The organism is Duganella sp. CT11-25, from assembly GCF_047302815.1.
Taxonomy (GTDB): domain Bacteria; phylum Pseudomonadota; class Gammaproteobacteria; order Burkholderiales; family Burkholderiaceae_D; genus Rugamonas.
In genome coordinates this window covers 4,449,661-4,502,871 of sequence record NZ_JBKBFD010000001.1, presented here as the reverse complement: position 1 = coordinate 4,502,871, position 53,211 = coordinate 4,449,661, and the positions used below count along the sequence as shown (strand labels likewise).

Sequence of the window (53,211 nt, the reverse complement as noted above, 5' to 3'; positions counted from 1 at the left end):
TATTGTGAAAATTCTTTATCTTTAATGGGTATGGACCGGCTGCGTCCGTTCTCAATAATTGCCACATATTCGCTGGAGGCATCCACAACAAAACCGAGCGCGACTTTTTTGCCGGATTCCGTTATCAAGGTGCAGTAGTAACCTTCCTTCGGATCGATATCGCATCCCTTGGCGTAATGTACTGCATCCTCATGCGCCTGCTTTTGCCCCATCTTTTCTCCGATTGCGACCGGGATCACCATTATTATCGCCAGCAATAGCGGGACATAAAATATCATGGTGACAGACAGAATAGGGATGTACAGAAACGGTCCCAGAGCTTTTAATTTCGTATTTTTCCCCAAATGCTCTTGCCGGCGTTTAATCCAGGCAGTTTTTCCCAGCTTATCGCCCAGATAATTAAGCAACACCAGGAAAAACGCGAATAACGCAACGATGAAGATAATTTTAAAACCATTGCTCACGGCCGTCAGCCAGGCTGGAAACATCTGAAAAAATGCTATGAAAGAATAGAGGAAATACTCCGAAGAACTCTTGGGATATAGCTCGAAGTTGAATTTCAAGGCCTTCATATACTGCTGTTGGAAAACCACGCCAACCAGATAAGCGGTTGACGTCAATGCGGAGGCAACAACCGCATTACCGAGCAATACCAGCCACAGCCCATTTTCCTTGGTCTCAGCTTGTTGTTCTTTGTTCATTGGTCTTGGAGTTGCGTGGTTGGCAGCAATGGAGTTGAGCTGAAATTTAGCGGGAACAAGCCAAATTTTGGCATACGAGGCGCCAAAACAGCAACTATTCAGCGGGTATTACGGGTGTGAATCCTGAATTACGCTTCGTAGCGCCGGAGACCGTCGAGATCGAGGATGCGGATGCCGCCGTGACCGAGACTGAGCAAGCCTTGTTTTTCCAAAAGCTGCAAAGCCTGATTGGCGCGCTGGCGGGAGGCGCCGGATAAAAGACCCAATTCTTCCTGCGAGATTTGAATCAGTTTTTCCAGGCCCGGATATAAATGGGAGTTGAACATCGACGCCAGGCAGCGCGCCACCCGCGTATCGGGATTTAATAAACGGTCGTTCTCGACCATGCCGATAAACTGGCCCAGCCGTTCATTCAGCTGCATCATTAAAAACCGCGTGAACGGCAAGCTATTATCAAGCAGCCACATGAATGTGGCCGCCGGCATGCGCGCAATACGGCTATCGCGCAGCGCCATCGCATCGTATTTAAGGATTTCGTTCTTTAAAACCGAGCCTTCACCGAACCAGCCTCCCGGCGGTACGCCGGTAAAGGTCACGCTTTTACCGGCAGCGGAGAAGTTATTCATCTTGACCATGCCGTCGACAATACCCAGCCAATTCTCGACCATCTCGCCTTTACGGCAGACATAACCGCCCTTCGGGACGAAGGTCTCGAAAGTATCCGCCTCCACGCGCGCCATTTGTTCCGGCGTCAGGCCTTCGGCCCAGATCGCTGAACGCAGTGCTTCTTTCAAAGTTATTTGATGTCGATCAGACATTGTTGCGTCGCACCATAGAAAAGTCGGTCAATTGTCGCCGAAAAGACAACCTGGGTCTCTGCGGCGCGCTAATATCATCACACAAAAAGCTGCCGTATCAAGAACACTAACTAATAAGTACGAGCAACCCGCAACAGGAGACACTGGTGCAAACACAGAACGAGACCTTCCCTCGCCGGCTGCTGGCGCACGCGCAGGCCCGGCCGGGAAAACCCGCCTTTCGGGAAAAATACCTGGGCATCTGGCAAAGCTGGAACTGGGCCCAGGTCAACGAGGAAGTGCGCGCGCTCGCCTGCGGCCTGGCCGCGATCGGCTTCCAGCGCGGCATGAACCTGGCCATCATCGGCGACAACCGTCCGCGACTGTACTGGTCGATGCTGGCTGCCCAATGCCTGGGCGGCGTGCCGGTGCCGCTGTACCAGGACGCCCCGGCGGCCGACATGGCCTATGTGCTGGAAAACGCCGAAATCCGTTACGCCATCGTCGAGGACCAGGAACAGGTCGACAAATTGATGGAGTTGCAAGCTTTATATCCGCACATCGAACACATCGCCTACGACGACGAGCGCGGCATGCGCCACTACCGGCAGCAGGGGCTGCTGTCCTTCTCCAGCCTGCAGGAGCTGGGCCGCGCCTGGGACAAGGAGCATCCCGGCATGTTCGACGCCGCCATTCAGGCCGGCGGCGGCGGCGACAACGCCATCATCCTGTACACCTCCGGCACCACCGGCAAGCCCAAAGGCGTGTGCCAGACCCACGCCGCGCTGCTGGCGGCCGGCGAAGGCGGCGTCGGTTTCGAGCACCTGACCGACGAAGAAGACATCCTGTCCTACCTGCCGATGGCCTGGGTGGGCGACTGCCTGTTCTCCTTCGCCCAGGCGATGACGGCCGGTTTCACCGTCAACTGCCCCGAATCCGGCGATACCGTCATGACCGACATGCGGGAGATCGGCCCGACTTATTACTTCGCGCCGCCGCGCGTGTTCGAGAACATGCTGACCACCGTGATGATCCGGATGGAAGACGCGGGCGCCATCAAGCGCCGCATGTTCCACCACTTCATGGCGGTGGCGCGCCGCTGCGGTGCTCAAATTTTGGACAACAAGCCTGTGCCGCTGGCCGACCGCCTCCAGTATGCACTGGGTAAGGTGCTGGTCTACGGCCCGCTGAAAAACGTACTCGGGCTGTCGCGCGTGCGCGTCGCCTACACGGCCGGCGCGGCCATCGGTCCGGACCTGTTCCGTTTCTACCGCTCCATCGGCGTCAACCTCAAGCAGTTTTACGGCTCGACTGAAACCTGCGCCTACATCTGCCTGCAGCCGGACGGCCAGATCAAGTTCGATAGCGTCGGCCTGCCGGCGCCGGGCGTCGAGGTCAAGCTGGCCGACAACGGCGAGGTGCTGGTCAAGTCGCCAACGTTGATGGACTGTTATTACAAGCGGCCCGACGCCACCAGCGAGGCGATCGACGCCCAAGGCTACTTCCACACCGGCGACGCCGGCCTGTTCGACCACGAAGGCCATCTGAAGATCATCGACCGCGCGGCCGACGTCGGCAAGATGAACAGCGGCGCCATCTTCGCACCCAACTACATCGAGAACAAACTCAAGTTCTTCCCCTTCATCAAGGAGGCGGTGGTGTTCGGCCATGAGCGCGACGAGGTCTGCGCCTTCATCAACATCGACATCGAGGCGGTGGGCAACTGGGCCGAACGGCGCAGCATCGCTTATTCCGGCTACACCGACCTGGCGGCGCATCCGCAGGTCTACGGCCTGGTGCGCGACTGCATCGAGCAGGTCAACGCCGACCTGGCCGCCGAACCGATGATGAGCGACACGCAGATCCATCGCTACCTGGTGCTGCACAAGGAACTCGATCCCGACGACGACGAGCTGACGCGCACGCGCAAAGTGCGGCGCAAGTTCATCGCCGAGAAATACGCGGTGCTGATCGCGGCGCTCTACGGCGGCAAGCAGTCGCAATACATCGAAACGCAGGTCAAGTTCGAGGACGGCCGCACCGGCCTGGTGGCGGCGGACCTGAAGATCGAGCCGAGCAAAACCTTCCCGGCTGTTCAGGCAGCGGCATGACGGAGATCGCCAACATGCAGATGAACGAACCAGACGCCCACTTCGGCGCGGATGCCGATCCAACCCGGCGCAAAACCGGCCCGGTGATACTCGACCTGAAAAATATCTCGCTGTCCTTCGGCGGCGTGAAGGCGCTGACCGACATCTCCTTCGACGTAAAGCAGCACGAGATCCGCGCCATCATCGGTCCCAACGGCGCCGGCAAAAGCTCGATGCTCAACGTGATCAACGGCGTCTACCGCCCGCAACAGGGGGAGATCATCTACCGCGGCGAGCACCGCAAGAACATGGACTGCCACACGGCCGCCAAATCCGGCATCGCCCGCACCTTCCAGAATATCGCGCTGTTCAAGGGCATGACGGTGCTCGACAACATCATGACCGGCCGTAACCTGAAGATGAAATCGAACTTCCTGATGCAGGCGCTGTACTGGGGGCCGGCGCGGCGCGAGGAAATCGCCCACCGCGTCAAGGCCGAGGAAATCATCGACTTCCTGGAGATCCAGGCGATCCGCAAGACGCCGGTCGGCCGCCTGCCCTACGGCCTGCAAAAGCGCGTGGAGCTGGGCCGGGCGCTGGCCGCCGAGCCGGAGATCCTGCTGCTGGACGAACCGATGGCCGGCATGAACGTCGAAGAAAAACAGGACATGTGCCGCTTCATCCTCGACGTCAACGACCAATTCGGCACCACCATCGTGCTGATCGAGCATGACATGGGCGTGGTGATGGACATCTCGGACCGCGTGGTGGTGCTCGACTACGGCAAGAAGATCGGCGACGGCACGCCGGACCAGGTGCGCTGCAACCAGGACGTGATCAACGCCTACTTGGGAGTGGCCTGCGAATGAACATCAACTTCTTCTTCGAGGTGCTGATCGGTGGCCTGCTGTCCGGCGTGATGTACGCGCTGGTGGCGATCGGCTTTGTGCTGATTTATAAGGCATCCGGCGTCTTCAACTTCGCGCAGGGCGCGATGGTGTTCTTCGCCGCGCTGACCTGCGTCGGCATCATCGACAACTTCGGCGTCTCGCTGTGGGTGGCGATCCCCATCACCATCGTGGTCATGATCGCGCTGGGGCTGGCGATCGAGCGCGTGGTGCTGCGGCCGCTGGTCAACCAGCCGGAGATCACGCTGTTCATGGCCACCATCGGCCTGGCCTTCTTCATCGAAGGACTGGCGCAACTGGTGTGGGGCTCGCAGGTGCACAAGCTGGAACTGCCGATCGAGGACGTGCCGTCGGAATACCTGATGAACAAGTTCAATATCCTGGTCTCGCAATTCGACATCATGGCGGCCGCCGTCTGCGGCCTGCTGGTGACCACGCTGGCCCTGCTGTTCTCGCGCACCAAGGTCGGCCGCGCTCTGCGCGCGGTGGCGGACGATCACCAGGCCGCGCTGGCCGTCGGCATACCGCTGCAGCGTATCTGGGCCGTGTTGTGGGCCGTGGCCGGATTGGTCGCGCTGGTCGCCGGCCTGCTGTGGGGCGCGCGCAACGGCGTGCAGTTCGCGCTGACCTTCGTGGCATTGAAAGCGCTGCCGGTGCTGATCCTCGGCGGCTTCACCTCGATGCCGGGCGCGATCGTCGGCGGCCTGATTATCGGCGCCTCGGAAAAGCTGGCCGAGGTGTATATCGGCCCGCTGGTCGGCGGCGGCATCGAGGGCTGGTTCCCGTATGTGCTGGCCCTGTTGTTCCTGCTGGTGCGGCCGGAAGGCCTGTTCGGCGAAAAAATCATCCGCAGAATCTGAGAGGCCACAATGCTCTACCGCGAAGCAGGACAATTCAAAACCAGCTATCAGGCCGACAGCCAGATCTTCCCCATCCTGCAGGACCGGCTGGCGCTGTTCGCGCTGCTGGCGGTGGCCGTGGTGATCGTGCCGCTGTTCGCGTCGCCGTACACGCTGTCGGCGATCCTGATCCCCTTCCTGATTTTCTCGCTGGCCGCGCTGGGCCTCAACATCCTGACCGGGTATGCGGGGCAGCTGTCGCTGGGCACCGCAGCCTTCATGGCGGTGGGCGCGTTCGCGGCGTATAACTTCCTTGCCCGCCTGCCCGGCCTGCCCGTGCTGCTGGCCTTCGTGCTGGGCGGCTTGAGCGCGGCGGCGGTCGGCATCGCCTTCGGCCTGCCGTCGCTGCGCATACGCGGCTTCTACCTGGCAGCATCGACGCTGGCCACGCAGTTCTTCGTGGTCTGGTGCCTGACCAAGATCCCCTACCTGACCAACTACAGCACATCGGGCGTCATCACCGCACAAAAGATCGTCATCCTCGGCTATTCCTTCGATACGCCGGACCGCAAGTACCTGCTGGTGCTGGCCGTGGTGGCGGTGATGTCGCTGCTGGCCAAGAACATGATCCGCTCCAACGTCGGCCGTTCCTGGATGGCGGTGCGCGACATGGACGTGGCGGCCGAAGTGATCGGCTTCCGCCTGATGCGCACCAAGCTGCTGGCCTTCGCGGTCAGCTCCTTCTACTGCGGCGTGGCCGGTGCGCTGTATGCCTATGCCTACCTCGGCACCGTCGAGCCGGAAGCCTACAACCTCGACCTGTCGTTCCGCATCCTGTTCATGGTGATCATCGGCGGTGTCGGCTCGGTGCTCGGTTCCTTCCTCGGCGCGGCCTTCATCGTGCTGCTGCCGGTGTTCCTCAACATCCTGGCGCACAGCCTGTCGCTGCCGACCAGCGTCGCGTCCAACCTGGAGTTGATGGTGTTCGGCGCCCTGATTATATTTTTCCTGATCGTCGAGCCTCACGGCTTGGCGCGCTTGTGGCAAATCGGTAAAGAGAAATTGCGTCTGTGGCCTTTCCCGCACTGAACGCATAACAATAACCTGGAGGAGAAGACAATGAAGCGTATCGCATCTGTTGTAGTCGCACTCACACTCACGTTGACAAGCGCCGGCGCAGCCTGGGCGCAGCCGGCCGCCGAACAATACATCGCCCTGCCCTCCTACCGCGTCGGCCCTTATGCGGCGGGCGGTTCCGGCTTCTACGGCGGCATCATAGATTACTTCAACCTGGTCAACCTGTCGGGCGGCGTCAACGGCGTCAAGATCAGCTGGGAGGAATGCGAAACCGAATACAACCCGTCGCGCGGCGTCGAATGCTACGAGCGCCTGAAGACCAAGAACGGCGGCGCCACGCTGGTCGAGCCGCTGTCCACCGGCGTCGCCTACGGCGTGCTGGATCGCCTGGCCACCGACAAGATCCCGATGACGATGATCGGCTACGGCCGCTCGGACGCCGCCAACGGCAAGGTCTTCCCGTATGTGTTCCCGCTGATTACCAGCTACTGGAACCAGGCCGCCGCGATGATCAAATACCTCGGCGATAAAAACGGCGGCATGGACAAACTCAAGGGCAAGAAGATCGTCCACCTGTACCATGATTCGGCCTTCGGCAAGGAACCCTTGCCGGTGCTGGAGGCGCTGTCCAAGCAGTACGGCTTCGACCTGATCAAGATTCCCGTCACGCCGCCGGGCACCGAACAGCAATCGCAATGGCTGCAGATCCGCCAGGCCAATCCGGATCACGTGATCCTGTGGGGCTGGGGCGCGATGAACGCGGTCGCCATCAAGACGGCGCAGCGCAACGGCTTCCCGCGCGAGAAAATGCTGGGCGTCTGGTGGGCCGGCTCCGAGGAAGACACCGTGCCGGCCGGCGACGCCGCCAAGGGCTACAGCGCGATGACCTTCAACACGCCCGGCAACTACCCGGTGATGGACGAGATCCAGAAAAAACTCTACGACGCCGGCAAGGGCAACCTGGCCGACCGCAACCGCATCGGCTCCGTGTACCACATGCGCGGCGTCAGCGCCGGCATCCTGTGGGTGGAAGCGATCCGCACCGCGCAGGAGAAGTTCGGCAAGGGCAAACGCATCACCGGCGAGCAAATGCGCTGGGGCCTGGAGAACCTGAACGTCGACGAAGCACGCCAGAAAGCCATCGGCGCCTTCGGCATGCTGCCGACGGTGAAGACCAGCTGCGACGACCATGAAGGCTCGGGCGCCGTGAAGGTCCAGCAATGGGACGGCAAGAAGTGGAACGCCATCACGCCGGGCTGGATCGTCGGCGACAAGGCGCTGACCCGCAAGCTGCTGGAGGAAAGCTCCGCAGCCTATGCGGCCGAGAAAAAAATCACCCCGGCCTGCGCGAAATGACGGCACCCTATCTCTCCGTGAATAACGTGGAAGTGATCTACGACCACGTTATCCTCGTGCTCAAGGGCGTGTCGTTGCAGGTCCCGCAGGGGAAGATCGTGGCCCTGCTGGGCGCCAACGGCGCCGGCAAGTCCACCACCCTGAAGACCATCTCCACTTTGCTGCGTGGAGAGCGCGGCGACGTCACCAAGGGCGAAGTCCAGTTCAAGGGCGAGCGCATCGACCAGTTGACGCCGAATGAACTGGTCAGGCGCGGCCTGTCGCAGGTGATGGAGGGCCGCCACTGCTTCGGCCACCTGACCATCGAAGAAAACCTGCTGACCGGCGCCTACACCCGCAGCATTTCGCGGGCGGAGCTCAAGCAGTCGCTGGAAAAGGTCTACCACTACTTTCCGCGCCTGAGGGAGCGCCGTGGCAGCCAGGCCGGCTATACCTCCGGCGGCGAGCAGCAGATGTGCGCCATCGGCCGCGCGCTGATGGCCAAGCCGTCGATGATTTTGCTGGACGAGCCATCGATGGGCATCGCGCCGCAGATCGTCGACGAGATCTTCGGCATCGTCAAGGACTTGAACAGCAAGGAGAACGTCTCCTTCCTGCTGGCCGAGCAAAACACCAACGTCGCGCTGCGCTATGCGGACTTCGGCTACATCCTGGAAAACGGCCGCGTGGTGATGGAAGGCGCTGCGTCCGAACTGGCCAGCAACGAAGACGTCAAGGAGTTCTACCTCGGCGTTTCCGGCGCCGGCCGCAAAAGCTTCCGCGACATGAAATTTTACCGGCGCCGCAAGCGCTGGCTAGCATAGGACCGCAATGAATATTACGAAAGCCAAGGCCTTGTGCCGCTCCTTCCCCGGCGCCACCGAAGACACCAAGTGGGGCGCCGACCTGGTGTTCTCGGTCGGCGAGAAAATGTTCGCCGTCACGGAGCTCGACGACAAAGCCAAGGGCATCAGCTTCAAGGTCGACGATGACCGCTTCCTGGAACTGACCGACCGCCCCGGCATCATCCCCGCGCCCTACCTGGCGCGCGCCAAATGGGTGTACATCGAAGACCTGAAGTCCATCAGCGACGCCGAAGCGGGCGCGCTGCTGAAACGCTCTTATGAACTGGTGTTCGCCAAGCTGACCAAGAAGCTGCAACGCGAAATACAAGGATAGCCATATGGCCGATACCCTCGATAGCCTGGAAACGCGCCCACCGGAACAGCGCGAACGCGAACTGATGGCGCGCCTGCCACAACTGGTGGCGCGCGCCAAGGCAGCCGCCGGCTGGTCGCGCATCCTGCACAATGTGAACGCCGCCGATATCCACAGCCGCGCCGCGCTGGCCACGCTGCCGGTCACGCGCAAGTCCGAGCTGCATGCGCTGCAAAAGCAGCAAGCACCGTTCGGCGGCTTGAACACCACGCCGGTCGGCCAGCTGGCGCGGGTGTTCATGTCGCCCGGCCCGATCTTCGATCCCGAGGGTCGAGGCCAGGACTGGTGGCGTTTCGCGCGGCCGATGTACGCGGCCGGCGTGCGTTCCGGCGGCCTGTTGCAGAACTGCTTCTCCTATCACTTCACGCCGGCGGCCTTCATGGTCGAAGGCGGCGCCGCGCGCATCGGCTGCGCGGTGATCCCGGCCGGCAGCGGCCAGACCGAAATGCAGGTGCAGGCCATCAGCGCGCTGCGGCCGGACACCTATGTCGGCACGCCGTCCTTCCTGAAGATCATCATCGAGAAGGCGCAGGAAATGGGCGCCGACATCGGCAGCATCAAGCACGCCATGCTGGGCGCGGAGGCGCTGCCCGAATCACTGCGCGAGTGGTTCGCCGCGCACGGCGTGCCGCTGGCGCTGCAGATGTACGCCTCGGCCGATATCGGCAGCATCGCCTACGAAACCAGCAGCGGCGGCGTGCGCGTGCCCGGCATGGTGCTCGATGAAGACGTGATCCTGGAGATCGTCCGCCCCGGCAGCGGCGATCCCGTGCCCGAAGGCGAAATCGGCGAAGTCGTCGTCACCGTCTTCAACCCGGACTATCCGCTGATCCGCTTCGCCACCGGCGATCTGTCGGCAATCCTGACCGATGCGCCGGCCTCGCCGTGCGGCCGCACCAACACCCGCATCAAGGGCTGGATGGGCCGCGCCGACCAGACCACCAAGGTGCGCGCCATGTTCGTGCATCCGTCGCAGGTGCACGAGGTCACGCGCCGCCATCCGGAAATCGTCAAGGCGCGGCTGGTGGTCTCCGGCAGCATGGCGCAGGACGTGATGACGCTGCACTGCGAAGTGGCCGATCCGGCCGGCGCCGGCAACGGCGCCGCCATCGTCGAGTCGATACGCGAGCTGACCAAGCTGCGCGGCGAGGTCAGGTTTGCCGCCATCGGCAGCCTGCCCAGCGACGGCAAGGTGATCGACGACGTCCGCGACTATAAGTAGAACGACGGTAGATTGTGGCGTAAACCCAACGACGAGCGGCAGCATGGGATATGGCGGATAATAGCGGTCTTCCCACCTGTTTTTAGAAGACGCAGAAGATCATGCAAGACTTCCACCACAACCGCGCCCGCGCCCTGCTGGAGAACGCGGAACAGCTGTTCAGCAAAGAGACCGTCGACAGCGCCGTCACCGCGATGGCCGACACCCTCAACACCCGCTTCAACCGTCCCGACAGCGAGGAATTCCCGCTGGTGCTGGGCGTGATGGGCGGCGCCGTGGTCTTCACCGGCAACCTGCTGCCGCAGCTGACCTTCCCGCTTGAATTCGACTACATCCACGTCAGCCGCTATGGCGATGACGACCAGGGCGGACAAGTGGTGTGGAAAGTGGTGCCGCGCTCGAACGTGGCCGGCCGCACCGTCATCGTGCTGGACGACATCCTCGACGAAGGCGAAACGCTGGCCCACGTCAAGCAGCGCCTGCTGGACATGGGCGCATCCGAAGTGATCCTTGCCGTCTTCGCCGACAAGGCGATCGGCAAGGCCAAGCCGGTCAAGGCCGACATCGTCGGCATCACGATCCCCAACCGCTTCGTGGTCGGCTTCGGCATGGACGCCTACGGCTACTGGCGCAACCTGCCCGGCCTGTGGGCGATCCAGACCGAGAGCTAAGCGGCCACCGCCAGCACCACCTTGCCGAAGGGGCTGGCGGTGAGCCGGTCCAGCGCCTGGCTGGCCTGGTTTAATTCGAACACCGAATCCAGCACCGGATGCAGGCGGTGCTGTTCCATGAAGCGGTTCATGCGCTCGAACATCGCGCGCGAGCCGGTCTCGACGCCGCGCACGCGCAGGTTCTTGTTCATCACCGTATAGATATCGAGCGGATTGGTCTGCTCCTGCACCACACCGATGATGGCCACCGTGCCCTCGAACGCGGCGGCGCGCGCCGACTGCCGCAGCGAATCGTTCAAGCCCATGTCCAGCACCAGTTGCGCGCCGGCGCCGCCGGTCAGCGCCAGCACTTCGGCGTCCCACTCCGGCATGATGCTGGAATTGATCGCCGCCGCCGCGCCCAGCCGCAAGGCCTTGCGCAGCTTGTCCTCCGAGCGCGACACCACGATCACCTTTGCCCCCAGCGCCGCCGCAAACTGGATCGCGAACACCGCCACGCCGCCCGTCGTCTGCACCACCACCGTGTCGCCGGCCTTGACCGTGCCCAGCTCCGCCACCGCATGCCACGCGGTCAGCGCGGCGACCGGCAGTGTGGCGGCCTCGGTGTCGGACAGATGCGCCGGCGCGGCCACCAGCTCGTCCTGATCGGCGTGGATTTTCTCGGCCAGCACGCCGTCGCGGTCCGCGCTGCCGGGCGAGCCGGCCAGGCCGGCGGCGGTCAGCGGACCGTCTATCCAGTTGGGCAGCACGGTGCTCAGCACGCGGTCGCCAACCTTGAAGCGCGTGACCGCGCCGCCGGTTGCCTCGACCACGCCCACCGCATCGGTCAGCGGAATGCGATCGGCGATGGCGGCGCGGTGCCGGTTGCCGCGCACGAAGTACAGGTCGCGGAAATTCAACGCCGCCGCGCGCACGGCAATCCTCACTTCCGTCGGGTCCAGCGGCCGGATTGCTTGCCGGCGCGGCAGCAGGCCACCCAGCCCATCGGTGCGAAAAACAGTGTAATCCATATGTCCTCCCAAAAAACCCAGTATCGATCTGCGCTAAAAATTAAACAATTAGCCTAAAATGCAAAGGCTTGTTGATCTGAACGCAACGAAGGAGGACGGCGATGGAAATGCTGAAGGAAATGGCGATCTTCGCCCAGGTGGTCGACAGCGGCGGCTTTTCGGCGGCTGCGCGGCATCTCGGCATCACCACCTCCGCCGTCAGCCGCCACGTGTCGCGGCTGGAGGCGCACCTGGGCGGCCGCCTGCTGTTGCGCACCACCCGCGCCCTGTCGATGACGGAACTGGGAGAACAGGTGCACACGGCCTGCGTCCGCATGCTCAGCACCGCGCGCGAGGTGCATGCGATGGCCGGCAGCTACAGCGCGCGGCCGAACGGCGTGATCCGCGTCAGCGCGCCGGTGGTGTTCGGGCAAACCTGGCTGGCGCCGCGGCTGCCCGGTTTTCTCGATGCCTATCCAGAAGTCGATGTACGCCTGACGCTGGTCGACCGCACCGTCGACCTGGCAGAAGATGGCATCGACCTGGCGATCCGCATCGCCCGCGAGCTGGCGCCCGGGCTGGCGGCGCGGCCGCTGTGCGCGATGCGCTATGTCCTGATCGCGTCGCCGGACTATCTGGCCCGGCACGGCGCGCCTGCCGCGCCCGGCGATCTGCCGTCGCACCGCTGCTGCTATCTGGGCTATGGCCGCTTCGGCGGCGAATGGACGCTGACGCGCGGCGCCGAACGGCTCGGCGTCACGATCCCGGCGCGGCTGACCATCAACAACAGCGCCGCCATCGTGGGCATGGTGGAGGCAGGCGGCGGCATCGGCCTGGTGCCGGATTTCGCCGCGCGCGACGCGCTGGCGGCAGGCCGCGTGCGGCAGGTGCTGCCGGACTGGGAATTCGACGAGCCTTACACCGGCAGCGTGCACGCGGTGTACACGCCCGGCCGCCATGTCGCGCTCAAAGTTCGCGCGCTGATCGATTATCTGGTGCAGAATTAATCACATGCTCAATTCGATACTGTCCTGGTTATTTTTGCTCGCCATCGGCCAGGGCATCCTGCTGACGATATCGCTGCTCAGCGGCCGCCAGCCCGAGATGCGGGCCGCCAATCGGCTGCTGTCGGCGTTGCTGCTCATTTTTTCAGCAATCCTCGGCCATACCTGGCTTGGACTCAACCACCTGTATCCGCAGTATCCGCACAGCGCGCTGTCCATCGCCACGCTGGGATTCGCCGTCGGGCCATTGCTCTATCTTTACCTGCACGCGATGCTGTCCGACCAGCCGCTGGGCCGCCGCGCGTTGCTGCATTTTGTGCCGTTCGCCGTCGCCACGCTGGCGATGATGCCGTTCTACCTGCGCTCGGCCGACGAAAAACTGGCATGGATGCGCCAGTGGAACGGGTGGCCCTGGTATCTGACGCTGGCCGGCCTGGCCAAGCTGGCGATCCTGCTGTTCTACATTCGCGCCAGCTACCGGCTGATGCGCCGCGTGCCGGCGGATTCGGACCTGGTGCACGACTTGCGGCGGCTGATGCGGATCTGGATGGTCAGCGCCGCACTGAGCGTCGTCGCGCTGGCGATGTCGATCGCGGATGCGGAACGGCCGGTGTCCGGCGATGCGGTCGATGGCATCGCCCTGATGCTGTTCGTATTCGGCACCGCCTTCACCGCGATGCGGCTGCCGCTGGGCTACCGTCCTCGAACACTGCCGCCGCCATCGCCGCCCAGGCCACGCTACGCCGGCAACCAGTTATCCACAGCCGACCGCGATGCCTTCCTGGTCCGGCTGACCGCCTGCATGGAGCACGACCGGCCGTATCGCAACGGCGAATTGAAGCTGGAAGAACTGGCCGCGCAGGTGGCGATGACACCGCACGAACTGTCGCGGCTGATCAACGAACACTGCGGCGCCAATTTTGCCGATTACCTGAACCGCTACCGCGTCGAGACGCTCAAAAACGCCCTGCATGACCCCGGACAGGCCAGCGCCAGCATCCTCGACCTGGCGCTGGCGGCTGGATTTAACAGTAAAAGCGCGATGAACCGCGCATTTAAGAAGCAAACCGGCCTGACGCCGGGCGAGTTTCGCAGCCAGGCCGACACCGCCGCGTAGCGCGTGCCAAATCATCATTTGGGGCGCAATACAGTGCTCCCGGCGACAAACTGGACTCCTCACAACACGGAGCCCAGCATGAAATTAAACCGTCTTATCGCTAGCCTTTCCCTTTTGATCTGCGCCCAGGCCACGGCCGGCCAGCAGACCTGGATCACCAACGTCAAGCTGGTGTCGCCGGAAAAACTGGACCGCATCGAGGCCGGCAGCGTCCTGGTTGAAGACGGCCGCATCGTCCGCGTGGAGCGCGGCGCCCGCGCGGCAATGCCCACAGGCGCACGCCGCGTCGACGGCAAAGGCGGCTACCTGACGCCCGGCCTGATCGACTCGCACGTCCACCTGTTCGCCGTTCCCGGCATGAGCTTCGAGCAGGCCGACAAAATGCAGGTCATGGCCAACGCTTACTTCGCGCAGATGCCGCGATCCTTCCTCTACTACGGCTACACCACGGTCATCGATCTGGCCGCCGGCAGCCGCGAATTCATCGACAAGGTCAAACAGTCGCCGCTGCACCCGGACGTCTACGATTGCGGCGCGCCGCTGGTGTTCGCCAACGGCTATCCGTCCTCGTACGCGCCGCCGGAAACGCGCTTCGAGATGTTTTCCAACTTTATCTACGATCCGGCGCAGGCCGACAAGATCCCCGCCAGGTACAGGCCGGAGGACTACACCCCGGCCAAGGGCGTGGCGCGGGTCAAGGCGGATGGCGCCATCTGCGTCAAGACGCACTACGAGCACGGCTTCGGCAACCAGCGCAACCTGCCGGTGATGAGCCCCGCCGTGTATGCGGATGTGCGTAAGGCGGCGAGCGAAGAAGGCCTGGTGCTGGTCACGCACGGCAATTCCTTCGAGGCGCAGACCTTCGCCGTCAACGGCGGCGTCGACGTGCTGGCCCACGGTATGTGGCACTGGGGTGAGCTGAATAAGGAAAAGGAACTGCCGGCCGCAATCAAGCAGCTGCTCGACAAAATCGTCGAGCGCAACATCGGCTACCAGCCGACCATGCAGGTGCTTTACGGCCTGCGCGCCTATGTCGATCCCACGTATCTGAACCATCCGGCGCTGGCCAAGCTATTGCCGCCGTCCATGCTGGCCTGGCTCAAGACGCCGGAAGGCAACTGGTTCAAGCAGGAAGTCACCGAAGACGAAACCGACGAGGCGGTGCGGCAAGGCATGGAAGCGCCGCTGCGCCGCCAGCGCCAGGTGGTTGCCTATTTAGCGGGCAAGGACGCGAATTTCGTCTTCGGCACGGATACGCCGTCGTCGCCCACCTACGGCAACGTGCCTGGCCTGAACGGCTATCTGGAGATGCGGAACCTGCACAGCGCCGGCATGTCGCTGGCGCAGATCTTCAAGGCCGCGACCATCAACAACGCGCGCACCTTCAAGCTGGATGCGGATCTGGGAACGATAGAAGCGGGCAAGGTCGCCAATCTGGTGCTGATGAAGACCTCGCCGCTGGCCGACATCCGCGCCTACGACAGCGTGGAGACGGTATGGGTGCGCGGCAAACAGGCTGCACGCGGCAGCCTGGCGGCCGGCAAATAGATTACAGGCCCAGACGAGCGCGCGCGACGTCGTATTCGCCCTTCAGGCGGGCCACCATGTCGGCGGTGGTCGGGATGTCGTCCATCAGGCCGACGCCCTGGCCCGCGCCCCAGATGTCGCGCCAGGCCTTGGCGCTGCTGGAGCCGAAGTTCATCGCGGTCTTGTCGGCCTGCGGCAGCGCGTCCGGATCCAGGCCGGCGGCCACGATGGACTTCTTCAGGTAGTTGCCATGCACGCCGGTGAACAGGTTCGAGTACACGATGTCGGCGGCGGCCGATTCCACGATCGCCTCGCGGTAGTCGTCGCTGACGTTCGATTCCTGCGTCGCCAGCCAGCGCGAGCCGATGTAGGCGAAGTCCGCGCCCATGGCCTGCGCCGCCAGGATGGCGTCGCCGGTGGCGATCGAGCCGGACAGCGCGATCGGGCCCTTGAAGAACTTGCGCACCTCGCCCACCAGCGCGAACGGCGACAGGGTGCCGGCATGGCCGCCGGCGCCGCTGGCCACCAGGATCAGGCCATCGACGCCCGCTTCCAGCGCTTTTTGCGCGTGGCGGATCGAGATCACGTCGTGCATGACGATGCCGCCATAGCTGTGGATCGCGTCCAGCATTTCCTTCGGCGGCGCGCGCAGCGAGGAGATGATGATCGGGACCTGGTGCTTGACGCAGACGTCGACGTCATGCGCGAGGCGGTCGTTCGACTGGTGCACGATCTGGTTGACGGCGATCGGGCCGACGCGCTTGCCGGGATTGGCGGCCTGGAAATCGGCCAGTTCCTTTTGCAGGTCGGTCAGCCAGACATCCAGCAGTTCCGCCGGACGCGCGTTCAGCGCCGGGAAGGAGCCGACGATGCCGGCCTTGCACTGCGCCGCCACCAGGGCCGGGCCGCTGGCGATGAACATCGGGGATGCAATGACTGGGAGTGAAAGATTTTGCAACGCTGCAGGCAGGGCCATGGCGAACTCGCTGTCGGAAAATTAATCGGAAAACCGATTATAGATCGAAAAAAGTACGGTCGTGCAGAAACTAGGCGAGTTCCTCTATATTTGCCCGGCATTTACTCGTTGAGTAAGTACTCACCATCGATACGTGCGGCTGCAGCACGTACCAGTTGGCTGACAGCCCAGCTCCCCAGCTGTTCCGGCGTCTGGCGCAAGAAGTTGCGGTTGGCGGCGTCGAACACCGGCATCGCCAGCAGCAGTTGCGGCACGTCTGCCAGCGCGATGCGCTGCCGCTCCAGCAGCAGGAACTTGAGCAGCACCTTCAGCGCGTTCTGCGCGTTGCGCACCGGATCGGCCGCCAGGTAGTCCAGCCGCGACCGGGCTCGCGCCAGCGCGCCGGCCACATCGTCGAACGGCGCGCCATGGCCGGGGATCACCAGCCGCACGTCCAGGCCGGCGATCAGGTCCAGCGTGGCGCGCTCCTCGGCGAAGCCGGACAGGCCGTCCAGCTCCGGGAAGATCACGCCGAAGCCGTTTTCCCACAGCGCGTCGGCCGAGACCAGCACGCGCTCCTGCGGACAATAGAAAATCAGCGAATGCGGATCGTGGCCGGGCGCGCCGAGCGCCTGCCACTCCAGGTCGGCCAGCTTGAGCACGTCGCCGGGCGCGATGGTGGCGTCGAAGGTGAAGCGGTCGCAGCGCTGGCCGGTGGCCTTGAAGCTGAGCGCCTCCACGTCCCAATGGCGCACTTTTTCCGCCTCGGCCACGGGAATCGAGGTGCGGCTGCCGTAGTGCGCCTGCAAAATCGCATTGCCGCCGCAATGGTCGGAATGCAAATGGGTGTTGATGACCTGGTCCAGGTGGCGGCCATGCAACGCGTGGCGCACCAGCTCCAGCGTCTGCGGCGCGTGGCTCAGGTAGCCGGTGTCGATGATGGCCGTGTCGTGGCGGCCCAGCAACAGGATGTTGTTGGACGAGAGCCAGCCCCGTTCAAATACCTGTATCGAATCCGGCAGCGCGTTCATTCTTCCTCGTCGAAATGGACGGTTTGGCGGCGCAGCGACAGTTCCGCCCACACGGCGCGCTTGTAGTCGTCGTCGGCTTTGCCCCACGCAATGATTTCTGGAATCGTTCGCAGGCAGCCCATGCAGTATTGGCGGTCGGAGTCCATCTTGCACAGGCTGACGCAAGGAGATGGCACAGGGGTAATGTTAGTCAGTTCACTCATGGCGACATTATGACCTGAACATCCTTGACTTTGGGAGTTTCGAGCCCATACTACCATCCATACAGATGGTGAATGGATGGAGAAGATGGCCAAGCAAGAATTAAAACTGAAGACCGCCGAATCGGAAAAGATCACAATCAACCTCGGTCCCATCGACCTTGGACAGATAGACCTGCTGGTGCAGGAAGGGTTCTACTCGAACCGTACCGATTTGATCAGAACGGCGATCCGCAATCAGTTGAACCAGCACGCGGACGTGGTCAAGCAGACCGTCGCGCGCAAAAGCCTGGTACTTGGCATGCAGCATTACTCGCGCGCCGACCTGGAGGCGATCCAGGCCGCCGGCCAGCGCCTGCAGATCCAGGTACTGGGATTGGCCAGCATCGCCAGCGACGTCTCGGTCGAACTGGCGCTGGCGACCATTGAATCGATTTTTGTACTCGGCTCGCTGCACGCCAGCGCGATGCTCAAGACCGCACTGGCGCAGCGCATCCATTAAGGGACCAGCATGAAACTACCGTTTTTAGCCAATATGCGCGAAACCGCGCAGAAACTGCAACAAGCAATGCAAAGCATCCACCTGCAGCGCCCGTCCGCACCGCCGTCGCCGCCGCCCATGCGCGACATTAACCCGCCGCCGGGCCATGCGGCGCCACGCGGCGCCGTGCCCGAGGCCGCGCCCGCTTCCGCGCCGCACGCAGCGCCGGCCGCCACGCCGAATCCGGCCACGCATCCGACCGAGTACGCGCAGGACATGCTGAACCGGATGGGCATCCAGATCGACCTGCAGGCGAATATCGACCGCGCGATCGATGTCGGTTCGTTGCTGCATCCGGCGCCGGCGATTCCGCTGCCGGAGGGCGCGCAGTTCATCCGCGGCAGCTACGCGAATCACGCGGGCTCGCGCAACTACAAGCTGTACATCCCGTCCACGTATCGCGGCAAGGCCATGCCGCTGCTGGTGATGCTGCACGGCTGCACCCAGAACCCGGACGATTTCGCCGCCGGCACGCAGATGAACCAGTTGGCCGAAGAGATGGAATGGCTGGTGGCCTACCCCGAGCAGACCGCCAACGCCAACCAGTCCAAGTGCTGGAACTGGTTCAACGCCATCGACCAGCAGCATGGCCAGGGCGAACCGTCGATCATCGCCGGCATCGCGCAGCAGATCATCGACGAGTACCCGGTCAACCAGCGCCAGGTGTATGTGGCCGGGCTGTCGGCCGGCGGCGCGATGGCGGTCATCGTCGGCACGCTGTATCCGGAACTGTTTGCGGCGGTGGGCGTGCATTCGGGCCTGCCGTTCGCCTCGGCGCAGGACCTGCCCTCGGCGCTGAACGCGATGAAGCGCGGCGCGGCCAATGCGCACAAGGGCGGCAACAGCACCCAGCCCATCATCGTGTTCCACGGCGACAGCGACACCACCGTCAATCCGCGCAACGGCGAGCAGGTAATCGAGCAGCGGCTGAACAGCCATAAGGGCGCGCGGCCATCGGTGCAATCGGGCACGGTGCCGAACGGCTACCGCTACACGCAAACCAAGCATACCAAGGCGGACGGCACGCCGGTCGGCGAGCATTGGGTGGTGCACGGCGCCGGCCACGCCTGGTCGGGCGGCAGCGCCCACGGCACCTACACCGACGCCAAGGGCCCGGACGCCAGCCGCGAAATGCTGCGCTTCTTCAGCACCCTCCGCTGATCACATCGCGAGCAGGCGGATGGCGATGCCGACCAGGGCGGTGGTATTGGCAACCAGCAGCCCGATCATCCAGTGCATATCGCGGCTGCGTCGCTCGTCGAGTCGGTCTATCCTGTCGTTGACTTGCAGGAAACCGCGATCCATCCGGTCCATCATCGACTGGTTGTGATGATCCATCCGCACCAACGTGGATTGGTGCAGGAAATCCATTCGTGCCCACGTTAGCTGGTGTAGATGATCCGTCCGCGCCTGACTGGATTGATTAAGCTGATCCATCCGATCCTGCAATTTATTCAGCTGCTCCTGAGTGGATTGCTGATGCTGATCCATCCGATCCTGGAACTTACTCAGCTGCTCCTGACTGGATTGCTGGTGCTGATCCATCCGATCCTGAAACTTACTCAGCTGCTCCTGACTGGATTGCTGGTGCTGATCCATCCGATCCTGGAACTTACTCAGCTGCTCCTGAGTGGATTGCTGGTGCTGATCCATCCGATCCTGAAACTTACTCAGCTGCTCCTGACTGGATTGCTGGTGCTGATCCATCCGATCCTGGAACTTACTCAGCTGCTCCTGGGTGGATTGCTGGTGCTGATCCATCCGATCCTGGAACTTACTCAGCTGCTCCTGAGTGGATTGCTGATGCTGACCCATCCGATCCTGGACCTTACTCAGCTGCTCCTGGGTGGATTGTTGGCGCTGATCCGTTCGATCCTGGAACTGATTCAGCCGATCCAACGTCAATTGGTTGAGCTGTTCCATCCGATCCCGGGTCGACTGATTAATCTGATCGAGCCGATCCTGAGTGGATTGGTAATGCTCTTCCTCTTTTCTTTGCAAAGAGGAAAATATGCTGGTGACGTTGTCCATATTGGTCTCCAGCCGCACGATGCGGGGTATGGCCCCATCTTCAGCACCGCCACTTTGCTTGTCAAGCGAGGTCTGGTTCATCTTGTGCGCTCCCATCCGGTCTATCAGCCATTGTCTGGCGGCGGATACGGTCAGCTTTGATGCGGCGCAATCGTGCGCGTGGCGGCGAGGTGTTGCTTCAGGCAGTCGGGACACCAGCAGCTGGCGCCGGGGGCGGAGGGCACCGGCAGCGCGGCCGGCAGGTAGGTGCACCAGCAGGGCTGCGCCGGGGCCGATGGATCGGCGTCCACCATCGCGCACGAGAATTGCGCGCCGCAGCGCGAGCAGGTGCTCATGGTCTACACAGAGGGGCGTGGGCGGTCATATGCGGCGAGCGTAGCGGAGCTTCTCGGAAAATACAACCGGATAGCCCTATAATGCGTAACAGACTGCAGCGTCAGGCTGTAAAATTGCACAAATTTCTTTTCCGGACTCGCCATGACCCAACTTCTTAACTTAGGCATGAATGACGACTTGACCGCGGTGGCACCGCAGATCAAGGCTCAGATCCTGGCTGAGGCCCTGCCCTACATCCGCAATTTCCATGGCAAGACCATTGTCATCAAATACGGCGGCAACGCGATGACCGACGAGCGCCTGAAGCACGGCTTCGCGCGTGATGTCATTTTGCTCAAACTGGTGGGCATGAACCCGGTGGTGGTGCACGGCGGCGGTCCGCAGATCGACAACGCGCTGAAAAAAATCGGCAAGCAAGGCACTTTCGTGCAGGGCATGCGCATCACCGACGAAGAAACCATGGAAGTGGTGGAGTGGGTGCTGGGCGGCGAAGTCCAGCAGGACATCGTGATGTTGATTAATCACTACGGCGGCCAGGCCGTGGGCCTGACCGGCAAGGACGGCGGCCTGATCCGCGCCAAGAAGATGGCCATGCCGGACAAGGACAATCCGGGCCAGTTCCTCGACATCGGCTTCGTCGGCGAAATCGACGCGATCAACCCGGCCGTGGTCAAGGCGCTGCAGGACGACGCCTTCATCCCGATCATTTCGCCGATCGGCTTCGGCCAGGATGGCCAGGCGTACAACATCAACGCCGACGTCGTCGCCGGCAAGATCGCCGAGATCCTGAAAGCCGAAAAGCTGATCATGATGACCAACATCGCCGGCGTGCAGGACAAGCAGGGCAACCTGGTGACCGACCTGTCGGCGCGCGAGATCGACGAGATGTTCGCCGACGGCACGATTTCGGGCGGCATGCTGCCTAAAATTTCATCAGCCCTGGATGCGGCCAAGTCCGGCGTCAACACCGTGCACATCATCGATGGCCGGATTGAGCACTCTTTATTGCTCGAAGTGTTGACCGAACAAGCTTTTGGCACTATGATCCGGTCTCACTGAAAAAAAGGCGATGCACTGATCGCCTCGATTTCAAGTGCATCGCCATACCAGTACGCCCTTTTAGCTCAGTGGTAGAGCACTCCCTTGGTAAGGGAGAGGCCACGTGTTCAATCCACGTAAAGGGCACCATCCGCTTCACCTCCGCAGCACCCTCCCCCCGCTTAGTAAATCCGTTCCACGCTCAGCCCGCGCTTGCGCAGCAGTTCCGGCACGCTCCCTTTGCCGATCAGATGCAGGATGCCGACCGCCGCGATACTGTTGTTTTCACGCCCCATCAGCTTGACCATGCCGTCGGCCAGCGCCGGATTGCGGCCATCCAGCAACACCTTCTGCACGAAGCGGCCCGAGAACGTCTCGTCCTGCTCGGCCTTGAGCGCCAGCGCGTCCAGCGCCTTGACGTCGGCGCGCTTCCAGGCCTGGGCGATCTCCTGCGCCTGGTAGGCCTGCTCCTTGTCCTCGATGCCGGCGATGGCCTCTTGCAGGAACAGCAGCTGATCGGCGGGCGTCATCTGGTCGAACAGCGCCATCTGGCTGTCGGCCGATTCCAGCTCGACGATTTTCTGGCCGGCGGCATGCGCCTGTTTCGACAGATGGGCGTCCACCGCCAGCGAGGCGTCATAGCCCTGGGCGGCGAATTCGCTCACCGTCAGCAGGCTGGCCAGCAGCCAGGGCTTCATCATCGCCACCGTCTCCGGCTCGATGTCGTACTGCTTGAGCAGGCGGTCCAGCCGCTGCCGCCAGGCCGGCGGCAAGGCCGGCGCCGCGCCCTTGGCCGCCATGCCGTGGCGCTGCACGGCGCGCGCCAGTTGCTGCTGGTCGCCCAGCGGATCGATCTCCAGCGCCAGCACCGGCGCCTTTTTCAGCACGCCGGCCACGCGCGGCTCCAGCGGATAGAAATCCCTGGCGCCGACGTGGATGGTGCCGAACATATACAGCGTATGCGCGCCCTGCGTGACCTTGAACAGCGCGCCGCGGTTGGGCGCCGTCCCGTTGTCCGCCGCCCACAAAGGGCCGAGGGCGAAAAAGAACAAACTGCAGAACATCACTATAATCTTGCGCTGCATGGACTGTTTCCTTTGTTGATAGAGATGACGTGAATATTACCCGCTACCCGCCGGTCTGGCTGTTCGACCTCGATAACACGCTGCACAACGCCTCGCACGCCATCTTCCCCGCGATCATGGCCGCGATGAACGTCTACATGGCCCGCGTGCTGGGCGACGGCGTCACGCCCGCTTCCGAGGAAGTGGTCAACGCCGCGCGCACCATGTACTGGCGGCGCTACGGCGCCACCACGTTGGGGCTGGTCAAGCACCACGGCGTCAAGGCCGCGCACTTTCTCGACGAAACCCACCGCTTCGAGAACCTGAACGCGATGATCCGCGCCGAGCGCGGACTGCGCCAGCTGCTGCGCCGCCTGCCCGGCCGCAAAATCCTGCTGACCAACGCGCCGCACCGCTACTCGACGCAGGTGATGCGCCATCTCGGCCTGCAACGCCAGTTCAACCACCACATCTCGGTGGAGGCGATGAATGTGCACCGGCAGATGCGGCCCAAGCCGTCCAAGCTGCTGCTGCGCAAGCTGATGCGGCGTCACGGCCTGGCGCCGCAGCGCTGCATCCTGGTCGAGGATACGCTGGCCAACCTGCGCAGCGCCCACGAACTGGGCATGCGCACCGCCTGGGTCACCCAATACCTGACGATAGGCGACACGGCCGGCCTGGCGCATCCGCAAAAAAGGTTAATTCGCCCCGCTTATGTCGATGTCAAAGTAAAATCAGTGAGGAATTTGCCGGCACGCCTGCATCACCTGCGCTGACTTACCAAATAATTATTCCTTTCACTTACCCGCGAGATCACATGGCAAGCACACCGCCGGGCCAGCGCCGCATGCAAATCCTGCAGGCGCTGGCGGAGATGCTGGAACAACCCAAGGGCGACAAGATCACCACCGCTGCGCTGGCGCGCAAGCTGGAGTTTTCCGAGGCCGCGCTGTACCGGCATTTCGCCAGCAAGGCGCAGATGTTCGAGGGGCTGATCGAGTTCATCGAGACCAGCGTCTTCGGGCTGATCAACCAGATCGCCGAGCGCCAGAACGACGGCCTGGCGCAGTCGCGCGATATCGTCGGCATGCTGCTGAACTTCGCCAGCCAGAATCCGGGCATGACGCGGGTGCTGATCGGCGACGCGCTGCTCAACGAGGACGAGCGCCTGCAGGCGCGCATGAACCAGTTCTACGACCGCATCGAGCTGGCGCTCAAGCAGGCCTTGCGCCTCGCCGTGACCGAGGGCCAGGCGCACGAGGCGGACGTGCAGGCGCGCGCCGGCATGCTGGTCAGCTTCGTCATCGGCCGCTGGCACCGCTACGCCAAGAGCGGCTTCAAGAACAACCCGTCGCAGGACGCGGCGCTGCAGATCGCCCTGCTGCTATCGTAACCGTGTAAGTGGACCATGAACGCTGAAGTATTCGCACTGCTGGACGACGCCAGCCCGGAAGGCGCCCAGGCGGGCAACGCCAGCTCGCGCCTGTACACCGGCCACACCGGCACGCTGCGCTGCGACGACATCGGCACCTGGCCGCAGCTGCTGGAGCAGATGCGGGCGGCGCTGGCGCGCGGCGAATACGCGGTCACGGTGCTGCGCTATGAACTGGGCGGCGAGCTGCTGGGCATAGCGGCGGCTGCCCGCCCGCCCGCCATGCAGCCGCTGGCGCAGGTGCTGCTGTTCTCGCACTGCGCGCAGCTGTCGGCGTCCGAGGTGGGCGACTGGCTGGCCGCGCGCTCCTTCCCGATCGAGCGGCCGGCCGGCATCGCCGGCATCCACGCCAACGTCACGCAGGATGCGTTCAGCGCCGCGCTGGCGCGCATCCACGACTACATCGAGGCCGGACACACCTACCAGGTCAACTACACCTACCGGCTGCGCTTCGACGCCTTCGGCAGCATCCACGCGCTGTACGCGCGCCTGCGCGGCCGCCAGCCGGTGCCCTACGGCGCGCTGGTCGGGCTGGACGACGGCAGCGCCATCCTGTCGCTGTCGCCGGAGCTGTTCGTACGCCACGAGAACGGCGTGCTGACCGCGCGGCCGATGAAAGGCACGGCGCCCGCGGCGCCAGCCAGCCAGGCCGCCGAGAACATCCTGCGCGCCACCAACCTCGCCGCCGATCCCAAGAACCGCGCCGAGAACCTGATGATCGTCGACCTGCTGCGCAACGACGTCGCGCGCGTCGCCGAAACCGGCAGCGTCGACGTGCCGGCGCTGTTCGAGGTGCACCGCTACAGCAGCGTGCTGCAAATGACGTCGACCATCACCGCCAAGCTGCGCGGCGACGCCACGCTGGGCCAGATCTTCGACGCGCTCTATCCGTGCGGCTCGATCACCGGCGCGCCCAAGCGGCGCACCATGGAAATCATCGGCGAGCTGGAGCCCGATCCGCGCGGCGTCTACACCGGCGCCATCGGCTGGTTCGATCCGCGCCAGGACGGCAAGGTCGGCGACTTCTGCATGTCGGTGCCGATCCGCACCTTGACGCTGCAGGCGCCGGATGCCGGCGGCGTGCGGCGCGGCGAAATGGGCGTCGGCGCCGGCATCGTCTTCGACAGCGACGCGAAAGAGGAATTCGCCGAATGCCAGCTCAAGGCGCGCTTCCTCACCGGCCTGCAAAACGACTTCGAGATTTTTGAAACCATGCGCGCCACGCCGGGCGGCGGCGTGCGCCATCGCGAGCGCCACCTGAAGCGGCTGGCCGCATCGGCCGCCTACTTCGGCTTCGCCTGGGATGCGGCGGCGGCCAGCGCCTACCTGGACACCGCCTGCGCCATGCTGGCGCCGTCCAGCCCCGTCTACCGCCTGCGACTGGCGCTGTCGCCGTCGGGCGCGTTCTCGGTGCAGCACGCGCCGCTGACGCCACTGACGGAACCGGTGCGCGTGCTGCTGGCGGCCGACGCCACCAGCGCGGACGACCTATTCCTGCGCCACAAGACCAGCATCCGCACGCGCTACGACGCCGCCTGGCGCGACGCCGAGGCGCAAGGCGCCTTCGACACCTTGTTCTTCAACGAACGGGGGGAGTTGACCGAGGGCGGCCGCAGCAACGTCTTCGTGCGCATCGACGGCCGCTGGCTGACGCCGCCGCTCGACAGCGGCCTGTTGCCCGGCGTGATGCGCGGCGTGCTGCTGGACGATCCGGACTGGAACGCCAGCGAAGCGGTCATCACCCGCGCCATGCTCGACGGCGCGGACGATATCGTCGTCTGCAACGCGCTGCGCGGCGCGATGCGAGCGCTCCTGGATTAATCGAAGAGCGGCAACTCGCCTTCCAGCGCGATGCAGAAATTCAGTCCCAGGCAAGGCTGCAGCGTCGCCTTGTCCTCGCCGCCATGCTCGCCCAGCCGGCTTTCGCCCAAGCCGGGGGAAAGCCTCTGGTGGACCGGTACGCGGGCGCGAAAGTCCGGCAAGGCAAACGTGCTTTTGCCATCGCCGCCGTAGGTCGTGCCCAGTATCGCAAACAGCGGCCGATGCGAGGCAATGGCCAGCAACTGGCCATCGCACGGGGTATAGCCTTGCGGCACGCGGGCGGTTGAGAACGCCGCGATTTCACCAAGATAGGGCATGCTCAGTTTCCTCTCCGTGGATAGGCGCCGGTCATCGAGATGATGAAGGTGCAGACCAGATACGGCCCCATGTTCGAATGCGGCTGGCCCGCAGCCAGGCTTGCCTGCCCGGCACCGCCGGTCGCCCCCAGCGCGCGCGGGCTCAGGCCGACGCCGGTGCCGGCACCGATCGGCACCCGGCCGCCCAGGTCGGGCAAGCGGAAGGCGGTAGTGGCATTGCCACCGTAGATCGTGCCCAGCAGCGAATACAACGCCGTGTGCTGCTGCGCACTGACATGCTGTCCATTGCAGGTTTCCCAGCCTTGCGGAGCCCGCGCTCCGGCGAACATGCGGACCTCGCCCATGAACGGTTCGTCCGGGTCGGTGTTTTTATACAGGGCGATGATGAAATGGATCGCGATGAAGGGCTGCATATTGTCGTGCGGCTGGCCGGCCGACAACTGCGCAGTCTTCGGCGCGACGGCCTCCTCGCCCCGGCGTTCGCCCAGCGCGATTCTGCGCGCCGGCTCTTTGCTGACATGCATCGGCGCCCGGCCACGCAGGTCCGGCAAGCAAAAGGTGGACACGCCGTCGCCGCCGTAGGTCGCGCCGATCGATTCGAACAGCGCCCGATACTGGTTGATCCTCAGCACCCTGCCGTCGCACAAGGCATAGCCGCGGGGTGGAAAATCGAATGCGCACATCTTGATTTCGCCTACGTGCATGGGTTCGCCTATGTCTGGATGGAGGACGTTAAAAAGCCTGCATATTTTATAAAACATGCAGGCTCGATAAAAAATTTTTATGTAGCACAAACGTGCTACATCGCTCGCTGATTTACAGGTCGACGATCATGTTGAAGCCGCCGTAGATCATGCGCTTGCCGTCGAACGGCATGTTGGCCGGATCCATGTAGGCGGCGATGCGCGGGTCCTTCATCACCTTGTCGTTGATCTCGTCCCGCTTGGCGCGCGACTCGTAGACGATCCACGAGAACACCACCGCCTCGCCTTCCTTCAGGTCCACGCTGAGGGGGAAGGAGGTCACCTTGCCCGGCGGGACATCGTCGCCGACGCACTCGCGGAACTCCAGCGCGCCGAATTCCTTCCAGACCGCGCCGCACTCCTGCGACATTTTCTTGTATGCATCCAGGTTTTCCTTGGGTACCGGAATCACAAAACCGTCTACGTATGCCATGACCGTCTCCTTGTAGGTATGCGAAGTCTTTAGAGTAGCACTTGTCGCGGTTCACGCGGCGCGCACAAAACGGCGCCGGTACGCGCCGGGCGTGGTCGCGGCGAGCCGGCGGAAGTGGTGGCGCAGCGATTCCTCGGAGGCAAAGCCGGCGCGCTCGGCGATCTGCGCCAGCGGCACGTCCGGCACCTCCAGCAAATCCTTGACGATGGCCACCCGCTCGCGGATCAGCCATTCGACCGGACCGAGGCCGGTGGCCTGCTGGAACTGGCGCTGCAGGGTGCGCGGGCTCATGGCCGCCCGTTCGGCCATGCTGGCCACCGTGTGCTGCTGCGCGGGATGGCTGCGCAGCCAGTCCATCAGCCTGGACAGCTTGCCCTGCCGCTGGTTGTATGGCTGCGCCATCGGCCGCGGCAGGAACTGCGCCTGGCCGCCTTCGCGGTGCGGCGCCACCACCAGCCGCTGCGCCACCAGGTTGCCGACCCGCGCGCCATAGTCGCGCCGCACCACGTGCAGCAGCATGTCCAGCCCGGCGGCCGAACCGGCGGCGGTGATCAGCTGACCGTTGTCCACGTACAGGTGGTCGGGCTGCACCTCGATCTTCGGGTAGCGCTGCGCCAGCCGTTCGGCGTAGCGCCAGTGGGTGGTCGCGCGCTGGCCGTCCAGCACGCCGGCGGCGGCCAGCACGAACACGCCCGAGCAGATCGAGCACAGCCGCGCGCCGCGCTGGTGGGCGGCGCGTATCAGCGCCAGCAGCCCGGGCGGCGGCAATTCGTCGGCGTCGCGCCAGCCGGGGATGACGATGGTGTCGGCCAGCGCCAGCAGTTCCGGCGCGTACGGCGCCTGCACGGTGATGCCGCCGGCGGCGCGGATCGGCCCCGGTTCGATGGCGCAGACGGCAAACTCGTACCAGTCCACCTCCAGTTCCGGGCGCTCCAGCGCAAACAGTTCGACCGTGCAGCCGAACTCGAAGGTGCATAGCCGGTCGTAAGCCAGCGCGACGACGAGATGTTTTTTCATGGCGCGATCTTAACGCATAATGGCCTGTGCGCCACTGCTGGCGGTGGCGGCGCGGCCGCACAATGGCGTCACCATCCACTCACGCAGGAGATCAGCATGTCCCAAGTCAGCGCCATACCAGCCGCCGCCAGCGCCGCCGCCCTGGCCCGCTTCGAAGCCAGCTTCGCCTATGAAACCGACTGCTGGGACGTGCACGATGCGCTGTCCGGCGGACAGCAGGATTTCGTCTTGCTGGATGTGCGCGGCACGGAGAAATACGCGGCCGGCCATGTGCCGGGCGCGCTGGACCTGGCCCACCGCAAGATCATCGGCTCCAGGCTGGCCGAATTCCCGGCCGATACGCTGTTCGTGGTCTACTGCGCCGGGCCGCACTGCAACGGCGCGGCCCGCGCCGCCGTGCGGCTGGCGCAACTGGGCCGTCCGGTCAAATTGATGGCCGGCGGCGTCACCGGCTGGCTGGACGAGGGCTTCACCCTCGCCGCCGCTTGATTACATCGCCAGCGCTTTTTCCACCGCGCCGACCAGGGTCTTGTCGGTCGGCGTGACCTTGCTGCCGAAGTTGTCCACCACCTTGCCGTTGCGGTCGATCAGGTATTTATGGAAGTTCCAGGCCGGCGCCTTGCCGGTGGCCTTGATCAGGTTGGCGAACAGCGGATTCGGCTCCTTGCCGGAGACCACCGACTTGGAAAACATCGGGAACTTGACGCCGTAGGTGTTGTAGCAGAAATCGGCGATTTCCTTGCTGCTGCCCGGTTCCTGCTGGCCGAAGTCGTTCGACGGGAAGCCCAGCACCACCAGCCCCTTGCTGCCGTACTTGGCGTACAAGCCTTCCAGGCCTTCGTACTGGTTGGTAAAGCCGCAGTAACTTGCGGTATTCACCACCAGGATCACCTTGCCCGAATACTGGCACAGGTCCTGCGGCGTTTCATCCTGCAGGCGCTTGAAGGTTTGCTTGAGGATGGCGGGGCAACTGCCAGCCGCCGCCGCAGGCGCGGCAGCCGGGGCGGCGGCCGGCGCTTGTGCAAACGCGGATGCGCCGGCCAGCATGGTCAGCGAGGAAACGAGGCACAACTGGGCGAAGGTCTTGGACATGGTGTATGGGCCGAAAAGAGGAAAAAAATCATTCTATGCCAATCCCGGCAACCTTGCCTGACAGGCCCAAAAAACCGGTTCAGCGCACTATTGAGCGAGATTAAGCAAACCGCTTTTTCATGACGCACACTGGGTTGTAGATTCAAGCCGGGGAGGCTGCCATGCGTCGGATTTTTCTAGTGCTCATGCTGTTGGGCGGGTTGTTGAACCATACAGCACGGGCACAAACCGTCTCGCTGCCGGCCATGCGGGCGGGCCAGGTCAGCGTGTCCGGCCTGTCCTCCGGCGCCTATATGGCGGTGCAGTTCGGGGTGGCGTTCTCGCGCACGGTGACGGGCGCCGGCATCATCGCCGGCGGGCCGTATTTCTGCTCGCAGGGCAGCGTGTTCACCGCCACCACCAGCTGCAGCTGCACCAGCGAGCTGTTCGCCTGCCGCGTGCGGCCCGGCGGCACGCGGATACCGGACCTGATCGCCATCACCGACTGGTTCGCGGCCTCGCAGACCATCGACCCCACCAGCGCGATGGCCGGCCAGCGGATCTGGATGCTGTCCGGCAGCGCCGATTCGGTCGTGCCGCAGCCGGTGATGAACGACCTCAACACCTTCTACCGCCACTACATCGACGCCAACCGGATTTTCTACAAGCGCAACCTGAACGCCGAGCACGCGATGCCGACCGACAGCTACGGCAACAGCTGCCTGACCCTGGGCTCGCCCTACATCAACCACTGCGGCTACGACGCGGCCGGAGAACTGCTGAACTGGATCTACGGTCCGCTGTCCGCGCGCAGCAGTCCGGCCGGGCGCTTCATCGTCTTCGACCAGTCGGAATTCATCTCCCTGCCCGGCTGGCACGGCATGGCGGACAAAGGCTACCTGTATGTGCCGCCGTCCTGCGACGGCACCGTCAACGGCCAGGGCTGCCGGGTGCACGTGGTGTTCCACGGCTGCCTGCAGGACCTGGACGACATCGGCACCACCTTCGTGCAGCGCGCCGGCTACAACGCCTGGGCCGACAACAACCGCCTGCTGCTGCTTTATCCACAGGCGTCGGCGATCTATCCGTTCACCAATCCGAATGCGTGCTGGGACTGGTTCGCCTATGACGACACGCGCTACGCGCAAAAAAACGGCCGCCAGATGGCGGCCGTCAAGCGCATGGTGGACCGGCTGACCGGGGTGACGGCGGTGGCCGTCATGCCTGCGGTCAGATGCCGCCTAGGCAGATGTACTTGATGACGAGGAAGTCGTCCAAGCCGTAGTGCGAGCCCTCGCGGCCCAGGCCCGATTGCTTGACGCCGCCGAACGGCGCGATCTCGTTGGAGATCAGGCCGGTGTTGACGCCGACCATGCCGCTTTCCAGCCCTTCCGCCACGCGCCAGATGCGGCCGATGTCGCGCGAATAGAAATAACTGGCCAGGCCGAACTCGGTGTTGTTGGCCAATTCCACGGCCTCCTCGTCGGTCTTGAAGCGGAACAGCGGCGCCAGCGGGCCGAAGGTTTCCTCGGTGGCGACGATCATGTCGTTGCTGATGTCGGCGATCACGGTCGGCTCGAAGAAGCCGTGGCCCAGCGCGTGGCGCTTGCCGCCGGCCAGCAGGCGGCCGCCCTTGGCCAGCGCGTCGGCCACGTGCTGCTCGACCTTCTGCACCGCCTTCTCGTCGATCAGCGGGCCTTGCGTCACGCCCGGCTCGGCGCCGTTGCCGACCTTGAGCCCGGCGACGGCCGCCACCAGCTTGTCGGCGAACTGGTCGTAGACGCCGTCCTGCACGTAGATGCGGTTGGCGCAGACGCAGGTCTGGCCGGCGTTGCGGTACTTGGACGCCAGCGCGCCCTCCACCGCCGCATCGAGGTCGGCGTCGTCGAACACGATGAACGGCGCGTTGCCGCCCAGCTCCAGCGACAGCTTCTTGATGGTCGACGCGCTTTGCTGCATCAGCAGCTTGCCGACGGCGGTGGAACCGGTGAAGGTCAGCTTGCGCACGATGGGATTGGAGGTCATCTCGCCGCCGATCTCCTTCGGCGCGCCGGTGACGACGCTGAACACGCCGGCCGGCACGCCGGCGCGCTCGGCCAGGACCGCCAGCGCCAGCGCGCAGAACGGCGTCGACTCGGCCGGCTTGAGCACCATCGGGCAGCCGGCGGCCAGCGCCGGGCCGGCCTTGCGAGTGATCATCGCGATCGGGAAGTTCCACGGCGTGATGGCGGCGCAGACGCCGATCGGTTCCTTGGTCACCAGCAGGCGGCGGTCCGGCCACGGCGAGGCCAGCGTCTCGCCGGCCACGCGCTTGGCTTCCTCGCCGAACCATTCGATGAACGAGGCGCCGTAAGTCACCTCGCCGCGCGACTCGGCCAGCGGCTTGCCCTGCTCGGCCGTCATCAGCTGCGCCAGGTCTTCGGTGTTTTCCAGGATCAGGTCGTTCCACTTGCGCAGGATGGCGGCGCGCTCCTTGGCCGACTTCTTGCGCCAGGCCGGCCAGGCGGCGTTGGCGGCGGCGATCGCGCGCTTCGTTTCGGCCGCCCCCATCAGCGGGATCGTGCCGAGCTGCTCGCCGGTGGCGGGATTGGTCACGGCCAGGGTGGCGCCGTTGTCGGCGTCCAGCCATTCGCCGTTGATGTAGGCCTGCTGGCGCAGCAGTGCCGGGTCTTTCAGTTGCAGCATACGTTCTCCTTCGATGTCTATTCCACAGTGAACGACGACAGGTCGGGATGCGGCGGCGGATAGCTCAGCGCCATGCCCTCCAGCGTCTCCAGCAGCAGGCTGGCGATCACCAGGTTGCGGTGGGTCTTGGAATTGGCCGGCACGATGTACCACGGCGCATGCGGCGCATCGGTTTCGCGGATCGCCTTTTCGTAGACGCGCTGGTAATCATCCCACTTCTTGCGCTGCTCGACGTCGGTGGGGTTGAACTTCCACTGCTTGTCCGGATCGTCCAGCCGCTCCTGCAGACGCTCGCGCTGCTCTTCCTTCGAGATGTGCAGGAAGACCTTGACGATCACCGTGCCGGTTTCGGCAAGCATACGCTCAAAGTCGCGGATCTGCTGGTAGCGCCGCTTGCACTCGTCGTCGTCGATCCAGTCCTGCACCCGGGTGATCAGCACGTCCTCGTAGTGGCTGCGGTTGAAGATGGCGATCTCGCCCTTGACCGGCACCTGCTGGTGTACGCGCCACAGGTAGTCGTGCGCCAGCTCGTTGTCGGTGGGCGCCTTGAAGGCGGCGGCGCGGATGCCCATCGGGCTGATGCCGCTGAACATGGCGCGTATCGTGCCGTCCTTGCCGGAGGTATCCATCCCCTGCAGGATCAGCAGCACCTTTTGCTGGTGCTGGGCATACAGCTTGTCCTGCAGGGCCGAGATGCGGTCGATCAGCGCGGCGGTGCGCTGCAGATCGAGCGCCTTGCCCTTGGACTTGCTCAGTTTGGGATTGGCGGCGCGACTGGAGAAGGCGCTGTCGTCGGCGTCTTCGTCGCGCAGCTTTTGTTTGGCGGAGGCGCGGAAGCGCTGGCGGGCGTCATGTGTCATGGTTTAAGAATATCACTTAGCGGCAAGCTGGGCGGCACGATAGCCCCACCAGGCAGCTTCCTCGAATACAGAGAATCCCGACAGGTCCGCGTGCGCGAACAAGATCGGACCATCCACCTCGCGCAAGGCCTTCATGCCGGCGTTGCTGCGGAAGTTGGGCCACGGCGCCGCCATCGCATGGCCGCGCAGCGTGATGTCGACGCGCTCGACGCAGGACGCGAACTGCGCGCCGTAGGCGGTTTTCAAATCCGCGCTGACCAGCGCCAGCAGCTCCTCCGGCCTGGCCGCCGCCATCCAGTGCCGCGCCGCGCCGGGCTTGCGGTCCGACAGCGCGACATAGGAACTGAACACGGTCTTTTCCGGCGGCCGTACGCGGATATCCTGGTGCGTCGAGACCACGAAGCCCAGCCCCGGCTCGCTGTACACCACGTTATCCCACGACAGCGGCTGGCTGGGCAGCTCTTCGGGAAAGCGCTTGATCAGGAAGTTCGCCACCATCCACGGCGCATACTCCGGGATGTGCCTGGCCGGATCGATACCGTAAGCGGCGATGTTATCCACAACCCGCGCCGCGACGTAGACCGGCATCGCGCAGATCGCCTTGCGCGCGCGGACCAGGTAGGTGACCGGCTTGCCGCCCTCCAGCTTGAAACACAGCGCCTCGACGCCGCCCGCCGTTTTTTTCAGCGACACCGCCGTTCCCCCCATGCGCTTGACCGCCGCCGCGCGCTCCATGCCGGCCGCCAGCGGCTGCAGGCCGCCCGGCCACGTCAGCCAGGCACCGTTGCCGGCATTGGCCGCCTGGCCCCAGCGGCTGCAATAGTAATGCAGCCCTGCCCACGCGGACACCTGGTCGTAGCGCGTGCCATAGTCGTCGCGGCAGCAGTAGTTCAGGTACCAGTGCAGGGTCGGCGCGGTGTAGCCGTTCTGCTCCATCCACTGCTTGAGCGTGATGCGGTCCAGCGCCTGCCATTGCGGATCTTCCGATGACATCACCGTCGGGAACACGAACACGCGGCGGCCATCGGCGCCGTGCGTCTGCCGCAGGCGCTCCACCTCGGCGAAAAAGCGCGCGTGCTGGTCCCGCTCCCACTGCGGCACGCCGTCGGTGGGAATGAAGCCATCCTGCCAGTGGCCGTTGAACAGCAGGCGCTCCTCCGGTCCGTGCAGGATGAAGCGCTCGTCGTAATACGGCTTCTCCGCCATCGCATCTTTTTGAATGATGCCCAGGTCGGCCAGGATCTCGCGCACATGGGTGGACTCCGGCGACGGCAGCGGCAGGTAGTGGGCGCCGGTCGGATATTCGAGATCGCCGAAGGCGCCGCCGGCGGCATTGCCGTGCGGCTGCGGGCCGTCGATCATCAGCACATCGGTCTGGCCGAGCTTTTTCAGCTTCCATGCGGCGGTCAGGCCGGCGATGCCGGAGCCGAGGATGGCGATATCGGTGTGGATCACTTGCGATGGCGGCGGCAAAGCGCGGCGGTCGCGCAGGAAATGGCCTTCGTCGCGGCCCGGGTAGTGCAGCGCCGGCGTGATCTCCTGCCAGCGCTGGAAGCCGGCCACGCTGCCGGCGGCGGCCAGTCCGCTGGCGCCGGCCCAGACCAGGAAGGAGCGGCGCAGCATCAGCGTATCACCCTGCGCCAGTCCTGCTCGAACTCGTGCACCAGCGACTGCGTGTTCAAGCGGTTGGGCGCCATCGGCAGCGGCTTCATATCCGGCGGGAAGGTGAACATCTCGCGCGTGGTGTCGGCGTTCAGGTAGCGCATCGGCAGGCGATACACGGTCGGCGGCTTGTAGTCCGCCTGCGGCGACGCCAGGATGAAGCCCCATTCGCCGAACGACGGCACATAGGCGTGATATGGCCAGGTCTTCATGCCGACCTCGCGCAGCGTGGCGTCGATGGTCCAGTAGGCGTGCGGCGCGAAGAACGGCGACGTCGATTGCACCGTCATCAGGCCGTTGGCAGCGAGGTGTTTCCTGACCATGCCGTAGAACGGCACCGAGTACAGCTTGCCGAGCGCGAAGCTGGACGGATCGGGGAAATCGACGATCACCGCGTCGAACATCTCCTCGGTGTGCTGCAGCCAGATCGCCGCGTCGGCGTTGATGACGCGCACCCGCTTGTCGCTGAGCGAACCGTGATTGAGCTTGACCAGTTCCGCGCGCTGCGCGAAGGCGCCCGTCATCGCCGGATCCAGGTCGACCAGGGTGACGTGCTCGATATTCGGATAGCGCAGGATCTCGCGCAGCGCCAGGCCGTCGCCGCCGCCCAGCACCAGCACGCGACGCGCCCACGGCAGGGCCTCCAGCACCGGATGCACCAGCGCTTCGTGATAGCGGTATTCGTCGCGCGAGGAGAATTGCAGGTTGCCGTTGATGTACAGCCGCAGGTCATCCTGCCAGCGCGTGATCACCAGCCGCTGGTACGGCGTGGTGGTGGCGTACACGATCTCGTCGCCGAACAGGCCATGCTCGCCCCAGTAAGTCAGTTTGTCGGCAAAGGCGAAACCGAACACCAGCGCACACAGCACCGCGCAGGCGCGCAGCATGCGGCCGGTGACGTTCTTCAGCTCTGTGCGAAACACCGAAATTGTCCACAGGGCGACGCCGACATTGAGCATGCCGAACAGGAATCCGGTGCGCACCAGCCCCAGATACGGCGCCAGCACCAGCGGGAACAGCAGCGACACGGCCAGCGCGCCCAGGTAGTCGAAGGTCAGCACGCGGCTCACCAGTTCATTGAATTCGGTCTGGCGCGCGTTCAGCGCGCGCATCACCAGCGGCACCTCCATGCCGACGAAGACGCCGATCAGGAACACCATCGTGTACAGCAGCGTGCGGAACGGCGCGGCCATCCACGAAAAGGTCAGGAACAGCACCGCCGCCGACACCCCGCCGACCAGGCCGACCGCCAGTTCGATATCGACAAAGCGCGACAGCACATCCTCATCGCGCACATACTTGGAAAAGTGCGCGCCCACGCCCATCGCGAACAGATAGCATCCGATGATGGTGGAGAATTGCAGCACCGAATCGCCCAGCAGGTAGCTGGACAAGGCGCCGGCGATCAGCTCATAGGCGAGCCCGCAGGAAGCGACCACAAACACGGACAATATGAGAATCTTTTTGTTCATCGCGCTTTTTTGCATTATTATCAAGTCAACCACTTTAACCGAAGGTGCGCCGTGCCCGCCATCCTAAACTATCTGATTCATCTTTTATCGGCCGCCGTGCTGCTGGCGGTGTTTTTCGCCATCTACACGCGGCTGACGCCGTTTAACGAGGTGCTGCTGATACGCCAGGGCAACCAGGCGGCGGCACTATCGTTGGGCGGGGCGCTGATAGGTTTTTCCATCACCATCGGCTCGGCGCTGATGCATACTGCAAATTACCAGGAGTTCGCGGCCTGGGCCTTCGGCGCGATGGTGGTGCAGATACTGGCATACGCGATCACCACGCGCGCGTTGAACATGTCGAAAGACCAGATCGAAGCCAACAACAAAGCCTTCGGCGGCTTGCTGAGCGCGATCTCCATTTCCATCGGCGTCCTCAACGGCGCCTGCATTTCCTAATTTTGCGAGGACCTTATCATGGGCATCGGCAGCTTTATCAAGAAGCAGTTTATCGACGTACTGCAGTGGAACGAGGAAATCGACGGCGTGCTGGCCTGGCGCTATCCGATGGCCGACCAGGAGATCCAGAACGGCGGCGTGCTGGTGGTGCGCGAATCGCAGATGGCGGTGTTCGTCAACGAGGGCCAGATCGCCGACGTGTTCGGCCCCGGCACCCACAAGCTGACCACGCAAACGCTGCCGGTGCTGACCAACCTGAAAAACTGGGACAAGCTGTTCGATTCGCCGTTCAAGTCGGATGTCTATTATTTCAGCACCCGCGTGCAGACCGGCCGCAAATGGGGCACGCCGCAGCCGATCACCATCCGCGACAAGGACTTCGACATGGTGCGCGTGCGCGCCTTCGGCATGTACTCGTACCGCATCATCAATCCGCGCGCGTTCTTCACCGAAATCAGCGGCACGCGCGAGGCCTACACCCGCGACGAGGCGGAAGAACAGCTGCGCGGCATCCTGATGGCGACCATGGCCAGTTCGCTGGGCAGCGCGCAAGTGCCCTTCCTCGACATGGCGGCCAACCAGGCGCTGATGGCGCAGCAGGTCAAGGGCGACCTGGGCGCGGCGTTCGCGCGCTACGGCATCGGCCTCGATGAATTCAACGTCGCCAGCGTCAGCCTGCCGGAAGAACTGCAGGCCGCGCTGGACGAGCGCATCGGCGCCGGCATGAAGGGCGGCATGAGCGCCGACAAGCTGGCCGGCTTCACCAAGTACCAGGTGGCCAGCGCGATCCCGATGGCGGCGCAGAACGAAGGCGGCCTGGCCGGCATCGGCGCCGGCCTGGGCGCGGGCATGACCGTGGGCCAGGCGATCGGCCAGACGCTGGGCGCGACGCTGGCCCCCGCTCCCGCAGCGGCGGCTCCCGCGGTCGCCGCTCCTGCCGCACCAGCCGAGGACTCGATCGAAGCCCGCTTGGAAAAACTGAAAGGGCTGCTCGACAAGGGCCTGATCTCGGCCGCCGACTACGACAGCACCAAGGCCGAGCTGCTGAAAAAACTGATCGGCTAAGACTGCATGCAAATCGTTTCCTGTCCCAGCTGCGGCGCGGAAGTCAAATTCCGCTCGCACGCCTCGGTCATGGCCGTCTGCGAGTATTGCAGCACGCGCGTGCTCAAGGACGCCGACTCGGTCAAGGACCTGGGCAAGATGTCGTCCGTGCTGGAGGACTACTCGCCGGTCCAGATCGGCACGTCCGGCGTGCTGGGCGGACGGCAGTTCACGGTGGTCGGCCGCATCCAGCTGCGCTACTCGGCGGGCATGTGGAACGAGTGGTACCTGCTGTTCGACGACGGCAAGACGTCATGGCTGGGCGATTCGTCCGGCATGTACACCATCACGGCGGAATTCAAGGGCGACGGCGAATTGCCGGCGTTCGAGCAGCTGCTGCCGGGCCGGAACTACGCGATCAACGGCGCGCCCTACACGGCGGCCGAGATCCGCGTCGCCGATTGCATCGGCGGCCAGGGCGAACTGCCGTTCAAGGTCGGCGACGGCTACCAGGCCAGGGTGGCGGACTTCCGGCGCGGCGTCGAATTCATCACGCTCGATTATTCCGACGGCCCGCGTCCGGTGGTCTACACCGGCCTGGCCGTCACGCTCGACAGCATGCAGTGCCAGCTGCTGCGCGACGACGACACCATCCAGCGCGCGGCCGGCCGCTATCGCGGCAAGCTCGATGCGCTCGATTGCCCTTCCTGCGGCAGCGGCATCCAATACCTGCCCGGCGTGACCGCCAACCTGGTGTGCCCGGCGTGCCAGACGCGGATCGACGCGTCCAGCCCGGAAGCGCAGGTGCTGGCGGCGGGCGAGCGCGTCACGCGCTATGAAACCTCGCTGCCGCTGGGCGCCAGCGCCAAGATCAATAACCAGGACTTCACCATCATCGGCATGATGCGGCGCGCCGACGACGAAGGCGCGCAGTGGACCGAGTACCTGATGTACGGCACCCGCGCCGGCTTCTCATGGCTGGTCGAAACGGACGAAGGCTGGTCCGGCGCCAATGTGATTTCCGAGTGGCCGGTCTGGTACGCCCCCGGCGCCGACAGGGTGACTGTGGATAAGGTGCAGTTTAACCGCCTGTACGATTACGGCGCGGTGGTGACCTTTGCCGCCGGCGCCTTCAACTGGCGCGTGGCGGTCGGCGACAAAACGCGGGTCGAGGAATTCTCGGCCGGCCAGTTGCGCCTCGCATCCGAGACCAGCGAGCAGGAGATGACATGGTCGCGCTCCTCGCCCATATCGGCCGACCAGCTTGCTTTGTGGTTTGGCGCCGCCTTCAAGGGCCGCGTGAAGTCGCCGTCCCGGGCCAAGCCGTTCGCCAACAACCGCTATCGCAGCACCGCCAAGTACCTCATCTGGTTCATGCTTGCGCTGAACGCGATCCCCTTGCTGACGAACTTCTCCGGCACCTGGTTCCTCAGCGCCGTCGGCGCGCTGGCGATCTACCTGCCGGCGATCTTCCTGGATAGTAACGACAAATCATGAGTAAATTCTTCATCTACGCCATCATCGTCACCGTGGTCACGGCCGGCAGCAGCTGGACGCGCATGCTCGGCGGCGGTAGCGGCGGCAGGTCCTACACCGGCAGCAGCTGGAGTTCGCACACCGGCGGTGGCGGCGGCAGCTGGGGCGGCGGTTCCGGCGGCGGAGGCCACAAGTGAAGCGCGAAGCGCTGCCGGCGGGGACGTCGCCGATCGTTCACGCGCCGTCCGGCACCCACGTGCTGGCCGACCTGAGCGGCATCGCTGCCGAAAAATTGAGCAGCTGCGCCGCGCTGGAAAGCCTGCTGCGTGCCGCCGCCGAAGCCGCGCACGCGCGCGTGCTGTTCAGCCACTTCCATGGTTTCGGCGAAGGCCTGGGCGTGACCGGCGTGGTGCTGCTGGCCGAATCGCACATCACCATCCATACCTGGCCCGAATGCGGCTTTGCCGCCGCCGACATCTTCATGTGCGGCAGCGCCCAGCCGGAGCTAGCACTCACTCTCATCAAAAGTGCCTTGCAGCCTGAAGCCAGCCATATTCACACCGCGCGGCGCGGGCCGCCTTGAGGAGACGACGATGGCACTGTCCAGCCTGGGCCAGATTGCCCTGACCATTTCCAACGCCGACCGCTCGGAGCGGTTCTATGGCGACAAACTTGGCTTGCCCAAACTGTTCCGCTACGGCGAGTTGGTGTTTTTCGACTGCGGCGGCGTCCGCCTGATGCTGGACGGCTCGGCCAAGGCGCCGGTCGAAACCGGCGCCAGCGTCTGCCACTACTTCAAGGTCACCCAGATCGAAGCCGAAGCGGCTGCCCTGCAAGCAAAAGGCGTCACCTTCGAGCGCGACGCCCACCTGGTCGCCAAGATGCCCGACCACGAACTATGGATGGCCTTCTTCCGCGACCCGGACGGCCACCTGCTGGCCTTGATGGAAGAAAAGCGCTGATTTTTCATCAGGAGTACTATGGCTTTGAGCAGGAGGCCATATGGAAAAGAAAGTTATCCACAGCGACCCCGACATCATGGGCGGCACACCTGTGTTCATTGGGACCCGTGTGCCCGTATCCTTTATGTTCGATTATTTGCGAGCAGGAGCATCCATAGAAGCATTTCTGGACCAGTACCCTTCCGTCTCCAAAAACCTCGCGATGGCGGCGTTAAATACGGCAGAACAATTGGTCATCAATGATGCGCATCCTGCTTGATGAGTCGATGCCAAGGATCTTCGCTGCCCAGCATGGGGCTGGCACTAAAAATGGAAAGCTGTTGAAACTGGCGGCAAGTAGTTTCGATGTCATGATTACTGCCGATAGAAATATCCAGTATCAGCAAAACCCTCAGACCCTGCCGCTAGCAGTCGTCGTGCTCGCCACACCCGACGGCCTGCTACCCTCTTTTCAAAAACTCGCTCCCAAGTTACTTGCGGCCTTGGCTACGCTCCAACAGCGCACGTTGATCGAACTAAAGCTCTAGTCGCATGGAAATCAACATGCTTATGCTGCCTGCGCGGCGGCCAGCGCCCCATCTTTTTCCTGCGCGGCGACGGCGGCCGGGCGGCCTTGGACGCGGGCGACGTAGTCGGCGATTTCCTGGCGCTTGGGTAGCAGATCGAAAGCGCTCATCCAGCCCAGCGATGCGCCCCACAGCACATCCACCGCCGTGAACTTCTCGCCGAGCAGATACGGGCCTTTGGACAACTGCGACATCATGGTGCTGAACATTTCATCGAAGGTGCCGTAGCCGCAGGCGGTTTTATCGGCCGGCTCGCGCTTCATCCATTGATCGATGATGGCCGGCTCGAAGCAGCTGCCGTAGAACGCCATCCAGCGCAGATACGGGCCGCGCTCCGGGTCGCCCAGCGGCGGCGCCAGCTCGGCATCCGGGAACAGGTCGGCCAGGTACAAATAGATCGCCACCTGCTCGGTGATGATGGCGTCGCCGTGGCGGACGGCCGGCACCTTGCCCATCGGGTTGACGGCCAGGTAGGCGGCTTCGCGGTTCTCGCCCTTCTTCATGTTCATCACGTGCAGCTCGTAGGGCGCATGCAATTCTTCCAGCAAAGTCATCACGCCGGTGGAACGGGAATACGGGCAGTGGTACAGCGTCAGTTGCGGTGTCATGTGTTTCTCCTGTCAGTGGTGAAGAAAGGCCAAGATAACTCTTGCTATGATGAGGGTCTTGTAAAAACGCGAACACGATATGACGGACCGTTACAAAGGCGTGGTCAATCCCGAGGCTGTCGGCAAGGTGTTCCGCCTGGAGCGCTACCTGCCGGAAGCGGACCTGGCGCCGTTCATCGAATACTTCTGGCTGGTCGCATGGACCTTGCCGGACGGCGTCACGCACGTGCAGCGCACCCTGCCCTCGCCCTGCATCCACCTGGTGTTCGACACCGGCCGCACGGCGGTCTTCGGGGTGATGACGGGCTCGTTTGAATATACGCTGAAAAACAGCGGCCGCGTGCTTGGCGTGCGCTTCCGGCCCGGCGCGTTTCGCGGCTTCCTCAAGCAGCCGGTGCAATCGATCACGGACCAGGAACTGAAGCTGTCGCAGCTGTTCGACTGCGACGACGAGGCCGCCGAGCGCAGCGTGATGTCGGCGCCGGACGACGCCGGCATGGTGGCCGCCGCCAGCGCCCTGTTGCGCACAGCGCTGCCGGCGCCGGATCCGGAAACCGAACGCATCGCCGGCATCCTGCAGACCATCCAGCAGCATCCCGACCTCACCCAGGTGCAACAGCTGGCCGACCACACCGGCATCGGCGTGCGGCGGCTGCAGATCCTGTTCAAGGAATACGTGGGCGCCACGCCCAAATGGGTGATACGCCGCAACCGCCTGCTCGACGCGGCCGACCAGCTGTCGCACGGCAGCGATGTCGACCTCGCCAGCCTGGCGCAGGCATTGGGCTATTACGACCAATCCCACTTCACCACCGATTTTGAAAAACTGGTCGGCAAGCCGCCGGCCGATTACCGCCGCAGTTGCAAGGAGCATGCATGAGCCGTCGTTTCAAACAGGTGGACGTCTTCACCACCGTCCCGTTCAAAGGCAATCCGCTGGCCGTGATCCTCGACGCCGAAGGACTCGGCGACGCGCAGATGCAAGCCATCGCCCGCTGGACCAATTTGTCCGAGACCACCTTCGTGCTGCCGGCCACCGATCCCGCCGCCGATTACCGCGTGCGCATCTTCACGACCCAGGAGGAATTCCCGTTTGCCGGCCATCCGACGCTGGGCACCGCGCACGCGCTGCTGGAGGCGGGCCTGCGGCCGAAAACGCCCGGCGTGCTGATACAGGAATGCGGCGTCGGCCTGGTGCCGGTGCGCGTCGCCGACAACGGCGGCCTGGCGTTTCGCGCGCCGCAAGCCAAGCTCGACGCGCTGGACACGGATCTGCTGCCACTGTTGCGCGCCACGCTGGGATCGGATGCGCTGGCGGAAGGCCAGCCGCCGGTCGTGGTCAACATGGGCATCTGCTGGCTGGTGGTGCGGCTGGCGACGGCGGCCGACTGCCTGGCGCTGTCGCCGAACGCCGCCGCGCTGGACGAGCTGATGAAACGCACCGCCAGCAATGGCGTCGCGGTTTACGGCCCGCATCCGGCTGGCGGGCCTGCGGACTACGAGGTGCGGGCGCTGTTCCTGGAAAACGGCATACAGATTGAAGACCCGGTCACCGGCAGCGCCAACGCCTGCATCGCGCGCCTGCTGCCGTCCGGCCTGAACTACACCGCGCGCCAAGGCACGGCGCTGGGGCGCGATGGCCGCGTCGCCGTCACCTACGTCGACGGCGAACCGTGGATAGGCGGAAACGTGGTCACCGTTATCGACGGCACAATGAAAGGCTGACCATTGACGGCAAGCCCGGCCGGTGAGACACTGGCCGTCCCCATCATCCACAGGAGAATAAAAAATGCGCCAAGTAGACATTGCCCTCCTGTCGGCTGCCTGATCACGTCGGGACTCCCTCTGTAGTGTGTTGATCCGCGCGTCCTCGCGCAGCTGACTTCCCGTATTCGCCGCCCATCGCCTTGTCGCGAAGGGCATCGCTCGCCTTACCGGAACCAGGACACACCACACCATGATCGAGATCGATTTTGAATCGCTGCGCCTTATCGGCCTGACACAAGCTATCGCCAGCCAGCTTCACCTGTTGCACGACGCACCCGCAACCGCCCAGCTGGTGCGCATCACGGAAATCCAGCGCGACTGGCTCACCGTCCACGACGGCCGCGCCGAATTCCGCGCCCGCGCGCTGCCGGCGCTGCATGGCGAAGCGCTGGCCGTCGGCGACTGGGTGCTCAGCACCACGCAGGCGCATGACGAGCGTTGGCTCAGCGCCTTGCTGCCGCCCATCACGCACATCGCCCGGCGCGGCAACGACGGCCGGCATCACAGCCTGGTCAGCAATGTCGACACCGCCCTGCTGGTGATGGGGCTGGACCACGACTTCAATCCGCGCCGGCTGGAACGCTACCTCGCCATCGTGAAGACGGCCGGCGTGGATCCAGTGGTAGTGCTGAGCAAGGCCGACATCGGCGACGATGTGGCGGCGCGCATGGCGCTGCTGCGGCAGCGGCTGCCCGCCAGCATTCCGCTGTTGGCCGTGAACACGCTCGGCGAGGACGCGGCCGCGCAACTGTCGCCGTGGCTGGGCGCCGGGCAGACGCTGGTGTTGCTGGGCTCCTCGGGCGCCGGCAAGTCCTCGCTGACCAACACGCTGACGCAGGCCGGCCAACAGACCGGCGGCGTGCGCAAAGGGGATGGCCGCGGCCGGCACACGACGACCTCGCGCTCGCTGCATCCATGTCCCGGCGGCGCCTGCATCATCGACACGCCCGGCCTGCGCAGCTGGCAGCCCGACGCCGACGAAGCCAGCTTGACGGCCGCCTTCGACGACATCGACGCGCTGGCGGCGCAATGCCAGTTCCGCGACTGCCGCCATGCCGGCGAACCCGGCTGCGCGGTGCGCGGCGCGGTCGATGAAGACCGCCTGCAGAACTACCACAAGCTCATACGCGAAGCCCGCCGCAGCCAGCAAACCCCGCTGGACCGCATCGCCGAAGTCGCAAAATGGAAAGTCATGCAACGCGCCGCCACCGCCCGCTCGAAGGACAAAACCGGCCGGCGATAAGATCTGAGAACGCCGTCCTGACCGTGGTCTTGCACGCCGCCGAAACATAGCGAATATTTGACACCGCATCAAATCGACTATACTCAATCCAGGTAACGTCATTTCATGTTTACCGTCGTCGAAACGCCATTATTTCAAAGCCGCTGGCCTCTGTACTGGAGCGAGGAAGAGCGTGGGGTATTCGCCGCATTTATCTCCTCAAATCCAAATGCAGGGGACGTGGTGCCAGCAACCGGTGGGATACGCAAAGTCCGCTGGGGCCGTGCAGGCTCCGGCAAGTCAGGCGGGGTAAGAGTCATTTACTTTACGCGCAACGCCGCAGGCGAAGTGATTTTGCTGACGCTTTATGCCAAAGCGGAAACAACCAATCTTTCCGCTGCCAAACTCAAGGAAATTCGCCGTGTCTACGAATAGAAAATTACCTCTGAACGACGAGGAAATTGAGGCCTTTGAAGCGACTTGCAACTTGGCAGATGATTTGCTGCAAGCAGGCAATGAAATGAGAGCGGGGTTGGGGCAAGTAGTCTATTCACCACTGATCGCCGCGCGGGAAAATACTGGACTGACACGGCAGCAATTTGCCGCGTTACTAGGCATTTCCACGCTGACGTTGGAAAGCTGGGAGCAAGACCGCAAGCAACCGATCGGTGCGGTTCGCACATTGATCGCTATCGCTCTCAGCAATCCAGAGGCGTTGATTGCCGTCGCGGCAAAAAATCCGTAGCACTTGCTAGCGGAAGGGCAAATAAAAAAGGCAGCCGAGGCTGCCTTTTTGCTGTGCTGCTGACGCGCTGCTTAGTGCTTGGCGCGGAGTTTGGCGATCGCCGCCAGCTGGCCGATGGCCGCTGCCAGTTCGGCCTGCGCTTTCGCGTAGTCGATACCGGAGGTGTTGTTCGCCAGCGCTTCTTCGGCGCGTCTCTTGGCCGCCGTTGCTTTGGCTTCGTCCAGATCCTTGCCGCGAATCGCGGTATCCGCCAGCACCGTCACGGCGCCCGGCTGCACTTCCAGCAGGCCGCCGGCGACGAAGACAAATTCTTCCTCAGCTTGACCTGGTACCTGGATGCGCACCGCGCCCGGACGGATGCGGGTGATCAGCGGCGTGTGCTTAGGGTAGATCCCCAGCTCGCCCTGCTCGCCCGGCAACGCGACGAATTCGGCTTCGCCCGAGTAGATCAACTCCTCGGCGGAAACCACGTCAACGTGAATAGTGTTTGCCATGTGTGTCCTGTCGGTGTGATGCGGCCCCCCTCACCCGGGGCCGCGCTCGAAACTCAACGATTAGTTGAGCTTCTTGGCTTTTTCGATTGCTTCTTCGATCGTGCCTACCATGTAGAACGCTTGTTCCGGCAGGTGGTCGAGTTCGCCGGAAGCGATCATTTTGAAGCCCTTGATCGTATCTTTCAGCGAAACGTATTTACCAGGCGCGCCGGTGAATACTTCAGCAACGTGGAACGGCTGCGACAGGAAACGCTGCATCTTACGTGCGCGTGCCACCAGCAGCTTGTCTTCCGGCGCCAGTTCGTCCATGCCCAGAATCGCGATAATGTCGCGCAGTTCCTTGTAGCGCTGCAGGGTGCCCTGGACGGCGCGTGCGGTGTCGTAGTGATCCTGGCCGACGACCAGCGGATCCAGCTGACGCGAGGTCGAATCCAGTGGGTCCACCGCAGGGTAGATACCCAGCGAGGCGATGTCACGCGACAGAACGACGGTCGAATCCAGGTGACCGAAGGTGGTCGCTGGCGATGGGTCGGTCAAGTCATCCGCTGGAACGTAGACGGCCTGGATCGAGGTGATCGAACCGGTCTTGGTCGAGGTGATGCGCTCTTGCAGACGGCCCATTTCTTCGGCCAGGGTAGGCTGGTAACCCACTGCGGAAGGCATACGGCCCAGCAGTGCGGATACTTCGGTACCGGCCAGCGTGAAGCGGTAGATGTTGTCGACGAAGAACAGAACGTCCTTGCCTTCGTCACGGAACGCTTCCGCCATGGTCAGGCCGGTCAGCGCGACGCGCAGACGGTTGCCAGGTGGTTCATTCATCTGACCGTAGACCATCGCCACTTTGGAGTTCTCTGGGTTTTCCAGATCGACCACCTTGGCATCGGCCATCTCGTGGTAGAAGTCGTTACCTTCGCGGGTACGCTCGCCCACGCCGGCGAACACGGACAGACCCGAGTGCGCCTTGGCGATGTTGTTGATCAGTTCCATCATGTTCACGGTCTTGCCCACACCCGCGCCACCGAACAGACCGACCTTGCCGCCTTTTGCGAACGGGCAGACCAGGTCAATCACTTTGATGCCGGTTTCCAGCAGGTCCTGCGACGGCGACAGTTCGTCGTATGCAGGAGGCGTGCGGTGGATCGAGGCGATCTGGTCGTGCGCGACCGGGCCGCATTCGTCGATCGGGTTGCCCAGCACGTCCATGATGCGACCCAGGGTAGCTTTACCCACTGGCACCATGATCGGCTTGCCGGTGTTCTGGATCATCATGCCGCGGCGCAGGCCGTCGGACGAACCCAGAGCAATGGTACGGACTACGCCGTCGCCCAGCTGTTGTTGTACTTCCAGGGTCAGCTCGGAGCCTTCCATTTTCAAGGCATCGAATACCTTAGGCATCGCGTTGCGTGGAAACTCAACGTCCACCACAGCGCCGATACACTGAACGATTTTGCCATCAGCCATGTTCGTTCCTTCAAATATAGTTAAATTCGTTTAAACCGCAGCCGCACCGGCGACGATTTCGGAGAGTTCTTTGGTAATCGCAGCTTGGCGGGTCTTGTTGTAGATCAGCTTCAACTCGCCGATCACACTGCCGGCGTTGTCGCTTGCCGACTTCATCGCCACCATACGCGCCGATTGCTCGGACGCCAGGTTTTCCGCCACCGACTGGTACACCAGCGCTTCTACATAGCGCTCCAGCAGCTCATCAATCACGGTCGCGGCATCCGGCTCGTAGATGTAATCCCAGTTGTGATTACCCGCGTCGGCCTGCGTCTTCGCGGCTGGCAGTGGCAACAGTTGCTCCACTACCGGCTCTTGCTTCATCGTGTTGATAAACTTGGTGTAGCACAGGTAGACTGCGTCGACTTCACCGTTCTGGAACTTTTCCAACATGACCTTGACCGGTCCGATCAGCTTTTCCAGGTGCGGCGTGTCGCCGATCTGCGTTACTTGCGCAACGACAGGGACGCCTACGCGATTCAAAAACCCCAAACCTTTGTTACCGATAGCTACCGCGGCGATCTTGTTGCCGGCTGTTTCCAGCTCACGGGTTTTCGACGTCACCATGCGCAGGATATTGGTGTTCATGCCGCCGCACAGACCTTTGTCGGTGGTGACGATGATGAAGCCAGTAGCCTTTGCCGTGTCCTTTTGCTCTGTTGCCAGGAACGGGTGCGTGTATTCCGGATTTGCGGTAGCCAGATTAGCGGCGATATTGCGAATCTTCTCACTGTAGGGACGGGCGGCGCGCATGCGATCCTGCGCTTTGCGCATTTTCGATGCGGCGACCATTTCCATCGCCTTGGTGATCTTCTTCGTATTTTCTACGCTCTTGATCTTGCCACGTATCTCTTTGCCTGCTGCCATGAGTCCTTACTCCTTCTGCGCGGAAGGCGACCCCGGGCCGCAGCCCCGGTCGCCGGTGTGCTTAAAATGCGCCGGATTTCTTGAAGTCCGCAACGGCCGCCGACAGCGCAGCTTCGCCATCCTTGTCCAGTTGCTTCGACGATTCAATCTTGGACAGCAGGTCAGCTTGCTTGGTCTTCAGGTAGGCGTGCAGGCCGGCTTCGAACGGCAGTACCTTCTTGACTGGCACATCATCCAGGAAGCCCTTGTTCACTGCGAACAGCGACGCGGCCATCAGGGAGATCGACAGCGGCGAGTACTGAGCCTGCTTCAGCAGTTCGGTCACGCGGGCGCCGCGGTCCAGCTGCTTGCGGGTCGACTCGTCCAGGTCGGAAGCGAACTGCGCGAACGCAGCCAGCTCACGGTACTGCGCCAAGTCGGTACGGATACCGCCGGACAGGTTTTTGATGACCTTGGTCTGAGCGGCGCCACCGACGCGCGACACCGAGATACCGGCGTTGATCGCAGGACGGATGCCCGAGTTGAACAGCGAGGTTTCCAGGAAGATCTGGCCGTCGGTAATCGAAATCACGTTGGTCGGCACGAAGGCCGACACGTCGCCCGCCTGGGTTTCGATGATCGGCAGCGCGGTCAGCGAACCGGTCTTGCCGGTGACGGCGCCGTTGGTGAAGGCCGACACGTAGTCGGCGTTCACGCGCGCTGCGCGTTCCAGCAGGCGGCTGTGCAGGTAGAACACGTCGCCTGGATACGCTTCGCGGCCTGGTGGGCGGCGCAGCAGCAGCGAGATCTGACGGTAGGCAACTGCTTGCTTCGACAGGTCATCGTAGACGATCAGGGCGTCTTCACCGCGATCGCGGAAGTATTCGCCCATGGTGCAGCCCGAGTACGCCGAGATGTACTGCATCGCTGCCGATTCCGACGCGGTGGCGGCGACGACGATGGTGTACTCCAGCGCGCCGTGTGCTTCCAGCGAACGGACGATGTTCTTGATGGTCGATGCTTTTTGGCCGATTGCAACGTAGATGCAAGTCATGCCCTGGCCTTTTTGGTTGATGATCGCATCAACCGCCACGGCGGACTTACCAGTTTGACGGTCGCCAATGATCAGCTCACGCTGGCCACGGCCAATCGGTACCATCGCGTCGATCGATTTCAGACCGGTCTGCATCGGCTGCGAGACGGACTCGCGGGCGATCACGCCTGGCGCGATCTTTTCGATCGGCGAGGTCAGCTTGGCGTCGACAGGACCTTTGCCGTCGATCGGCTGGCCCAGCGCGTTGACCACACGGCCGCGCAGTTCAGGACCGACCGGCACTTCCAGGATGCGGCCGGTGGTTTTGACCGTGTCGCCTTCCGAGATGTGCTCGTAAGCACCCAGGATCACGGCGCCGACGGAGTCACGCTCCAGGTTCATCGCCAGGCCAAAGGTGTTACCAGGGAATTCCAGCATTTCGCCTTGCATCACGTCCGACAGGCCGTGGATGCGGACGATACCGTCGGCGACGGAAATAACCGTGCCTTGGTTGCGTACTTCAGCGCCGCCATCAAGGCCTTCGATACGGCTCTTGATCAGCTCGCTGATTTCAGATGGGTTGAGTTGCATACTAACTCCTAAAAGTGTTTCTCTCAGCTTGCGCGAGGGGAAGAATCTGTTCTAAGCAGGTCCGCGATATCACGCGGTCAGTGCAACACGCATTTGCTGCAGCTTGGCGCGGACCGAAGTGTCCAGCACTTCATCGCCAACCACCACGCGCACGCCACCGATCAACGCTGGATCCACGGTCACTACCGGGTTCAGCTTGCGGCCGAATTTCTTTTCCAGCGTGGCGACCAGCTCGCTCACCTGAGCCGAGCTCAGGTCGAAAGCGCTGGTGACCACGGCGTCTGCCGCACCTTCCACGGCGTTTTTCAACGCCTGGAATTGCGCGCCGATTTCCGGCAGCAGACTGATGCGGCCGTTTTCGACCAGCATCGCCAGGAAGTTTTTCGCTTCCGGGGTCAAAGGCGACTTCACCAGGGCCGTGATGGCGGCGGTGATATCGCTGGCCGACGCTTTCGGGTTGCGGGCGAATGCTTGCACCTCGGGATGGGCACCGATCTGGGCCAGTTCGGCCACCAGTTCGGCCCATGCCGCGAGGTTGAACGATTCCTTACCTGCTTGGGCTACGCGGAACAAAGCTTCCGCGTAGGGACGGGCGACGGTTGCGTTTTCTGCCATGATTACAGCTCGACAGCCAGGCGCGACAACAGATCGGCGTGGGCCGAGGCGTTGACTTCGCGCTTGAGGATTTGCTCGGCGCCCTTCACAGCCAGGTCAGCCACCTGAGCGCGCAGCGCTTCACGCGCTTTCGACAGTTGCTGATCGGCGTCGGCCTTGGCTTGCGCAATGATGCGGTCCGCTTCGGCTTGTGCATTCGCTTTGATTTCTTCCGCGACCAGTTGCGCGCGCTTTTCAGCGTCGGCAACGCGTTGCGAAGCTTCTTCGCGTGCACCTGCCAGCGCTTCGCTGGCGCGCTTTTCAGCGACGACCATCGCTTGCTGGCCCTGGTCGGCCGCAGCCAGACCGTCAGCGATACGCTTGGCACGCTCATCCAACGCTGCGTTCAGCGATGGAAATACGAACTTCATCGAGACCCAGACCAACACCGCGAAGGTGATCATCTGGCCGATGAGAGACATATTGATGTCCATACCTTTGCTCCTAACTAAAAGTTTCTCCTAGGGTGGAGCGGATTACTGAGCAGCGGACAGAACGGCAGCCAGGAATGGGTTGCTGAAGGTGTACAGCAGAGCAACACCGACGCCGATCATCGAGATCGCATCCAGCAGACCGGCGATAACGAACAGCTTGGTTTGCAGTTGTGGCATCAGTTCTGGCTGACGGGCCGACGCTTCCAGGAATTTGCCGCCCAGAATTGCGAAACCGAGTGCGGTGCCGATAGCGGCCAGGCCGATGATGATTGCGGCGGCCAGAACGGTCATGCTTTGTACTTGTGCGATCAGAGCTTGCATTGAAATTTCTCCTAAGATTTTAAAAAAGACTACAGATACTAAAAAAGTTAAAACTAAGTTGCTTAGTGCTTCTCAACCGCAAGGCTCAGATACACAACAGTCAACGCCATAAACACAAACGCTTGCAGGGTCACCACCAGGATGTGGAAGATAACCCAAGGACCACCCAGCAGCCACTGCGCCCACCATGGCAGCAGAGCGATCAGAATGAACAGCAGCTCGCCGGCATACATATTGCCGAAGAGTCGCAGCGACAGCGACAGTGGCTTAGCCAGCAACTCGATCATCTGGAAGATGAAGTTGACCGGGGCCAGGACGATGGCCATGAAGCCATGCGCGTGGAATGGCGCGGTCAGCAGCTCTTTACCCCAGCCGCCGATACCTTTGGCCTTGATCGAGAAACCAATAATGCACAGCATGACGCCGAACGACATGCCGAAAGTGTGGTTGACGTCCGCGGTCGGCACGACACGCAGCTTGTGGACGCCAAAGTAGCCAAGGATCTTAGGCAGCAGGTCGACCGGCAGGAAGTCCATCGCGTTCATCAGCCAAACCCAGCAGAAGATCGTGATGGCCAGCGGCGCGATCACCTGGCTCTTGGCGTGGAATGCGGAATTGACCACTTCGTTGACCAGCTCCATGACGGCTTCGACGAAGTTTTGCAGCTTGCCCGGTACACCGGCGGTCGCGCGGCGCGACGCCATGTAGAACACACCGAGGAAAATCATGCCCAGAACGGCCGAAACCCAGAACGTGTCCAGGTTGAAGGTGCCGTCCGCCGTTTTCAGGTGCGACAGGTGGTGCTGAATATACTCAATGGAGGTGGGCGCATCGTGTGCCCCTGCAGCGTTTTCTGTGGTCATAAAAGTATTAGATTTTGGTGATTAAATTGCGAGCAGTGAAAACCAGTATGCCAAGGTTGCCACCGCGAAACCCAAGATCAGCCATAACCAAGAGGCCGACTGAAACAGCGCCAGTGCCAAAACAAACAGCACTACCGTGATAAATATTTTCACTACTTCGGCGCGTACATGCGACCGGAAAGCTTTTTTGGCGTCATTTGTTCCGCCCGCAACAATCATCGCGTACATCAGACTCCCGATGACTGCGATTGCTCCGCCATAGGCGGCCGACCAAGCTTTGAGCACTCCACCCAAGTTCCAGGCGAGCAAGGCGAATCCAGTTGCGATGGCTAACTGGAGGGCGACGACTTTAAAAATCGGCCTGGAAATACTCGTCGAATCACTCATCTGGCGAGGCTCCCAAAATGCCGATAAAACCCAAAGACACGGGATTATATGTGTCTTTCATGTATCACGTCAAACATTGCTGCACCGCAGCAGAGCAGAGTGTGCACGAATGAGACGCTTTTAGAAACATTTCAAAGCGCTTTGCACCAACTTGAAGCGAGTTAAGCGTTTTCTGGTTTGTTAACCAATGATCAACAAACCAGAGTATATTACAGGTTCGTTACGCGCGCAGGCGGGCCAGCACGCCGTCCAGGATGTCCAGGTCGGCGAAGTCGATGATCATCTGGCCGCGTCCCTTGGCACCCATCTTGAACACCACCGGGGTCGCCAGCGTATCGGACAACTCTTCTTCCAGCCGCTGGATGTCGCCGGACTTTTCCTTTTGGCGCGCTTCGGCTGGCGGCGCTTTTTGCTCTTCCAGGGTTTTGCTCACCAGTTTCTCGGTTTCGCGTACCGACAGTCGTTTGGCGACCACCATATTGGCCAAGTTGATCTGCGTCGCCGCGTCGACCGCCAACAAGGCGCGGGCGTGGCCCATGTCGATATCGCCGGCCATCAGCATGGTTTGCACCGGGCTGGCCAGGTTCATCAGGCGCAACAGGTTGGACACCGCGCTGCGCGAACGGCCGACGGCCGTGGCCGCCTGCTCGTGCGTGAAACTGAAATCGGTGATCAGGCGATGGATGCCCTGCGCCTCCTCCAGCGGGTTGAGATCCTCGCGCTGCATGTTCTCGATCAGCGCCATCGCGGCGGCGGCCTGGTCGTCCACATCGCGCACCAAAACGGGGAGCACCTCCAGCCCGGCCAATTGCGCAGCGCGGAAACGGCGCTCGCCGGCGATGATCTCGTACTTGGTGGCGCCGGTCAGCTTGTCGGTGCCGACCGGGCGCACCAGGATCGGTTGCATGATGCCCTGGGTCTTGATCGACGCCGCCAGCTCCTGCAGGCCGCCCTCGTCCATGCGCGTACGCGGCTGGTATTTACCGGCCTGCATTTGCGTGACCGGCAATTCGGACGGCGTGTTCGCGTCGGGAGTGTGGATGTCGCCGTCGCCGC

63 protein-coding genes and 1 tRNA gene (2 of these 64 cut by a window edge) are annotated in these 53,211 nt (G+C 63.2%); 35 read left to right on the top strand and 29 right to left on the bottom strand.

Annotated elements, in window-relative coordinates; translation table 11 throughout:
• A protein-coding gene (locus tag ACEN9F_RS19305) for a hypothetical protein (RefSeq protein WP_413422362.1) crosses the window boundary here: on the bottom strand, positions 1 to 701 show its 5' portion. It extends 37 nt beyond the left edge of the window; 701 of the gene's 738 nt are visible here — the first part of the coding sequence; its start codon is at positions 699 to 701; its stop codon lies off the left edge, out of view.
• A 128-nt stretch (positions 702 to 829) separates the two neighbouring features.
• On the bottom strand, positions 830 to 1,519 hold the full coding sequence (locus ACEN9F_RS19300) for a Crp/Fnr family transcriptional regulator (protein ID WP_413422360.1): 690 nt from the start codon (positions 1,517 to 1,519) through the stop codon (positions 830 to 832).
• Between the two features lie 143 nt (positions 1,520 to 1,662).
• Between ACEN9F_RS19300 and ACEN9F_RS19295 the strand changes: the two genes are divergently transcribed.
• From ACEN9F_RS19295 to ACEN9F_RS19255, 9 genes are all read left to right on the top strand, one after another.
• On the top strand, positions 1,663 to 3,609 hold the full coding sequence (locus tag ACEN9F_RS19295) for an AMP-binding protein (RefSeq protein WP_413427109.1): 1,947 nt from the start codon (positions 1,663 to 1,665) through the stop codon (positions 3,607 to 3,609).
• A gap of 14 nt (positions 3,610 to 3,623) precedes the next feature.
• Positions 3,624 to 4,457: an ABC transporter ATP-binding protein gene (locus ACEN9F_RS19290; RefSeq protein ID WP_413427107.1), complete on the top strand. Its 834-nt coding sequence runs from the start codon at positions 3,624 to 3,626 to the stop codon at positions 4,455 to 4,457.
• Positions 4,458 to 4,459: 2 nt separating this feature from the next.
• A complete protein-coding gene (locus ACEN9F_RS19285) occupies positions 4,460 to 5,356 on the top strand; it encodes a branched-chain amino acid ABC transporter permease (RefSeq protein WP_413427105.1) in 897 nt (298 codons plus the stop codon).
• 9 nt (positions 5,357 to 5,365) lie between these two features.
• Positions 5,366 to 6,424 (top strand): branched-chain amino acid ABC transporter permease, encoded by a 1,059-nt coding sequence (locus tag ACEN9F_RS19280; RefSeq protein ID WP_413422358.1) that lies wholly within the window; start codon positions 5,366 to 5,368, stop codon positions 6,422 to 6,424.
• A 30-nt stretch (positions 6,425 to 6,454) separates the two neighbouring features.
• On the top strand, positions 6,455 to 7,768 hold the full coding sequence (locus ACEN9F_RS19275) for an ABC transporter substrate-binding protein (protein WP_413422356.1): 1,314 nt from the start codon (positions 6,455 to 6,457) through the stop codon (positions 7,766 to 7,768).
• Complete coding sequence (locus ACEN9F_RS19270; RefSeq protein ID WP_413422354.1) at positions 7,765 to 8,571, top strand: ABC transporter ATP-binding protein; 807 nt, start codon at positions 7,765 to 7,767, stop codon at positions 8,569 to 8,571. Before ACEN9F_RS19275 ends, ACEN9F_RS19270 begins: the two co-directional genes overlap by 4 nt.
• A gap of 7 nt (positions 8,572 to 8,578) precedes the next feature.
• Complete coding sequence (locus tag ACEN9F_RS19265; protein ID WP_413422352.1) at positions 8,579 to 8,926, top strand: MmcQ/YjbR family DNA-binding protein; 348 nt, start codon at positions 8,579 to 8,581, stop codon at positions 8,924 to 8,926.
• Positions 8,927 to 8,930: 4 nt separating this feature from the next.
• Positions 8,931 to 10,187 carry a phenylacetate--CoA ligase family protein gene (locus ACEN9F_RS19260; protein WP_413422350.1) on the top strand — a complete coding sequence of 419 codons (1,257 nt, stop codon included), beginning with the start codon at positions 8,931 to 8,933 and terminating at the stop codon, positions 10,185 to 10,187.
• A gap of 101 nt (positions 10,188 to 10,288) precedes the next feature.
• Positions 10,289 to 10,858 (top strand): hypoxanthine-guanine phosphoribosyltransferase, encoded by a 570-nt coding sequence (locus tag ACEN9F_RS19255; protein ID WP_413422348.1) that lies wholly within the window; start codon positions 10,289 to 10,291, stop codon positions 10,856 to 10,858.
• Here the strand turns inward: ACEN9F_RS19255 and ACEN9F_RS19250 are convergent.
• Positions 10,855 to 11,868: a zinc-dependent alcohol dehydrogenase family protein gene (locus ACEN9F_RS19250; protein WP_413422346.1), complete on the bottom strand. Its 1,014-nt coding sequence runs from the start codon at positions 11,866 to 11,868 to the stop codon at positions 10,855 to 10,857. The genes ACEN9F_RS19255 and ACEN9F_RS19250 overlap by 4 nt on opposite strands.
• 101 nt (positions 11,869 to 11,969) lie before the next feature.
• On the opposite strand from ACEN9F_RS19250, the gene ACEN9F_RS19245 reads away from it, so the two are divergent.
• The 3 genes from ACEN9F_RS19245 to ACEN9F_RS19235 all read left to right on the top strand — a co-directional run bounded on the left by ACEN9F_RS19245 (position 11,970) and on the right by ACEN9F_RS19235 (position 15,516).
• Positions 11,970 to 12,854: a LysR family transcriptional regulator gene (locus ACEN9F_RS19245; protein ID WP_413422344.1), complete on the top strand. Its 885-nt coding sequence runs from the start codon at positions 11,970 to 11,972 to the stop codon at positions 12,852 to 12,854.
• 4 nt (positions 12,855 to 12,858) lie between these two features.
• A complete protein-coding gene (locus ACEN9F_RS19240; protein WP_413422342.1) occupies positions 12,859 to 13,968 on the top strand; it encodes a helix-turn-helix domain-containing protein in 1,110 nt (369 codons plus the stop codon).
• Between the two features lie 78 nt (positions 13,969 to 14,046).
• Positions 14,047 to 15,516 carry an amidohydrolase family protein gene (locus ACEN9F_RS19235; RefSeq protein WP_413422340.1) on the top strand — a complete coding sequence of 490 codons (1,470 nt, stop codon included), beginning with the start codon at positions 14,047 to 14,049 and terminating at the stop codon, positions 15,514 to 15,516.
• Position 15,517: 1 nt separating this feature from the next.
• On the opposite strand, the gene ACEN9F_RS19230 is transcribed toward ACEN9F_RS19235, so the two are convergent.
• The 3 genes from ACEN9F_RS19230 to ACEN9F_RS19220 all read right to left on the bottom strand — a co-directional run bounded on the left by ACEN9F_RS19230 (position 15,518) and on the right by ACEN9F_RS19220 (position 17,684).
• Positions 15,518 to 16,471: an NAD(P)H-dependent flavin oxidoreductase gene (locus tag ACEN9F_RS19230; protein WP_413422338.1), complete on the bottom strand. Its 954-nt coding sequence runs from the start codon at positions 16,469 to 16,471 to the stop codon at positions 15,518 to 15,520.
• A gap of 101 nt (positions 16,472 to 16,572) precedes the next feature.
• Complete coding sequence (locus ACEN9F_RS19225) at positions 16,573 to 17,481, bottom strand: MBL fold metallo-hydrolase (protein ID WP_413422336.1); 909 nt, start codon at positions 17,479 to 17,481, stop codon at positions 16,573 to 16,575.
• Positions 17,478 to 17,684 carry a DUF1289 domain-containing protein gene (locus tag ACEN9F_RS19220; protein WP_413422334.1) on the bottom strand — a complete coding sequence of 69 codons (207 nt, stop codon included), beginning with the start codon at positions 17,682 to 17,684 and terminating at the stop codon, positions 17,478 to 17,480. Before ACEN9F_RS19220 ends, ACEN9F_RS19225 begins: the two co-directional genes overlap by 4 nt.
• A gap of 85 nt (positions 17,685 to 17,769) precedes the next feature.
• On the opposite strand from ACEN9F_RS19220, the gene ACEN9F_RS19215 reads away from it, so the two are divergent.
• The gene (locus ACEN9F_RS19215; RefSeq protein ID WP_413422332.1) at positions 17,770 to 18,183 is read left to right on the top strand and encodes a CopG family transcriptional regulator; all 414 of its coding nucleotides are present in this window, start codon (positions 17,770 to 17,772) and stop codon (positions 18,181 to 18,183) included.
• Positions 18,184 to 18,192: 9 nt separating this feature from the next.
• Positions 18,193 to 19,383 carry an alpha/beta hydrolase family esterase gene (locus ACEN9F_RS19210; RefSeq protein WP_413422330.1) on the top strand — a complete coding sequence of 397 codons (1,191 nt, stop codon included), beginning with the start codon at positions 18,193 to 18,195 and terminating at the stop codon, positions 19,381 to 19,383.
• Here the strand turns inward: ACEN9F_RS19210 and ACEN9F_RS19205 are convergent, their stop codons facing one another.
• On the bottom strand, positions 19,384 to 19,593 hold the full coding sequence (locus tag ACEN9F_RS19205; RefSeq protein WP_413422328.1) for a hypothetical protein: 210 nt from the start codon (positions 19,591 to 19,593) through the stop codon (positions 19,384 to 19,386). It lies immediately after the preceding gene.
• A gap of 24 nt (positions 19,594 to 19,617) precedes the next feature.
• Between ACEN9F_RS19205 and ACEN9F_RS19200 the strand changes: the two genes are divergently transcribed.
• A complete protein-coding gene (locus ACEN9F_RS19200) occupies positions 19,618 to 20,394 on the top strand; it encodes a hypothetical protein (RefSeq protein WP_413422326.1) in 777 nt (258 codons plus the stop codon).
• Here ACEN9F_RS19200 and ACEN9F_RS19195 read toward each other — a convergent pair.
• The gene (locus tag ACEN9F_RS19195) at positions 20,385 to 20,588 is read right to left on the bottom strand and encodes a cysteine-rich CWC family protein (protein ID WP_413422324.1); all 204 of its coding nucleotides are present in this window, start codon (positions 20,586 to 20,588) and stop codon (positions 20,385 to 20,387) included. The two genes, ACEN9F_RS19200 and ACEN9F_RS19195, sit on opposite strands and share 10 nt — an antisense overlap.
• Positions 20,589 to 20,754: 166 nt before the next feature.
• Between ACEN9F_RS19195 and argB the strand changes: the two genes are divergently transcribed.
• Positions 20,755 to 21,648 carry an acetylglutamate kinase gene (gene argB / locus ACEN9F_RS19190; RefSeq protein ID WP_117012405.1) on the top strand — a complete coding sequence of 298 codons (894 nt, stop codon included), beginning with the start codon at positions 20,755 to 20,757 and terminating at the stop codon, positions 21,646 to 21,648.
• Between the two features lie 54 nt (positions 21,649 to 21,702).
• Positions 21,703 to 21,777: transfer RNA gene (locus ACEN9F_RS19185), tRNA-Thr, on the top strand.
• A 32-nt stretch (positions 21,778 to 21,809) separates the two neighbouring features.
• Here the strand turns inward: ACEN9F_RS19185 and ACEN9F_RS19180 are convergent.
• Positions 21,810 to 22,712, bottom strand: coding sequence for a TraB/GumN family protein (locus ACEN9F_RS19180; RefSeq protein WP_413422322.1), 903 nt, complete (start codon positions 22,710 to 22,712; stop codon positions 21,810 to 21,812).
• Between the two features lie 29 nt (positions 22,713 to 22,741).
• Between ACEN9F_RS19180 and ACEN9F_RS19175 the strand changes: the two genes are divergently transcribed.
• The 3 genes from ACEN9F_RS19175 to pabB are packed head-to-tail and all read left to right on the top strand — an operon-like array spanning position 22,742 to position 25,944.
• Positions 22,742 to 23,467, top strand: a complete 726-nt coding sequence (locus ACEN9F_RS19175) for a pyrimidine 5'-nucleotidase (RefSeq protein WP_413422320.1) — start codon at positions 22,742 to 22,744, stop codon at positions 23,465 to 23,467.
• Between the two features lie 41 nt (positions 23,468 to 23,508).
• A complete protein-coding gene (gene slmA, locus ACEN9F_RS19170; protein ID WP_413422318.1) occupies positions 23,509 to 24,084 on the top strand; it encodes a nucleoid occlusion factor SlmA in 576 nt (191 codons plus the stop codon).
• 15 nt (positions 24,085 to 24,099) lie between these two features.
• Entirely contained in the window at positions 24,100 to 25,944 is a 1,845-nt protein-coding gene (gene pabB / locus ACEN9F_RS19165; RefSeq protein WP_413422316.1) for an aminodeoxychorismate synthase component I, read from the top strand.
• On the opposite strand, the gene ACEN9F_RS19160 is transcribed toward pabB, so the two are convergent.
• The 4 genes from ACEN9F_RS19160 to ftrA all read right to left on the bottom strand — a co-directional run bounded on the left by ACEN9F_RS19160 (position 25,941) and on the right by ftrA (position 28,454).
• Entirely contained in the window at positions 25,941 to 26,261 is a 321-nt protein-coding gene (locus tag ACEN9F_RS19160; RefSeq protein WP_413422314.1) for a phage tail protein, read from the bottom strand. The genes pabB and ACEN9F_RS19160 overlap by 4 nt on opposite strands.
• A 2-nt stretch (positions 26,262 to 26,263) precedes the next feature.
• Positions 26,264 to 26,965 carry a phage tail protein gene (locus ACEN9F_RS19155; RefSeq protein ID WP_413422312.1) on the bottom strand — a complete coding sequence of 234 codons (702 nt, stop codon included), beginning with the start codon at positions 26,963 to 26,965 and terminating at the stop codon, positions 26,264 to 26,266.
• A gap of 112 nt (positions 26,966 to 27,077) precedes the next feature.
• Entirely contained in the window at positions 27,078 to 27,437 is a 360-nt protein-coding gene (locus ACEN9F_RS19150) for a DUF1428 domain-containing protein (protein WP_413422310.1), read from the bottom strand.
• 51 nt (positions 27,438 to 27,488) lie between these two features.
• Entirely contained in the window at positions 27,489 to 28,454 is a 966-nt protein-coding gene (ftrA, locus tag ACEN9F_RS19145) for a transcriptional regulator FtrA (protein ID WP_413422308.1), read from the bottom strand.
• Positions 28,455 to 28,550: 96 nt separating this feature from the next.
• On the opposite strand from ftrA, the gene ACEN9F_RS19140 reads away from it, so the two are divergent.
• Positions 28,551 to 28,943 (top strand): rhodanese-like domain-containing protein, encoded by a 393-nt coding sequence (locus ACEN9F_RS19140; RefSeq protein ID WP_413422306.1) that lies wholly within the window; start codon positions 28,551 to 28,553, stop codon positions 28,941 to 28,943.
• On the opposite strand, the gene ACEN9F_RS19135 is transcribed toward ACEN9F_RS19140, so the two are convergent.
• Positions 28,944 to 29,546 carry a glutathione peroxidase gene (locus ACEN9F_RS19135; protein WP_413422304.1) on the bottom strand — a complete coding sequence of 201 codons (603 nt, stop codon included), beginning with the start codon at positions 29,544 to 29,546 and terminating at the stop codon, positions 28,944 to 28,946. It lies immediately after the preceding gene.
• A gap of 203 nt (positions 29,547 to 29,749) precedes the next feature.
• Here ACEN9F_RS19135 and ACEN9F_RS19130 point away from each other — a divergent pair, with 203 nt between their 5' ends.
• Positions 29,750 to 30,784, top strand: a complete 1,035-nt coding sequence (locus ACEN9F_RS19130) for a PHA-depolymerase-like protein (RefSeq protein WP_413422302.1) — start codon at positions 29,750 to 29,752, stop codon at positions 30,782 to 30,784.
• Here the strand turns inward: ACEN9F_RS19130 and ACEN9F_RS19125 are convergent.
• Genes ACEN9F_RS19125 through ACEN9F_RS19110 form a run of 4 tightly spaced genes read right to left on the bottom strand, consistent with a single transcriptional unit; the run spans position 30,756 to position 36,204 of the window.
• Positions 30,756 to 32,210: an NAD-dependent succinate-semialdehyde dehydrogenase gene (locus ACEN9F_RS19125; RefSeq protein ID WP_413422300.1), complete on the bottom strand. Its 1,455-nt coding sequence runs from the start codon at positions 32,208 to 32,210 to the stop codon at positions 30,756 to 30,758. The genes ACEN9F_RS19130 and ACEN9F_RS19125 overlap by 29 nt on opposite strands.
• Before the next feature lie 17 nt (positions 32,211 to 32,227).
• The gene (locus tag ACEN9F_RS19120; protein WP_413422298.1) at positions 32,228 to 33,070 is read right to left on the bottom strand and encodes a polyphosphate kinase 2 family protein; all 843 of its coding nucleotides are present in this window, start codon (positions 33,068 to 33,070) and stop codon (positions 32,228 to 32,230) included.
• Positions 33,071 to 33,082: 12 nt separating this feature from the next.
• Positions 33,083 to 34,693 (bottom strand): NAD(P)-binding protein, encoded by a 1,611-nt coding sequence (locus ACEN9F_RS19115; RefSeq protein ID WP_413422296.1) that lies wholly within the window; start codon positions 34,691 to 34,693, stop codon positions 33,083 to 33,085.
• Positions 34,693 to 36,204 (bottom strand): polyamine aminopropyltransferase, encoded by a 1,512-nt coding sequence (locus ACEN9F_RS19110; protein WP_413422294.1) that lies wholly within the window; start codon positions 36,202 to 36,204, stop codon positions 34,693 to 34,695. Before ACEN9F_RS19110 ends, ACEN9F_RS19115 begins: the two co-directional genes overlap by 1 nt.
• A 51-nt stretch (positions 36,205 to 36,255) precedes the next feature.
• On the opposite strand from ACEN9F_RS19110, the gene ACEN9F_RS19105 reads away from it, so the two are divergent.
• The 8 genes from ACEN9F_RS19105 to ACEN9F_RS19070 are packed head-to-tail and all read left to right on the top strand — an operon-like array spanning position 36,256 to position 40,651.
• Complete coding sequence (locus ACEN9F_RS19105; protein WP_413422293.1) at positions 36,256 to 36,642, top strand: DUF350 domain-containing protein; 387 nt, start codon at positions 36,256 to 36,258, stop codon at positions 36,640 to 36,642.
• A gap of 18 nt (positions 36,643 to 36,660) precedes the next feature.
• Entirely contained in the window at positions 36,661 to 37,707 is a 1,047-nt protein-coding gene (locus tag ACEN9F_RS19100; protein ID WP_413422291.1) for an SPFH domain-containing protein, read from the top strand.
• A gap of 6 nt (positions 37,708 to 37,713) precedes the next feature.
• Positions 37,714 to 39,183, top strand: a complete 1,470-nt coding sequence (locus ACEN9F_RS19095) for a DUF4178 domain-containing protein (RefSeq protein WP_413422289.1) — start codon at positions 37,714 to 37,716, stop codon at positions 39,181 to 39,183.
• The gene (locus ACEN9F_RS19090; protein ID WP_413422287.1) at positions 39,180 to 39,359 is read left to right on the top strand and encodes a hypothetical protein; all 180 of its coding nucleotides are present in this window, start codon (positions 39,180 to 39,182) and stop codon (positions 39,357 to 39,359) included. Before ACEN9F_RS19095 ends, ACEN9F_RS19090 begins: the two co-directional genes overlap by 4 nt.
• Entirely contained in the window at positions 39,356 to 39,745 is a 390-nt protein-coding gene (gene speD / locus ACEN9F_RS19085; protein ID WP_413422285.1) for an adenosylmethionine decarboxylase, read from the top strand. The genes ACEN9F_RS19090 and speD overlap by 4 nt, the downstream gene beginning before the upstream one ends.
• Positions 39,746 to 39,755: 10 nt before the next feature.
• Complete coding sequence (locus ACEN9F_RS19080) at positions 39,756 to 40,124, top strand: VOC family protein (protein WP_413422283.1); 369 nt, start codon at positions 39,756 to 39,758, stop codon at positions 40,122 to 40,124.
• A gap of 40 nt (positions 40,125 to 40,164) precedes the next feature.
• Complete coding sequence (locus ACEN9F_RS19075; RefSeq protein WP_413422281.1) at positions 40,165 to 40,383, top strand: DUF433 domain-containing protein; 219 nt, start codon at positions 40,165 to 40,167, stop codon at positions 40,381 to 40,383.
• Positions 40,364 to 40,651, top strand: coding sequence for a hypothetical protein (locus ACEN9F_RS19070; RefSeq protein ID WP_413422279.1), 288 nt, complete (start codon positions 40,364 to 40,366; stop codon positions 40,649 to 40,651). Before ACEN9F_RS19075 ends, ACEN9F_RS19070 begins: the two co-directional genes overlap by 20 nt.
• 20 nt (positions 40,652 to 40,671) lie before the next feature.
• Here ACEN9F_RS19070 and ACEN9F_RS19065 read toward each other — a convergent pair whose 3' ends face one another.
• Positions 40,672 to 41,298, bottom strand: coding sequence for a glutathione S-transferase family protein (locus ACEN9F_RS19065; RefSeq protein WP_413422277.1), 627 nt, complete (start codon positions 41,296 to 41,298; stop codon positions 40,672 to 40,674).
• A 79-nt stretch (positions 41,299 to 41,377) separates the two neighbouring features.
• Here ACEN9F_RS19065 and ACEN9F_RS19060 point away from each other — a divergent pair, with 79 nt between their 5' ends.
• From ACEN9F_RS19060 to ACEN9F_RS19040, 5 genes are all read left to right on the top strand, one after another.
• A complete protein-coding gene (locus tag ACEN9F_RS19060) occupies positions 41,378 to 42,178 on the top strand; it encodes an AraC family transcriptional regulator (protein ID WP_413422275.1) in 801 nt (266 codons plus the stop codon).
• Positions 42,175 to 43,023 carry a PhzF family phenazine biosynthesis protein gene (locus tag ACEN9F_RS19055; RefSeq protein WP_413422273.1) on the top strand — a complete coding sequence of 283 codons (849 nt, stop codon included), beginning with the start codon at positions 42,175 to 42,177 and terminating at the stop codon, positions 43,021 to 43,023. The genes ACEN9F_RS19060 and ACEN9F_RS19055 overlap by 4 nt, the downstream gene beginning before the upstream one ends.
• A 232-nt stretch (positions 43,024 to 43,255) precedes the next feature.
• A complete protein-coding gene (gene rsgA / locus ACEN9F_RS19050; RefSeq protein WP_413422271.1) occupies positions 43,256 to 44,308 on the top strand; it encodes a ribosome small subunit-dependent GTPase A in 1,053 nt (350 codons plus the stop codon).
• Between the two features lie 105 nt (positions 44,309 to 44,413).
• A complete protein-coding gene (locus ACEN9F_RS19045) occupies positions 44,414 to 44,722 on the top strand; it encodes a type II toxin-antitoxin system RelE/ParE family toxin (protein ID WP_413422269.1) in 309 nt (102 codons plus the stop codon).
• On the top strand, positions 44,709 to 45,032 hold the full coding sequence (locus ACEN9F_RS19040; RefSeq protein ID WP_413422267.1) for a helix-turn-helix domain-containing protein: 324 nt from the start codon (positions 44,709 to 44,711) through the stop codon (positions 45,030 to 45,032). The genes ACEN9F_RS19045 and ACEN9F_RS19040 overlap by 14 nt, the downstream gene beginning before the upstream one ends.
• 71 nt (positions 45,033 to 45,103) lie before the next feature.
• Here ACEN9F_RS19040 and ACEN9F_RS19035 read toward each other — a convergent pair whose 3' ends face one another.
• The 10 genes from ACEN9F_RS19035 to ACEN9F_RS18990 form a co-directional block, all read right to left on the bottom strand.
• Positions 45,104 to 45,526 (bottom strand): F0F1 ATP synthase subunit epsilon, encoded by a 423-nt coding sequence (locus ACEN9F_RS19035; RefSeq protein ID WP_413422265.1) that lies wholly within the window; start codon positions 45,524 to 45,526, stop codon positions 45,104 to 45,106.
• Positions 45,527 to 45,586: 60 nt separating this feature from the next.
• The gene (atpD, locus tag ACEN9F_RS19030) at positions 45,587 to 46,987 is read right to left on the bottom strand and encodes a F0F1 ATP synthase subunit beta (protein ID WP_413422263.1); all 1,401 of its coding nucleotides are present in this window, start codon (positions 46,985 to 46,987) and stop codon (positions 45,587 to 45,589) included.
• A gap of 30 nt (positions 46,988 to 47,017) precedes the next feature.
• Complete coding sequence (atpG, locus tag ACEN9F_RS19025; RefSeq protein WP_413422261.1) at positions 47,018 to 47,893, bottom strand: F0F1 ATP synthase subunit gamma; 876 nt, start codon at positions 47,891 to 47,893, stop codon at positions 47,018 to 47,020.
• 61 nt (positions 47,894 to 47,954) lie between these two features.
• Positions 47,955 to 49,496 (bottom strand): F0F1 ATP synthase subunit alpha, encoded by a 1,542-nt coding sequence (gene atpA, locus ACEN9F_RS19020; protein ID WP_413422259.1) that lies wholly within the window; start codon positions 49,494 to 49,496, stop codon positions 47,955 to 47,957.
• Between the two features lie 69 nt (positions 49,497 to 49,565).
• A complete protein-coding gene (locus ACEN9F_RS19015) occupies positions 49,566 to 50,111 on the bottom strand; it encodes a F0F1 ATP synthase subunit delta (RefSeq protein ID WP_413422258.1) in 546 nt (181 codons plus the stop codon).
• Positions 50,112 to 50,113: 2 nt separating this feature from the next.
• Complete coding sequence (locus ACEN9F_RS19010; protein ID WP_413422256.1) at positions 50,114 to 50,584, bottom strand: F0F1 ATP synthase subunit B; 471 nt, start codon at positions 50,582 to 50,584, stop codon at positions 50,114 to 50,116.
• Positions 50,585 to 50,626: 42 nt separating this feature from the next.
• Complete coding sequence (gene atpE / locus ACEN9F_RS19005) at positions 50,627 to 50,893, bottom strand: F0F1 ATP synthase subunit C (RefSeq protein WP_371857200.1); 267 nt, start codon at positions 50,891 to 50,893, stop codon at positions 50,627 to 50,629.
• A 74-nt stretch (positions 50,894 to 50,967) separates the two neighbouring features.
• Positions 50,968 to 51,768 (bottom strand): F0F1 ATP synthase subunit A, encoded by an 801-nt coding sequence (atpB, locus tag ACEN9F_RS19000; protein WP_413422254.1) that lies wholly within the window; start codon positions 51,766 to 51,768, stop codon positions 50,968 to 50,970.
• 21 nt (positions 51,769 to 51,789) lie between these two features.
• Positions 51,790 to 52,155, bottom strand: coding sequence for an ATP synthase subunit I (locus tag ACEN9F_RS18995; RefSeq protein ID WP_413422252.1), 366 nt, complete (start codon positions 52,153 to 52,155; stop codon positions 51,790 to 51,792).
• A 220-nt stretch (positions 52,156 to 52,375) separates the two neighbouring features.
• Positions 52,376 to 53,211 carry the 3' portion of a ParB/RepB/Spo0J family partition protein gene (locus ACEN9F_RS18990; RefSeq protein WP_413422250.1) on the bottom strand. It continues 52 nt past the right edge of the window, so 836 of the gene's 888 nt are visible here — the last part of the coding sequence; its start codon lies beyond the right edge, outside the window; its stop codon occupies positions 52,376 to 52,378.

What these genes read in the sequence shown, in the direction of transcription:
- ACEN9F_RS19270 (WP_413422354.1), top strand. Translation starts at nt 7,765, where the DNA reads ATGACGGCACCCTATCTCTCCGTGAATAACGTGGAAGTGATCTACGAC.
- ACEN9F_RS19010 (WP_413422256.1), bottom strand. Translation starts at nt 50,584, where the DNA reads ATGGACATCAATATGTCTCTCATCGGCCAGATGATCACCTTCGCGGTG.
- atpG (WP_413422261.1), bottom strand. Translation starts at nt 47,893, where the DNA reads ATGGCAGCAGGCAAAGAGATACGTGGCAAGATCAAGAGCGTAGAAAAT.
- ACEN9F_RS19195 (WP_413422324.1), bottom strand. Translation starts at nt 20,588, where the DNA reads ATGAGCACCTGCTCGCGCTGCGGCGCGCAATTCTCGTGCGCGATGGTG.
- ACEN9F_RS19250 (WP_413422346.1), bottom strand. Translation starts at nt 11,868, where the DNA reads ATGGATTACACTGTTTTTCGCACCGATGGGCTGGGTGGCCTGCTGCCG.
- ACEN9F_RS19210 (WP_413422330.1), top strand. Translation starts at nt 18,193, where the DNA reads ATGAAACTACCGTTTTTAGCCAATATGCGCGAAACCGCGCAGAAACTG.
- ACEN9F_RS19205 (WP_413422328.1), bottom strand. Translation starts at nt 19,593, where the DNA reads ATGGATTTCCTGCACCAATCCACGTTGGTGCGGATGGATCATCACAAC.
- ACEN9F_RS19140 (WP_413422306.1), top strand. Translation starts at nt 28,551, where the DNA reads ATGTCCCAAGTCAGCGCCATACCAGCCGCCGCCAGCGCCGCCGCCCTG.
- ACEN9F_RS19300 (WP_413422360.1), bottom strand. Translation starts at nt 1,519, where the DNA reads ATGTCTGATCGACATCAAATAACTTTGAAAGAAGCACTGCGTTCAGCG.
- rsgA (WP_413422271.1), top strand. Translation starts at nt 43,256, where the DNA reads ATGATCGAGATCGATTTTGAATCGCTGCGCCTTATCGGCCTGACACAA.
- ftrA (WP_413422308.1), bottom strand. Translation starts at nt 28,454, where the DNA reads ATGAAAAAACATCTCGTCGTCGCGCTGGCTTACGACCGGCTATGCACC.
- ACEN9F_RS19160 (WP_413422314.1), bottom strand. Translation starts at nt 26,261, where the DNA reads ATGCCCTATCTTGGTGAAATCGCGGCGTTCTCAACCGCCCGCGTGCCG.
- ACEN9F_RS19240 (WP_413422342.1), top strand. Translation starts at nt 12,859, where the DNA reads ATGCTCAATTCGATACTGTCCTGGTTATTTTTGCTCGCCATCGGCCAG.
- ACEN9F_RS19065 (WP_413422277.1), bottom strand. Translation starts at nt 41,298, where the DNA reads ATGACACCGCAACTGACGCTGTACCACTGCCCGTATTCCCGTTCCACC.
- ACEN9F_RS19260 (WP_413422350.1), top strand. Translation starts at nt 8,931, where the DNA reads ATGGCCGATACCCTCGATAGCCTGGAAACGCGCCCACCGGAACAGCGC.
- ACEN9F_RS19095 (WP_413422289.1), top strand. Translation starts at nt 37,714, where the DNA reads ATGCAAATCGTTTCCTGTCCCAGCTGCGGCGCGGAAGTCAAATTCCGC.
- ACEN9F_RS18995 (WP_413422252.1), bottom strand. Translation starts at nt 52,155, where the DNA reads ATGAGTGATTCGACGAGTATTTCCAGGCCGATTTTTAAAGTCGTCGCC.
- ACEN9F_RS19045 (WP_413422269.1), top strand. Translation starts at nt 44,414, where the DNA reads ATGTTTACCGTCGTCGAAACGCCATTATTTCAAAGCCGCTGGCCTCTG.
- ACEN9F_RS19035 (WP_413422265.1), bottom strand. Translation starts at nt 45,526, where the DNA reads ATGGCAAACACTATTCACGTTGACGTGGTTTCCGCCGAGGAGTTGATC.
- ACEN9F_RS19015 (WP_413422258.1), bottom strand. Translation starts at nt 50,111, where the DNA reads ATGGCAGAAAACGCAACCGTCGCCCGTCCCTACGCGGAAGCTTTGTTC.
- ACEN9F_RS19155 (WP_413422312.1), bottom strand. Translation starts at nt 26,965, where the DNA reads ATGCACGTAGGCGAAATCAAGATGTGCGCATTCGATTTTCCACCCCGC.
- ACEN9F_RS19080 (WP_413422283.1), top strand. Translation starts at nt 39,756, where the DNA reads ATGGCACTGTCCAGCCTGGGCCAGATTGCCCTGACCATTTCCAACGCC.
- ACEN9F_RS19215 (WP_413422332.1), top strand. Translation starts at nt 17,770, where the DNA reads ATGGCCAAGCAAGAATTAAAACTGAAGACCGCCGAATCGGAAAAGATC.
- ACEN9F_RS19115 (WP_413422296.1), bottom strand. Translation starts at nt 34,693, where the DNA reads ATGCTGCGCCGCTCCTTCCTGGTCTGGGCCGGCGCCAGCGGACTGGCC.
- ACEN9F_RS19235 (WP_413422340.1), top strand. Translation starts at nt 14,047, where the DNA reads ATGAAATTAAACCGTCTTATCGCTAGCCTTTCCCTTTTGATCTGCGCC.
- ACEN9F_RS19070 (WP_413422279.1), top strand. Translation starts at nt 40,364, where the DNA reads ATGATGCGCATCCTGCTTGATGAGTCGATGCCAAGGATCTTCGCTGCC.
- ACEN9F_RS19075 (WP_413422281.1), top strand. Translation starts at nt 40,165, where the DNA reads ATGGAAAAGAAAGTTATCCACAGCGACCCCGACATCATGGGCGGCACA.
- slmA (WP_413422318.1), top strand. Translation starts at nt 23,509, where the DNA reads ATGGCAAGCACACCGCCGGGCCAGCGCCGCATGCAAATCCTGCAGGCG.
- ACEN9F_RS19225 (WP_413422336.1), bottom strand. Translation starts at nt 17,481, where the DNA reads ATGAACGCGCTGCCGGATTCGATACAGGTATTTGAACGGGGCTGGCTC.
- ACEN9F_RS19125 (WP_413422300.1), bottom strand. Translation starts at nt 32,210, where the DNA reads ATGCTGCAACTGAAAGACCCGGCACTGCTGCGCCAGCAGGCCTACATC.
- ACEN9F_RS19265 (WP_413422352.1), top strand. Translation starts at nt 8,579, where the DNA reads ATGAATATTACGAAAGCCAAGGCCTTGTGCCGCTCCTTCCCCGGCGCC.
- ACEN9F_RS19120 (WP_413422298.1), bottom strand. Translation starts at nt 33,070, where the DNA reads ATGACACATGACGCCCGCCAGCGCTTCCGCGCCTCCGCCAAACAAAAG.
- ACEN9F_RS19200 (WP_413422326.1), top strand. Translation starts at nt 19,618, where the DNA reads ATGATCCGTCCGCGCCTGACTGGATTGATTAAGCTGATCCATCCGATC.
- ACEN9F_RS19055 (WP_413422273.1), top strand. Translation starts at nt 42,175, where the DNA reads ATGAGCCGTCGTTTCAAACAGGTGGACGTCTTCACCACCGTCCCGTTC.
- ACEN9F_RS19110 (WP_413422294.1), bottom strand. Translation starts at nt 36,204, where the DNA reads ATGAACAAAAAGATTCTCATATTGTCCGTGTTTGTGGTCGCTTCCTGC.
- pabB (WP_413422316.1), top strand. Translation starts at nt 24,100, where the DNA reads ATGAACGCTGAAGTATTCGCACTGCTGGACGACGCCAGCCCGGAAGGC.
- atpB (WP_413422254.1), bottom strand. Translation starts at nt 51,768, where the DNA reads ATGACCACAGAAAACGCTGCAGGGGCACACGATGCGCCCACCTCCATT.
- atpD (WP_413422263.1), bottom strand. Translation starts at nt 46,987, where the DNA reads ATGGCTGATGGCAAAATCGTTCAGTGTATCGGCGCTGTGGTGGACGTT.
- ACEN9F_RS19275 (WP_413422356.1), top strand. Translation starts at nt 6,455, where the DNA reads ATGAAGCGTATCGCATCTGTTGTAGTCGCACTCACACTCACGTTGACA.
- ACEN9F_RS19230 (WP_413422338.1), bottom strand. Translation starts at nt 16,471, where the DNA reads ATGGCCCTGCCTGCAGCGTTGCAAAATCTTTCACTCCCAGTCATTGCA.
- ACEN9F_RS19100 (WP_413422291.1), top strand. Translation starts at nt 36,661, where the DNA reads ATGGGCATCGGCAGCTTTATCAAGAAGCAGTTTATCGACGTACTGCAG.
- ACEN9F_RS19090 (WP_413422287.1), top strand. Translation starts at nt 39,180, where the DNA reads ATGAGTAAATTCTTCATCTACGCCATCATCGTCACCGTGGTCACGGCC.
- argB (WP_117012405.1), top strand. Translation starts at nt 20,755, where the DNA reads ATGAATGACGACTTGACCGCGGTGGCACCGCAGATCAAGGCTCAGATC.
- ACEN9F_RS19150 (WP_413422310.1), bottom strand. Translation starts at nt 27,437, where the DNA reads ATGGCATACGTAGACGGTTTTGTGATTCCGGTACCCAAGGAAAACCTG.
- atpA (WP_413422259.1), bottom strand. Translation starts at nt 49,496, where the DNA reads ATGCAACTCAACCCATCTGAAATCAGCGAGCTGATCAAGAGCCGTATC.
- ACEN9F_RS19220 (WP_413422334.1), bottom strand. Translation starts at nt 17,684, where the DNA reads ATGAGTGAACTGACTAACATTACCCCTGTGCCATCTCCTTGCGTCAGC.
- ACEN9F_RS19135 (WP_413422304.1), bottom strand. Translation starts at nt 29,546, where the DNA reads ATGTCCAAGACCTTCGCCCAGTTGTGCCTCGTTTCCTCGCTGACCATG.
- ACEN9F_RS19180 (WP_413422322.1), bottom strand. Translation starts at nt 22,712, where the DNA reads ATGCAGCGCAAGATTATAGTGATGTTCTGCAGTTTGTTCTTTTTCGCC.
- ACEN9F_RS19255 (WP_413422348.1), top strand. Translation starts at nt 10,289, where the DNA reads ATGCAAGACTTCCACCACAACCGCGCCCGCGCCCTGCTGGAGAACGCG.
- ACEN9F_RS19290 (WP_413427107.1), top strand. Translation starts at nt 3,624, where the DNA reads ATGCAGATGAACGAACCAGACGCCCACTTCGGCGCGGATGCCGATCCA.
- ACEN9F_RS19280 (WP_413422358.1), top strand. Translation starts at nt 5,366, where the DNA reads ATGCTCTACCGCGAAGCAGGACAATTCAAAACCAGCTATCAGGCCGAC.
- ACEN9F_RS19245 (WP_413422344.1), top strand. Translation starts at nt 11,970, where the DNA reads ATGGAAATGCTGAAGGAAATGGCGATCTTCGCCCAGGTGGTCGACAGC.
- ACEN9F_RS19060 (WP_413422275.1), top strand. Translation starts at nt 41,378, where the DNA reads ATGACGGACCGTTACAAAGGCGTGGTCAATCCCGAGGCTGTCGGCAAG.